43 protein-coding genes and 1 pseudogene are annotated in these 57671 nt (G+C 65.2%); 25 read left to right on the forward strand and 19 right to left on the reverse strand.

Going from position 1 to position 57671, the window contains the following annotated elements; all coding sequences use genetic code 11:
- Together H162_RS34165 and H162_RS31275 are read left to right on the forward strand one after the other, a co-directional pair.
- A partial coding sequence (locus H162_RS34165) for a transposase (protein ID WP_020655074.1) occupies positions 1-158 on the forward strand: 158 nt, incomplete at its 5' end.
- A gap of 353 nt (positions 159-511) precedes the next feature.
- Positions 512-904 (forward strand): annotated as a pseudogene (locus tag H162_RS31275) (SPFH domain-containing protein); the annotation flags it as partial.
- A gap of 103 nt (positions 905-1007) precedes the next feature.
- On the opposite strand, the gene H162_RS0118995 reads toward H162_RS31275, so the two are convergent.
- Positions 1008-1427 carry a hypothetical protein gene (locus H162_RS0118995; RefSeq protein ID WP_020655076.1) on the reverse strand — a complete coding sequence of 140 codons (420 nt, stop codon included), beginning with the start codon at positions 1425-1427 and terminating at the stop codon, positions 1008-1010.
- 221 nt (positions 1428-1648) lie between these two features.
- Positions 1649-3820, reverse strand: a complete 2172-nt coding sequence (locus tag H162_RS0119000) for a TonB-dependent receptor (RefSeq protein WP_020655077.1) — start codon at positions 3818-3820, stop codon at positions 1649-1651.
- 107 nt (positions 3821-3927) lie between these two features.
- Between H162_RS0119000 and H162_RS31280 the strand changes: the two genes are divergently transcribed.
- The 3 genes from H162_RS31280 to H162_RS0119015 all read left to right on the forward strand — a co-directional run bounded on the left by H162_RS31280 (position 3928) and on the right by H162_RS0119015 (position 6859).
- Positions 3928-5094 carry a PepSY-associated TM helix domain-containing protein gene (locus H162_RS31280; protein WP_020655078.1) on the forward strand — a complete coding sequence of 389 codons (1167 nt, stop codon included), beginning with the start codon at positions 3928-3930 and terminating at the stop codon, positions 5092-5094.
- Entirely contained in the window at positions 5091-5270 is a 180-nt protein-coding gene (locus H162_RS0119010) for a hypothetical protein (RefSeq protein WP_020655079.1), read from the forward strand. Before H162_RS31280 ends, H162_RS0119010 begins: the two co-directional genes overlap by 4 nt.
- 140 nt (positions 5271-5410) lie before the next feature.
- Positions 5411-6859, forward strand: coding sequence for a Ppx/GppA phosphatase family protein (locus H162_RS0119015; protein ID WP_020655080.1), 1449 nt, complete (start codon positions 5411-5413; stop codon positions 6857-6859).
- 43 nt (positions 6860-6902) lie between these two features.
- On the opposite strand, the gene H162_RS0119020 is transcribed toward H162_RS0119015, so the two are convergent.
- Together H162_RS0119020 and ppk1 are read right to left on the reverse strand one after the other, a co-directional pair.
- A complete protein-coding gene (locus H162_RS0119020) occupies positions 6903-7361 on the reverse strand; it encodes a SixA phosphatase family protein (RefSeq protein WP_020655081.1) in 459 nt (152 codons plus the stop codon).
- Positions 7333-9480, reverse strand: coding sequence for a polyphosphate kinase 1 (ppk1, locus tag H162_RS0119025; RefSeq protein ID WP_020655082.1), 2148 nt, complete (start codon positions 9478-9480; stop codon positions 7333-7335). Before ppk1 ends, H162_RS0119020 begins: the two co-directional genes overlap by 29 nt.
- A gap of 153 nt (positions 9481-9633) precedes the next feature.
- Between ppk1 and lepB the strand changes: the two genes are divergently transcribed.
- The 3 genes from lepB to H162_RS0119040 all read left to right on the forward strand — a co-directional run bounded on the left by lepB (position 9634) and on the right by H162_RS0119040 (position 11835).
- A complete protein-coding gene (lepB, locus tag H162_RS0119030) occupies positions 9634-10320 on the forward strand; it encodes a signal peptidase I (protein WP_020655083.1) in 687 nt (228 codons plus the stop codon).
- Between the two features lie 85 nt (positions 10321-10405).
- A complete protein-coding gene (locus H162_RS0119035; protein WP_026354833.1) occupies positions 10406-11599 on the forward strand; it encodes a multidrug effflux MFS transporter in 1194 nt (397 codons plus the stop codon).
- Positions 11600-11601: 2 nt separating this feature from the next.
- Positions 11602-11835: an ATP-binding cassette domain-containing protein gene (locus H162_RS0119040; protein ID WP_020655085.1), complete on the forward strand. Its 234-nt coding sequence runs from the start codon at positions 11602-11604 to the stop codon at positions 11833-11835.
- Here the strand turns inward: H162_RS0119040 and smpB are convergent, their stop codons facing one another.
- Positions 11836-12285 carry an SsrA-binding protein SmpB gene (gene smpB / locus H162_RS0119045; protein ID WP_020655086.1) on the reverse strand — a complete coding sequence of 150 codons (450 nt, stop codon included), beginning with the start codon at positions 12283-12285 and terminating at the stop codon, positions 11836-11838.
- Between the two features lie 98 nt (positions 12286-12383).
- Here smpB and H162_RS0119050 point away from each other — a divergent pair, with 98 nt between their 5' ends.
- Positions 12384-12815, forward strand: a complete 432-nt coding sequence (locus H162_RS0119050; protein ID WP_026354834.1) for a type II toxin-antitoxin system RatA family toxin — start codon at positions 12384-12386, stop codon at positions 12813-12815.
- Positions 12808-13122, forward strand: a complete 315-nt coding sequence (locus tag H162_RS31285) for an RnfH family protein (protein WP_020655088.1) — start codon at positions 12808-12810, stop codon at positions 13120-13122. The genes H162_RS0119050 and H162_RS31285 overlap by 8 nt, the downstream gene beginning before the upstream one ends.
- Here H162_RS31285 and H162_RS0119060 read toward each other — a convergent pair.
- Positions 13119-13640: a DUF4124 domain-containing protein gene (locus tag H162_RS0119060; RefSeq protein ID WP_020655089.1), complete on the reverse strand. Its 522-nt coding sequence runs from the start codon at positions 13638-13640 to the stop codon at positions 13119-13121. The genes H162_RS31285 and H162_RS0119060 overlap by 4 nt on opposite strands.
- 150 nt (positions 13641-13790) lie before the next feature.
- Here H162_RS0119060 and guaB point away from each other — a divergent pair, with 150 nt between their 5' ends.
- On the forward strand, positions 13791-15251 hold the full coding sequence (guaB, locus tag H162_RS0119065; protein WP_020655090.1) for an IMP dehydrogenase: 1461 nt from the start codon (positions 13791-13793) through the stop codon (positions 15249-15251).
- 138 nt (positions 15252-15389) lie between these two features.
- The gene (gene guaA, locus H162_RS0119070) at positions 15390-17000 is read left to right on the forward strand and encodes a glutamine-hydrolyzing GMP synthase (protein WP_020655091.1); all 1611 of its coding nucleotides are present in this window, start codon (positions 15390-15392) and stop codon (positions 16998-17000) included.
- 291 nt (positions 17001-17291) lie between these two features.
- Here the strand turns inward: guaA and H162_RS0119075 are convergent, their stop codons facing one another.
- From H162_RS0119075 to H162_RS0119110, 6 genes are all read right to left on the reverse strand, one after another.
- A complete protein-coding gene (locus H162_RS0119075; RefSeq protein ID WP_020655092.1) occupies positions 17292-17570 on the reverse strand; it encodes a hypothetical protein in 279 nt (92 codons plus the stop codon).
- An 81-nt stretch (positions 17571-17651) separates the two neighbouring features.
- The gene (locus tag H162_RS31290) at positions 17652-19073 is read right to left on the reverse strand and encodes a PxKF domain-containing protein (RefSeq protein WP_084677064.1); all 1422 of its coding nucleotides are present in this window, start codon (positions 19071-19073) and stop codon (positions 17652-17654) included.
- Between the two features lie 958 nt (positions 19074-20031).
- Complete coding sequence (locus H162_RS0119095; RefSeq protein ID WP_026354835.1) at positions 20032-21384, reverse strand: sigma-54-dependent transcriptional regulator; 1353 nt, start codon at positions 21382-21384, stop codon at positions 20032-20034.
- A complete protein-coding gene (locus H162_RS0119100) occupies positions 21381-23315 on the reverse strand; it encodes a sensor histidine kinase (protein ID WP_020655096.1) in 1935 nt (644 codons plus the stop codon). Before H162_RS0119100 ends, H162_RS0119095 begins: the two co-directional genes overlap by 4 nt.
- 33 nt (positions 23316-23348) lie before the next feature.
- The gene (locus H162_RS0119105; protein ID WP_020655097.1) at positions 23349-24335 is read right to left on the reverse strand and encodes a porin; all 987 of its coding nucleotides are present in this window, start codon (positions 24333-24335) and stop codon (positions 23349-23351) included.
- A 23-nt stretch (positions 24336-24358) separates the two neighbouring features.
- The gene (locus H162_RS0119110) at positions 24359-25633 is read right to left on the reverse strand and encodes a dicarboxylate/amino acid:cation symporter (RefSeq protein ID WP_020655098.1); all 1275 of its coding nucleotides are present in this window, start codon (positions 25631-25633) and stop codon (positions 24359-24361) included.
- A gap of 371 nt (positions 25634-26004) precedes the next feature.
- On the opposite strand from H162_RS0119110, the gene H162_RS0119115 reads away from it, so the two are divergent.
- The 3 genes from H162_RS0119115 (at position 26005) to sbcB (ending at position 30283) form a co-directional block, all read left to right on the forward strand.
- Positions 26005-27348: an ATP-binding protein gene (locus H162_RS0119115; protein WP_020655099.1), complete on the forward strand. Its 1344-nt coding sequence runs from the start codon at positions 26005-26007 to the stop codon at positions 27346-27348.
- 337 nt (positions 27349-27685) lie between these two features.
- Positions 27686-28552 (forward strand): ADP-polyphosphate phosphotransferase, encoded by an 867-nt coding sequence (locus H162_RS0119120; RefSeq protein ID WP_026354836.1) that lies wholly within the window; start codon positions 27686-27688, stop codon positions 28550-28552.
- A 132-nt stretch (positions 28553-28684) separates the two neighbouring features.
- The gene (sbcB, locus tag H162_RS31295; protein ID WP_084677065.1) at positions 28685-30283 is read left to right on the forward strand and encodes an exodeoxyribonuclease I; all 1599 of its coding nucleotides are present in this window, start codon (positions 28685-28687) and stop codon (positions 30281-30283) included.
- On the opposite strand, the gene H162_RS0119130 is transcribed toward sbcB, so the two are convergent.
- On the reverse strand, positions 30264-31325 hold the full coding sequence (locus H162_RS0119130) for a hypothetical protein (RefSeq protein ID WP_020655102.1): 1062 nt from the start codon (positions 31323-31325) through the stop codon (positions 30264-30266). The genes sbcB and H162_RS0119130 overlap by 20 nt on opposite strands.
- Before the next feature lie 609 nt (positions 31326-31934).
- Between H162_RS0119130 and H162_RS0119135 the strand changes: the two genes are divergently transcribed.
- From H162_RS0119135 to H162_RS0119175, 9 genes are all read left to right on the forward strand, one after another.
- Positions 31935-34139: an OsmC domain/YcaO domain-containing protein gene (locus H162_RS0119135; RefSeq protein WP_020655103.1), complete on the forward strand. Its 2205-nt coding sequence runs from the start codon at positions 31935-31937 to the stop codon at positions 34137-34139.
- Positions 34140-34694: 555 nt separating this feature from the next.
- The gene (locus H162_RS0119140; protein ID WP_084677066.1) at positions 34695-37817 is read left to right on the forward strand and encodes a TonB-dependent receptor; all 3123 of its coding nucleotides are present in this window, start codon (positions 34695-34697) and stop codon (positions 37815-37817) included.
- Positions 37818-37922: 105 nt separating this feature from the next.
- Positions 37923-39443: a tryptophan halogenase family protein gene (locus H162_RS0119145; protein ID WP_020655105.1), complete on the forward strand. Its 1521-nt coding sequence runs from the start codon at positions 37923-37925 to the stop codon at positions 39441-39443.
- Positions 39444-39577: 134 nt separating this feature from the next.
- Positions 39578-42946, forward strand: coding sequence for a GH92 family glycosyl hydrolase (locus H162_RS31300; RefSeq protein WP_020655106.1), 3369 nt, complete (start codon positions 39578-39580; stop codon positions 42944-42946).
- A gap of 141 nt (positions 42947-43087) precedes the next feature.
- The gene (locus H162_RS0119155) at positions 43088-44122 is read left to right on the forward strand and encodes a LacI family DNA-binding transcriptional regulator (protein WP_020655107.1); all 1035 of its coding nucleotides are present in this window, start codon (positions 43088-43090) and stop codon (positions 44120-44122) included.
- A gap of 21 nt (positions 44123-44143) precedes the next feature.
- A complete protein-coding gene (locus tag H162_RS0119160) occupies positions 44144-45358 on the forward strand; it encodes an AGE family epimerase/isomerase (protein ID WP_020655108.1) in 1215 nt (404 codons plus the stop codon).
- Positions 45351-46259 (forward strand): carbohydrate kinase family protein, encoded by a 909-nt coding sequence (locus H162_RS0119165; RefSeq protein WP_020655109.1) that lies wholly within the window; start codon positions 45351-45353, stop codon positions 46257-46259. The genes H162_RS0119160 and H162_RS0119165 overlap by 8 nt, the downstream gene beginning before the upstream one ends.
- Positions 46260-46273: 14 nt before the next feature.
- Positions 46274-48718, forward strand: coding sequence for a GH92 family glycosyl hydrolase (locus H162_RS0119170; protein ID WP_020655110.1), 2445 nt, complete (start codon positions 46274-46276; stop codon positions 48716-48718).
- Between the two features lie 59 nt (positions 48719-48777).
- Positions 48778-50055, forward strand: a complete 1278-nt coding sequence (locus tag H162_RS0119175; RefSeq protein ID WP_020655111.1) for a sugar MFS transporter — start codon at positions 48778-48780, stop codon at positions 50053-50055.
- A 50-nt stretch (positions 50056-50105) separates the two neighbouring features.
- Here the strand turns inward: H162_RS0119175 and paoC are convergent, their stop codons facing one another.
- From paoC to H162_RS0119195, 4 genes are read right to left on the reverse strand one after another with little or no spacing between them, the layout of a single operon-like run.
- Positions 50106-52289, reverse strand: coding sequence for an aldehyde oxidoreductase molybdenum-binding subunit PaoC (paoC, locus tag H162_RS0119180; protein ID WP_020655112.1), 2184 nt, complete (start codon positions 52287-52289; stop codon positions 50106-50108).
- On the reverse strand, positions 52286-53245 hold the full coding sequence (locus tag H162_RS0119185; protein ID WP_020655113.1) for an FAD binding domain-containing protein: 960 nt from the start codon (positions 53243-53245) through the stop codon (positions 52286-52288). Before H162_RS0119185 ends, paoC begins: the two co-directional genes overlap by 4 nt.
- The gene (gene paoA / locus H162_RS0119190; RefSeq protein ID WP_026354841.1) at positions 53242-53874 is read right to left on the reverse strand and encodes an aldehyde dehydrogenase iron-sulfur subunit PaoA; all 633 of its coding nucleotides are present in this window, start codon (positions 53872-53874) and stop codon (positions 53242-53244) included. The genes H162_RS0119185 and paoA overlap by 4 nt, the downstream gene beginning before the upstream one ends.
- Before the next feature lie 14 nt (positions 53875-53888).
- Positions 53889-55055 carry an aldo/keto reductase gene (locus H162_RS0119195; protein WP_051109961.1) on the reverse strand — a complete coding sequence of 389 codons (1167 nt, stop codon included), beginning with the start codon at positions 55053-55055 and terminating at the stop codon, positions 53889-53891.
- Between the two features lie 336 nt (positions 55056-55391).
- On the opposite strand from H162_RS0119195, the gene H162_RS0119200 reads away from it, so the two are divergent.
- Positions 55392-56417 (forward strand): alpha/beta hydrolase, encoded by a 1026-nt coding sequence (locus H162_RS0119200; protein ID WP_020655116.1) that lies wholly within the window; start codon positions 55392-55394, stop codon positions 56415-56417.
- Between the two features lie 67 nt (positions 56418-56484).
- Here H162_RS0119200 and H162_RS0119205 read toward each other — a convergent pair whose 3' ends face one another.
- Together H162_RS0119205 and H162_RS0119210 are read right to left on the reverse strand one after the other, a co-directional pair.
- Positions 56485-56922, reverse strand: a complete 438-nt coding sequence (locus tag H162_RS0119205; RefSeq protein WP_020655117.1) for a carboxymuconolactone decarboxylase family protein — start codon at positions 56920-56922, stop codon at positions 56485-56487.
- An 81-nt stretch (positions 56923-57003) separates the two neighbouring features.
- On the reverse strand, positions 57004-57498 hold the full coding sequence (locus H162_RS0119210) for a (R)-mandelonitrile lyase (RefSeq protein WP_020655118.1): 495 nt from the start codon (positions 57496-57498) through the stop codon (positions 57004-57006).
- Positions 57499-57671 lie beyond the last annotated feature (173 nt).

A 57671-nucleotide genomic window follows, 5' to 3' on the forward strand; every position in this document is an offset into this window, starting at 1 on the left:
ATCCGTTCCACGTGCTGAAGAACCTGTTCCGTCATCGGAAGACACGGTACCGCGGGCTGGCGAAGAACACTGCACAGCTGTTCACCTTGTTTGCCTTTGCCAATCTGGTGCTTGCCGGCCGTACCTTTGGGAGCGCTCGCGCCCGAACTCCGTCCTGAATGGGGAAACGCGTGCCGCGACACGCCGAAACCTGCTCGGCAGCGTCGAATAGACGCAAAAAATAGCTGATTTCGGCGCTCGTCTCTGCCGGCACCGGTTTGTCGCACCGGCGCGAAGGAAACCTTATTTATTCAGCGCTTCCCTAGCTACGGAACACATGCCGTCGCGGTACTCCGGACGACGCGGTCGAGCAAGTAAGCCGTTGTACTCTAGAAACAAGGGTCTCTTGAGTAGATATTATCGCCGGAACGGTTCGGAACACCAAGGTCAGTCATCGAATCCAGGGGCGTGCTGTTGCGTACACTTGAACGGATAGTGGACAGAATTAGTACAGCGGATGCAGGGGGGATTTCAGCGCCAGATCACGGCCGAGCGCGAGAAGCGCGCCCTGATCGCGGCGTCCGAAGGACGGCGCCAGGAACAGATCAACATCGCCAGCGGCGAGCGCGAAGCCGCGATCGCCCGTTCCGAAGGCGAGCGCCAGGCGGCCATCAACCGCGCCCAGGGCGAGGCCAACGCGATCGTGGCGCTGGCCGAAGCGAGCGCCTCGGCGCTGCGCCAGGTGGGCGCGGCGATCCGCGAGCCGGGCGGCATGGACGCGGTCAGCCTGCGCGTGGCCGAGCATTATGTCGACGCCTTCTCGAAGCTGGCCAAGACCAACAACTCGCTGATCGTCCCGGCCAACATGGGCGACATGAGCAGCGTGATCGCCAGCGCCCTGCAGATCGTGAAGGCGCAGCGATGAGGCGCGTGGTCGCCATCACCGGGGCTTCGGACGGCATCGGCGGCGAGACGGCGCGCCAGCTCGCCGCGAACGAGGGCGCAGGCCTGGTGCGGCGGCCCTGTCCTTATGCGTGTCTGGACGTCGAATGGAGCCGGTATCCGGCCGGGCTGGACATGTACAGGTAGAAGAACAGCCCCGCAAAGGCCAGGTTGATGGCGACGTTGAACCAGGCGGTATCCGGCACCGAGTCGCCCATCAGCTGGCGGTAGAGCGCGATCACGAAACCGAGCGTAAAGGTGACCAGGTTGCCGATCAGGACGTAGTGGATCTCAACGATATCGGGGGCGCTGCTGGCGGCCCAGTTCATGACGGCGAAACCGGTGACTGCCGCGCCAAACAGCATGGCCATGTAACGGCCGACGTGGTTCAGGCTTTCGGCGCCGCCGTATGCGGCCAGCAATGCGTCCGGCGTGAACATCAGCATGACACCGAATACCAGTCCGACGAACGCCGCGCATCTGAAGATCAGGCGATGAGTCATCATTCCCTCCGGAATTATCGAGAATTGCCAGCGCACCGCAGATCTTGGGCGCGGCGCGGCGCGGCCGGGATGGCTTCGCAATAATCAGCTTAGGCCGGAAATCCCAAGGTGCAAGGGTCGATTCATCGCCGGGAAGAACAGACATCGGGCGCATGGCCGAAGAGCCCGGGGCTCTCCGGTTCCATGGGCTGCGTGGACGGATCCGTCCACGCGAACGAGGATACCTAGAAGTCGACCGACCCCGACACCACGATGCTGCGCGGAGCGCCCAGCACCAGGTAGCCGGCGCCCGGATAGCCGCCCGCCGAGGCCCAGTAGTTCCGGTCGGTGACGTTGTCGATGCGCGCGCGCAGCGTCACGTCGCGGTCCATGATGCGCGTGGTGTAGTTGGCGCCGATGTCCAGGCGCGTCCACGACGGCAGCTTCTGGGTGTTGGCCGCATCGGCATACTGGCCCGAGGTGTACAGGGTGCGCGCGTTCAGCGACAGGCCCTGCACGCCCGGCACGTCCCATTCGGCGCCCAGGTTCAACTGGGTGTCGGGGACGCCGATCGCATCCTTGCCCTCGTTGAGGCCACCGGCGGTGCGGCGCTGCTCGGCGTCGAGCAGGGTCAGGCCGCCCAGCAGGCGCAGGCCGCGCGCCGGGGTGCCGAACACCGACAGCTCCAGGCCGCGGTTGCGCTGCTCGCCGAACACGCCGAAGCGGCGGTTCTGCACGAAGGCGGTCGGCTGCGAGGTGGTGAACAGGGCGGCCGTCATGCCCAGCTTGCCGCTGTCGAACTTCACGCCGATCTCGCGCTGGCGCGAGACGAAGGGCGCGAACACTTCGCCCACGTTGACGATGTCGACGCCCGACGCGACCGGGCCGCGCTGCAGCGCTTCGCTGTAGTTCGCATAGACCGAGACGTTCTTCAGCGGCTTGTAGACGATGCCCGCCAGCGGGGTGTTCTCGCTTTCCTCGTAGGCCGAGTTCCCGGCGCCGGTGGTGTAGTCGTAGCCGAAGTCCTTGATCTTCTGGTGGCGCACGCCGACCGTGAGCAGCAGCCTGTCGTCGGCGAACGACAGGGTGTCGGCGATCGCATAGCTCGACAGGATGGTCTTGCTGGTCAGGAGGGGGTTGCGCATGTCGCCGCCGGTGAAGAAGCTGGCCGGCGGGGCCGCCACGTCGACCGGGCGGTAGACGTTGGCCGCGAAGCCGGCGAAGTTGCTCATCGCGTAGGCGTTCTTCGACTCCGAGTGGAAGCTCGAGGCGGTCGCGCTGAGGGTGTGCTTGACCGCGCCGGTGCGCAGTTCGCCGCGCACGCCGACTTCGCCGGTGCGCACCTTGTCTTCGCGGGCGTTGTCGAAGCGCGTCATGATGCCGCTGCCGTCGGCGGCAAGCACGGTCGGCGCCGACAGGATGTTGAATTCGTCGCCCTTGCGCGCGCCGAGCGCCGCCCAGGCCACCGCGCCGCCCGCCAGGTCGATCTCGCCGCGCAGGGTGCCGAAGGTGTCGCGCTCCTCGGACACGGTCCAGGGCTGGGCGAAGTTGCTGTCGCTGTCGGGCGCGGCGATCATCGGCACGCCCGCGCCCAGGGTCACGCTGGGACGCGCCGCGCTCAGTTGGTGGTCCTGGTGGCCGAGGTCGGCCGACAGGCGGTAGCCGCGGCCGCGGTAATCCAGCCCGACCGAGTACACGCTCAGTTCGCGGCCTTCGCGGTCCACGGCGGTGTCGCCGTCGCGGCGCACCGCGTTGACGCGGATGCCGCCGCGGCCTTCCTCGCCGAAGCGGCGGCCGACGTCGGCCGCCAGGTAGCCCTGGCCGCCGGTCTCGACGCCCACCGTCACCTGGTTCAGCGGCGCGTTCGGGGCGCGCTTGGGCAGCAGGTTGATGGCGCCGCCGATGCCGCCGCCGCCGGGCGCGGCGCCGTTCACGAAGCTGTTGGCGCCGCGCAGCACTTCGACCCGCTCCAGCAGCTCGGAAGCCACGAACTGGCGCGGCAGCAGCCCATACAGGCCGTTGTACGCGAGGTCGTCCGAGTTCACGGCAAAGCCGCGGATCACGTACAGCTCCTGGTAGTTGCCGAACCCGCGCGCCACGCGCACCGAGGGATCGTTCTGCACCACGTCGGCCACGCTGCGCGCCTGCTGGTCCTGGATCAGGGCATGCGTGTAGTTGGTGGCGTTGAACGGGGTGTCCATGATGTCGACGTTGCCGAGCAGGCCGAGACGGCCGCCGCGCGCGACCTGGCCGCCGGCATAGGCGGACGGCAGGCCTTGCGCCGAGGCGTCGGCGGAGGCGCTGATGACCACGGTCGCGATCGGCTCGACCGCGCCTTCCTGGGCCAGGGCGGTGGTCGAGACGAGGAGGGCGGCGGCGATGGCCAGCGGAGTACGGGGGTAGTGTTGCGTTTTCATGCTTGTTGCTCTTCTTCTGAACGAGAATGATTGTCATTCTAGTCGCTAGGCTTGCTTCTGTAAATGAGAACGATTATTATTCAATAAATTTACTCTACCCACTACCCATGTCGCCCGTTTCCCTGCGCCGCTGGAGCTGGATCCACAAGTGGAGCAGCCTGGTCTGCACCGTCTTCATGCTGCTGCTGTGCCTGACCGGCCTGCCGCTGATCTACCACCATGAAATCGGGCACCTGCTCGGCACCGAGGTCGAGCCGCCGGTCCTCGCGACCGAAATGCCACGCGGTAATATCGACCAGGTCATCGCATCGGCGAAGGCGCTGTATCCGACCAAGAATCCGATGTACATCTCGCAGGAGATGGACGTGCCCGAGATCTGGAACGTCACCCTGGGCGACCACCCGAACGACGAGAACTACAAGCCGATCGCGGTCGACGCGCGCACCGCCAGGGTCATCGCGGAACCGGCCTTCGAGGGCGGCGTCTTCATGTCGACCATGCTGCGGCTGCATGTGGACATGTTCGCCGGCCTGCCCGGCAAGCTGTTCCTCGGCCTCATGGGCCTGCTGCTGATCGTCGCCATCGTCAGCGGCGCGGTGCTGTATTCGCCCTTCATGCGCAAGCTCGATTTCGGCACCGTGCGCCATGAGCGCAGCGCGCGCCTGAAGTGGCTCGACATCCACAACGTGCTGGGCATCGTCACCCTGGTCTGGGCGCTGGTCGTCGGCGCCACCGGCATGATCAACACCTGGGCCGACGTGCTGCTCAAGTACTGGCAGATGACCGAGATCGCCGAGATGCTCAAGCCCTACGAGGGCAGTGCGCCGCCGACCCGGATGGCGTCGATGCACGAGGCGATCCTGCGCGCCGAGGCGGCCGAGCCGGGCATGAAGGTCGGCTTCGTGGCCTTCCCCGGCACGCCCTTCACCAGCGCCCACCACTACGGCATCTTCATGCGCGGCGACGAGGCGTTCAGCTCGCGCCTATACAAGCCGGTGCTGATCGACGCCGAAACCGGCCAGATCACCGACAGCCGCGACCTGCCGTGGTACCTGACCGCGCTGCTGGTGTCGCAGCCGCTGCACTTCGGCGACTATGGCGGCCAGTGGATGAAATTCCTGTGGGCGATGCTCGACCTCGCGACCATCGTCATCCTGGTCACCGGCCTGTACCTGTGGGTCAAGCGCGGCAGGAAGGCCAGGGCAAGAGCCGGCGACCACGCCGCCGAATCCCACGACATCCCCGCGCTGGCGCGCAAGCAGGAGGCTTCATGACCCGTACCACCATGCAGATCTGGGGCGCGCCGCTGCTGCTGGCCGTCCTCACCACCATCGGCCTGATTTCCGCCCTGCTGGGCGACGGCATCTGGGACGCCGTGTCCGCCGTCACCCTCGGCATTCCGGTGCTTGTCGGCGGCTGGTACGGCCTGCGCCGCCAGCCGCCCCGCTGAGCCGTTCCGCGCCGCGCCGTTCGAGGCGGCGGCAGTCTCCCGCAAGCGTGTTTGGCCGACCGCCCCGCGCCCTGTATACTCGGGGCCGCGGGGCATGTTCGTTGCGTCCGCGTATCGACCACCTCCATCGAAAGAACGACATGTACGCAGCAGTGGACCTCGGATCGAACAGTTTTCGCCTGCACATCGGCGAGCCGGCCGGCGGGCGCATGCACATCGTGCGCACCGCGCGCGACCCGATCCGCCTGGCCGCCGGCCTGGACGAGGACAATGTGCTGAGCGAGGCGTCGATGCGCACCGCCATCCGCTGCCTCGAAGACTTCCGCAAGATCCTCGACGAATACCCGCTCGACGCCGTGCGCGTGGTCGCCACCAACACCATGCGCGTGGCGCGCAACGCCGGCGTGCTGCTGCCGCTGGCCGAGAAGGCGATCGGCTATCCGATCGAGATCATCTCGGGCGAGGAAGAGGGGCGCCTGATCTACATGGGCGTCTCGCGCGCCATCGACCGTCCCGGCGAACGCCGCCTGGTGGTCGACATCGGCGGCGGCTCGACCGAGGTGATCGCCGGCGTCGGTCCCGAGATCAACCTGGTCGAATCCTTCGGCATCGGCACCCATCCGCAGAACGCGGCCTATTTCGCCGACGGCCGCATCCTGCCGCACCGCTTCGACGCCGCCGTCACCGCCGCGCGCGCCCGCTTCGAGGACGCCGCCGCGCTGTACAAGGAGCAGGGCTGGGACGCGGCCTATGGCTCGTCCGGCACGATGCGCGCGATCAATGAAGTCATCACGCGCAACATGATCGGCGACGGCGCCGTGTCGCAGGCCAGCCTGTATGCGCTGCGCGACATCTTGCTCGAACTGGGGCACGTGGACGCGTTCAGCCTGCCGGGCGTGAAGCGCGAGCGGGTGCCGGTGATGGTGGGCGGCCTGACGGTCCTGATCGGCGTGATGCAGGAGCTGGGCATTCCGCGCCTTGCCACCATCAATGCCGGGCTGCGCCTGGGGGTGCTGTCCGACCTCGAGCTGCGCGCCAGCCAGCGCGACCGCCGCGACTTCGCGATCCGCGCCTTCATCCAGCGCTTCGGCGCCGACGCCAGGCGCGCGATGCGCACCTGCGCCATCGCTTCCAGCCTGTACGAAAAGCTGCAGCCGCAGGGCGACAATCACCACCATTACCTGGCCTGGAGCAGCATGCTGCACGAGGTCGGGCTGGCGGTGTCGATGAGCGGCGCCCACAAGCATGGGGCCTACCTCGTCGAGCATGCCGACCTGGCGGGCTTCACCACCCGCGAGCAGCGGCTGATGAGCACCCTGGTGCTGGGACAGAAGGGCAACCTGCGCAAGATCCGCGAGGAGCTGGGCGACATGGACCTGGCCAAGGCGGTGCTGGCGCTGCGCCTGGCCGTGGTGTTCATGCATGCGCGCGCCGATGACGACCTGGCGGGGATCAGGCTGCGCATCAAGGGACGGGTCGATATCGAACTGCCGGGCGACCTGCTGGCCCGCCATCCGACCCTGGCGCCGTGGTTCGAGAAGGAAGAGGGGTTCTGGAACGAGATCGGCTTGCCGTTCCAGGTGCGCTAGGGCGCCTAGGGATCAAGCAGGGTGGACGGCAAAGCCGTCCACCCTACCGCAGCTTCCCGATCAAATCCGGCCCCACCACCAGGCGGACGTAAGGCATCCCGTCGCTCTCCTTGTGCTCGATCCAGAACACCCCCGCCTTGCGGATGCGCCAGTCCTGCTTGCGGCCGCAAAGCACCGACGACGCCACCTCTCCCAGCAAGGGCTGGTGCCCGACCACCAGCACCGGGCGGCGCTGGCCCGGCCAGCCGCAGGCCTGGATGATGGCTTCGGCGTTCGAGCCGGTGCCCAGTTCCTCGCGCAGCTCGTAGCGGCGCCCGAGCGCCTGCACCGTCTGGACGCAGCGTTTCGCCGGGCTGGTCAGGATCCGGCAGTCGCGCGGCAAGGTGCGGTCGAGCCACGCGCCCATGCGGGCGGCGTGGCGCTTTCCCTTGGACGTCAGCGCGCGCTCGATGTCGGGCTCGCCCGGTTCCGCCTCAGCGTGGCGCCACAGGATCAGTTCCATGCGTGTTCTCCTTGGACGGGGCGCTCGCGGCGCCCAGCATGTCCATCAGTATTTGTTGGGCGCTGACCACGTTCTGGCCGTTGCGCGGCTTTCTGCGCCGGTACTGGCCGTCGCTGGCGAGTTCCCAGGCGTTGACGTTGTCCTTCAGGTAGGGATGCAGGCCTTCGCGCATCACGCGGCGCTTGAGCGCCGGGGACCTGATCGGGAACGCCACCTCGATCCGGCGGAACAGGTTGCGGTTCATCCAGTCGGCGCTGCTCAGGTAGATGTCGTGCTTCAGGTTGTTGCGGAAGTAGAACACCCGGGTGTGCTCGAGGAAGCGGCCGACGATCGAGCGCACCTTGATGTTCTCCGACATGTTCGGCACGCCCGGACGCAGCGAGCAGGCGCCGCGCACGATCAGGTCGATCTTCACGCCTGCCTGGGACGCCTCGTACAGCGCCTTGATGACCGATTCGTCGGTCAGGGAATTCATCTTCCCGATGATGCGTCCCGGCTTGCCCTGGCGCGCCAGGTCGGCCTCGGCGCGGATCGCGCGCACCAGTTCCTTGTGCAGCGAGAACGGCGCCAGCCACATGCTGGTCAGCTGCTTCGGGCGGGTCATGCTGGTGAGGTGGATGAACACTTCGTTGACGTCGGCCGTCAGGTCGGGGTCGGCGGTGAGCAGGCCGAAGTCGGTGTAGTGCTTGGCCGTGGTCGGGTTGTAGTTGCCGGTGCCGAGGTGGGCGTAGCGGCGCAGGCCGTTCTGCTCGCGGCGCAGCACCAGCGCCATCTTGGCGTGGGTCTTCAGGCCGACCACGCCGTACACGACCTGGGCCCCGGCCTGCTCCAGCTTCTCGGCCCAGTTGATGTTGGCCTCTTCGTCGAAGCGCGCCATCAGCTCGACGATCACCGTCACTTCCTTGCCGCGCCGCGCGGCGCCGATCAGGGCGTCGACCAGCTCCGAGTTCGACCCGGCGCGGTAGATGGTCTGCTTGATCGCGGCCACGGCCGGATCGAGCGAGGCGCACTGGATGAAGTCGATCACCGGCTGGAAGGATTCGAACGGGTGGTGCAGCAGCACGTCCTGGCGGCGCAGGGTGCCGAAGATGTCGGGACCGGCGAGCTTGGGCGGGAAGCCCGGCGCGAAGGGAGGAAACTTGAGTTCGGGCTGGTTGTTGCTGTTGACGACTTCGAGCAGGCGCCCCAGGTTGACCGGGCCGTCGACCGCGAACAGGCGGCTGCGGTCGATGTTGAACTGGTCGAGCAGGAAGTCGGACAGGTGCTGCGGACAGGCGTGGGCGACTTCGAGGCGCACCGCGAAGCCGTAGTTGCGGCTGTGTAGTTCGCTCTGCAGCGCCTGGCGCAGGTTCTTGACCTCTTCCTCGTCCACCCACAGGTCGCTGTTGCGGGTGACGCGGAACTGGGAGTAGGACACCACTTCGCGTCCGGTGAACAGGTCGGACATGTGGGCCTGGATGACGGAGGACAGCAGGCAGTAGGACGCGCCTTTCTTGTCCGAGAGTTCGTCCGGCAGGCGGATCACGCGCGGCAGCACGCGCGGCGCCTTCATGATCGCGATGCCGGTGCCGCGCCCGAAGGCGTCCTTGCCGGCCAGTTCGATGATGAAGTTCAGGCTCTTGTTGATCACGCGCGGGAAGGGGTGGGCCGGGTCGAGGCCGATCGGGGTGAGCAGCGGGCGCACCTCGCGGTCGAAGAACTGCTTGACCCAGGCGCGCTGCGCCGCGTTGCGGTCGCTGCGGCGCAGCAGGTGGATGCCGTGCTCCGACAGCTTGGGCGAGATCTCGTCGTTGAACAGCCGGTACTGGCGCGCGATCAGGTGCCGGCACTCGGCGCTCGCCCGTTCGAGGGTGGCGGCCAGGCCGTCAGGGATGCTGCCATGGGCGCTGTCCATCTGGTGCTGGGCCAGCAGGCTGGCCACGCGCACCTCGAAGAATTCGTCGAGGTTGCTGCACACGATGCTCAGGAAGCGCAGGCGCTCGAGCAGGGGCAGCGACGGGTCTTCGGCCTGCGCCAGCACGCGGCGGTTGAATTCGAGCAGCGACAGTTCCCGATTCAGGTAGGCGCCTCCATCCGTGGGGGCTTTCAGCTCGGCCTCGTTGGCTTTTTTCATATCCATGGGTCTGCATCGTAGTGGTCGCGCAGCCAGTCTAATAGGTGAAAATGACAACATCGTGACATGAGTGTAACGCCGAGTGCCTTAACGTTTAAGCATCGTTAAAGGAAGCCGGCGTATAAGGATCTCATCCATTCACCACACGAGGGCCAGGCCGTGAAAAACTTCATCCGCGCGAACAAGGGTTTCTTGATGTTCATGTTCCTGTTCGGCGTCTTCCGCACCGCGGTGGCCGACTGGAATCCGATCCCCTCGGCCTCGATGCGGCCCAACCTGCTGGAGGGCGACGTGGTGTTCGTCAACCGGCTGGCCTTCGACCTCAAGATACCATTGACCGATGTGGTCGTGGCGCGCCTGGGCGAGCCGGGCCGCGGCGACGTCGTGACCTTCAGCTCGCCGACCGACGGAACACGCCTGATCAAGCGCATCCTGGCGGTGCCGGGCGACGTGATCGAGATGCGCGACGACCGCCTGGTCGTGAACGGCGCCGAGGCCCGCTACGAGGTCGCCGAGATCACCCGGGAAGCGGTGCGCGGCCGCCAGATGGACGCGATCCGGATGGACGAGACCGTCGCCGGCACGCGCCAGCGTATCCAGGTGCTGCCGCAGAAGGCGGCGCTGCGCAGCTTCGGTCCGGTGCGCATTCCGGCCGACCAGTTCCTGATGCTGGGCGATAACCGCGACGACAGTGGCGACTCGCGCTTCATCGGCCTGGTGCCGCGCGAAAAACTGATCGGCCGCGCCGAGCGCATCCTGGTGTCGGCCGACTACCAGGGCAACTGGATGCCGCGCCCGGACCGCTTCGGCAAGTCGCTGCGCGCCCTGGCCGCCAACAATCCGTGAGATTGTGCGCTGTGAAATAAAGTAAAATCGCGTCCCCCGGATGCCTGCGTGTCGCAGTGTCGGTCTTGTTTGGAAAGCACTGCATATGCAAAAACTGTTAACCGTGATGCTCGCCTGCCTCGGCATGATCGGGGCCCTGGCGATCGATACCTACCTCCCGTCGATGCCGGCCATCGGGGTCGAGTTCGGCGTCGGGTCGGTGGCGGTGCAGCAGACCCTGAGCCTGTTCCTGTTCTGCTTTGCCTTCATGATGCTGTTCTACGGGACGCTGTCCGACTCCTTCGGACGCCGTCCCGTGATCCTGGTCGCGCTGGCGGTGTACACGCTGGCCTCGGTGGGCGCGGCCTACGCGCCGACCTTCGGCTGGCTGCTGGCCTGCCGCGCGCTGCAGGGCCTGTCGGCCGGCGCGGGCTCGGTGATCGGGCAGGCGATCGTGCAGGACCGCTTCGCCGGCGCCCAGGCGCAGAAGATGATGTCGCACATCATGATGGTGTTCGGCCTGGCGCCGGCCATCGCGCCGGTGCTGGGCGGCTGGCTGCACGTCACCTTCGGCTGGCGTTCGACCTTCGTGTTCCTGGCGCTGTTCGGCGCGGCGATGATCGTGCTGTGCCTGCGCCTGCTGCCGGAAAGCCTGCCGCGCGAGAAGCGCCAGGTCTTCCACCCGGTGACGATCGGCCGCAACTACCTGATGGTGCTGCGCCATCCGCAGTTCGTGCTGCTGTCGCTGGCGGTGGGCATGGCCTTCGGCGGCCTCTCGCTGTACATCGGTTCGGCCGCCAACTTCGTCATGGAGATCCTCGGCCTGCCGGAAACCGCCTTCGCCTGGATGTTCATCCCCCTGATCGGCGGCATGGTGATCGGCTCGGCCTGGGGCGGCAAGCGCGCCTCGAAGCTTCCGCCTGCGCGCATGATGTGGATCGGCTATGCCGTGATGGCGCTGGCCGCCGTCCTGAACGTGGGCTACAACGCGCTGTTCCCGGCCGCCGTGCCGTGGGCGGTGGCGCCGCTGTTCGTCTACACCTTCGGCCTGGCGGTCGCCATGCCGGCGATCCAGCTCCGCGCCATGGGCCTGTTCCCGGACAACCGCGGCCTGGCCTCGTCGATGGTCGGCTTCATCCAGATGATGTCCTTCGCCCTGGTGTCGGGCCTGGTCGCGCCGCTGCTGTTCGGCAGCGCCCTGAAGCTGGCGATCGGCGTGGCGGCGGGACTGGCGCTGAGCTTCGCCTGCTGGCGCCTCAGTATCCGCAGCGCCGCGGCGGTGCGGTCGCAGGCGGCCTGACCATGCTGGCCAGCGGGCTGATGGAAGAAGCGCGCGTGCTGCCGATGGACGAAGCGATGAACGGCGTCGATGCCGATGCCAGGACCATTCTGCTGGACGTGATCCGGCGCGAGCCGGGACGCAGGCTGTTCCCGTTCTCGACCCACGATGCGGCACTGGTCGCGGCCAGCGGCGCCCGGGTGCTCGACCTGTCGGCGCCGGCGGCGCATCGCGCGCCGGCGCCGCTCGCGGTGTGATCAGCGGCGGTGCTGCTTCATCGCGGCCGCGACTTCGCGCTTGGCGTCGCGGTCCTTCTCGGTGGAGCGCTTGTCGTGCTGCTTCTTGCCCTTGGCCAGGCCGATCTCGCATTTCACACGGCCCTTCTTGAAGTGCAGGTTGAGCGGGACGAGGGTGTAGCCGGAGCGCTCCACCTTGCCGACCAGCTTGTCGATCTCGGCGCGGTGCAGCAGCAGCTTGCGGGTGCGCAGGGCTTCGGGGTGACTGAAGGTCGAGGTCGTGGTCAGTGCGCTCACATGCGCGCCAAACAGGTACAGTTCGCCATTGCGGACAAGCACATAGGCTTCCTTGATCTGCACCCGGCCGTCGCGGATGGCCTTGACTTCCCAACCTTCCAGCACCAGCCCGGCTTCGTAGCGGTCCTCGATGAAGTAGTCGAAAAATGCTTTTTTATTGTCAGCGATACTCATGAAATAGCGAAAATTCGCGTGTCGGTTAAACTACTGCTTATCGCGCCGCTCGAGGCGCCACATGCAACTTGACCAACATCATAACAAACGGTTGACCAATGGCAGTAGTACACAAATCAGTTTTCCTCGGTTACAGCGCCGAGCAGATGTTCGACCTCGTGGCCAAGGTCGAAGATTATCCGAAGTTCCTGCCCTGGTGTGGGGGAGTGAAAGTGCTCGAACGCACGGATGACAAACTGGTGGCCAGCCTGCAAATTAATTTCCACGGCGTGAAGCAGAGCTTCACCACCTCCAACCATAACATGCGGCCGACCCAGATGAAGATGCACCTGGTCGACGGTCCGTTCAAGATGCTGGAGGGCACCTGGACCTTCAAGCCGCTGCGCGCCGACGCCTGCAAGATCGACTTCGATTTGCACTACGAGTTCTCCAGCATCATCCTGGAACAGATCATCGGCCCGGTGTTCGGCATGATCGCCAACAGCATGGTCGACTCCTTCTGCAAGCGCGCCGAGGCGATCTATGACTGAGCTGGTCCAGGTCTATGTCTGCTATGCCTTGCCGGAGCGCGAATGGCTGCGGCCGATGCAGGTCGCGGCGGGCACCACCATCGGCGAGGCCATCGAGCAGAGCGGGGTGCTGGAAGCCTTCCCGGACATCAACCTGACCACCCAGCCGGTGGGCATCTACGCCAAGAAAAAAGACCTCGACACGGTGCTGCGCGAGCGCGACCGCATCGAGATCTACCGTCCGCTGGTGGCCGATCCCAAGGATTCGCGCCGCAAGCGCGCCGCCAAGAAGGAAGCGGCCGGCGCCGCGCCGCGCGCCAGCACCTAGCGGCAGGCCTGCAGCGCGCGCTGCGCCTCGAGGGCGCGCGCGGCCTTTTCCTCTTCCGACACATAGCCGCGCTCGCCCCTGGCATCGACGCGCGCGATGCGCATTCCGGAGCCCAGGCTCGCGTGGGCTTCGCGCGCCGCTGCGCAGCCCTGGGCCAGGTCGCGCTTGCGCTGCGTCTCTTCGGCTTCCTTGCGCTCCTGTTCCGCACGCTGCTTGACCCGCTCGCGGTAGGCGGTCTCCTGTTCGGCCACGCCGGCCGGGCGCCTGGGTTCGGCCGGCGTACCGGCGGCGGGGGCGCCAGCCGCCGGCGCTTCGCCCTGCGCGGCCGGCAGCAGCGGCGGCACCTGGCGTCCGGGCGACTTCAGGATCTTGTGCGCCGGCGTGCCGGGCGGAGGCGGGCGGTCGGAATATTGCCGGCTGCCGCCGGCGTCGATCCAGACGTACTGGGCGTGGGCCAGGGTGGTGGCGCACAGCAGGGCGGTCGCGCCGAGAAGGCGAAGAAGAGGGAGCGGGTGCATGAATTATTTCCTGAGTGAACTACCCGATTTCGCCATGGCCGCAGGCGGATGTCAATTCTAAAACTTACTCAGCCGCAAAAAATTCAGGCTGGCTGGCGACGAAATTTTAGAGTTTCTGTATAATTCACTTTTGCGCCTATAGGAAATACTATGCGTCTCCTCCAAAAAGCACTCACCTTCGATGACGTGCTGCTCGTCCCGGCCTACTCCAACGTTCTCCCGGCCCAAACCTCCCTGCGCACCAAGCTGACCCGGAATATCACGCTGAACATTCCGCTGCTGTCCGCTGCAATGGATACCGTCACCGAATCGCGCCTGGCGATCGCGATGGCGCAGGAGGGCGGCATCGGCATCATCCACAAGAACCTGCGTCCGGCCGACCAGGCCCGCGAGGTGGCGCGTGTGAAGCGTTTCGAAGCCGGCGTGCTGCGCGACCCGATCACGGTCCCGCCGACGATGAAGATCCGCGAAGTGCTGGCTCTGTCGCAACAGCACGGCATCAGCGGTTTCCCGGTGGTGGAGGGCAAGCAGGTGGTGGGCATCATCACCAACCGCGACCTGCGTTTCGAAGAGGACCTGGAAGCGGAGGCGCGCGCCAAGATGACGCCGCGCGAGAAGCTGGTGACCGTGACGGAGGAAGCGGACACGGCTGAAGCCAAGCGCCTGATGAACAAGCACCGCCTGGAGCGCGTGCTGGTCGTCAACGACGATTTCGAGCTGCGCGGCCTGATCACCGTGAAGGACATCCAGAAGTCGCACGAGCACCCGCTGGCATCGAAGGATTCGCAGGGCAAGCTGCTGGTCGGCGCGGCCACCGGCGTCGGCGAGCGCGACGAGGAACGCATCGAACTGCTGGTCGCGGCCGGCGTGGACGTGCTGGTGGTCGACACCGCCCACGGCCACTCGCAGGGCATCCTGGACCGCGTGAAATGGATCAAGGAACGCTACCCGCACGTTGACGTCATCGGCGGCAACATCGCCACCGCCGCGGCAGCGCGCGCGCTGGTCGAAGCCGGCGCCGACGCGGTCAAGGTCGGCATCGGCCCGGGCTCGATCTGCACCACCCGTATCGTCGCCGGCGTGGGCGTGCCGCAGATCACCGCGATCTCGAACGTGTCCGAAGCGCTCGAAGGCACCGGCGTGCCGTGCATCGCCGACGGCGGCATCCGCTTCTCGGGCGACATCTCGAAGGCGCTGGCTGCGGGCGCGCACACCGTCATGATGGGCAGCATGTTCGCCGGCACCGAGGAAGCGCCGGGCGAAGTGATCCTGTACCAGGGCCGCAGCTACAAGTCCTACCGCGGCATGGGCAGCCTGGGCGCGATGGCCGACGGTTCGGCCGACCGCTACTTCCAGGAAGCCTCGGCCAAGGCCGACAAGTTCGTACCGGAAGGCATCGAAGGCCGCGTCGCCTACAAGGGCAGCGTGCTGGCGATCATCTTCCAGATGATCGGCGGCGTGCGCCAGTCGATGGGCTACTGCGGCTGCGCCACCATCGACGAGCTGCGCTCGAAGGCCGAGTTCGTCGAGATCACCTCGGCGGGCATGCGCGAATCGCACGTGCACGATGTGCAGATCACCAAGGAAGCTCCGAACTACCGTTCCGAGTAACCGGACCAAGGCGGCGCGGTTGCGCCGCTTTTTTCGTATTGGCAGGGTGGGCAGCCGCGCTGCCCACGCGTGACATTGGCGCTGTGTTGACCGCGCGTCGCGCCCCCGCCCCGAATTCATTTCACATTACCGCACTCCATGCATTCTAAAATCCTCATTCTCGACTTCGGTTCCCAGGTTACCCAGCTGATCGCGCGCCGCGTGCGCGACGCCGGCGTGTTCTCCGAAGTCTTCCCGTACGACGTCAGCGACGAGTTCGTTCGCAACTATGGCGCGTCGGGCATCATCCTGTCGGGCAGCCACAACTCGACGCTCGAGGGCGATTCGCCGCGCGCGCCGCAGGCTGCGTTCGAAGCCGGCGTGCCGGTGCTGGGCATCTGCTACGGCATGCAGACCATGGCGGCCCAGCTGGGCGGCAAGGTCGAGAACGGCAAGGTGCGCGAGTTCGGCTACGCCGAAGTGCGCGCCCGCGGCCATACGGCCCTGCTGAACGGCATCAACGACTTCGTCACCGACGAAGGCCACGGCATGCTGAAGGTCTGGATGAGCCACGGCGACAAGGTGCTGGACATGCCGGAAGGCTTCAAGCTGATGGGTTCGACGGAAAGCTGCCCGATCGCGGCCATGGCCGACGAAGAGCGCCGCTTCTACGCCCTGCAGTTCCACCCGGAAGTGACCCACACCACGCAGGGCGAAGCCATCATCGGCCGTTTCGTGCACGAGATCTGCGGCTGCAAGTCGGACTGGAACATGCCCGACTACATCGGCGAAGCCGTCGCCAAGATCCGCGAGCAGGTCGGCACCGATGAAGTGATCCTGGGCCTGTCGGGCGGCGTCGATTCGAGCGTGGCCGCCGCGCTGATCCACCGCGCCATCGGCGACCAGCTGACCTGCGTGTTCGTCGACCACGGCCTGCTGCGCAAGGACGAGGGCAAGATGGTCATGGACATGTTCGCGAAGAACCTGGGCGTGAAAGTGCTGCGCATCGATGCCGAGGATCAGTTCATGGGTCATTTGGCCGGCGTGAGCGATCCTGAGCAGAAGCGCAAGATCATCGGCCGCGAGTTCGTCGAAGTGTTCCAGGAACAGGCCAAGCAGCTGACCAGCGCCAGGTGGCTGGCGCAGGGCACCATCTATCCGGACGTGATCGAATCGGCCGGCAAGGGCAAGAAGGGCCAGACCATCAAGAGCCACCACAACGTGGGCGGCCTGCCGGAAACCCTGAACCTGAAGCTGCTCGAGCCGCTGCGCGAGCTGTTCAAGGATGAAGTGCGCAAGCTGGGCATCGCGCTGGGGCTGCCGCATGACATGGTCTACCGTCACCCGTTCCCGGGTCCGGGCCTGGGCGTGCGTATCCTGGGCGAGGTGAAGAAGGAATTCGCCGACCTGCTGCGCGAGGCGGATGCGATCTTCATCGAAGAACTGCGCAAGACGCCGTTCGAGGTACCGCACGTGCCGGGCATCGATGCGGGCAAGGCGCCGGTGAATTGGTATGAAGCGACCAGCCAGGCGTTTGCCGTGTTCCTGCCGGTGAAGTCGGTGGGGGTGATGGGCGATGGGCGGACTTATGAGTACGTGGTGGCGCTGCGTGCGGTGCAGACCCTGGACTTCATGACGGCGCAGTGGGCGCATCTGCCGCATAGCCTGCTGGGCAAGGTGTCGAACCGGATCATTAATGAGGTGCGGGGGATTAACCGGGTGGTGTATGACATTTCGGGTAAGCCGCCGGCGACGATCGAGTGGGAGTAATATTTCCTTAAGGAAATCTTATTTTGATTAAGCCTACTTGAGCTAAACCGTGAACTGAACCGAGAAATTTGAGCGAATTTTTCAGGTTCAGTTCACTCGGCGCATTATATTTTATGTGTGAGTGTAGTCTGGCCCCTCGAGAAATCTCTCATTAAAGTTCCAGCGCTACCTTCGCCGTCGATATTAGGAAAAAATTCTCGAATGGGGGATTTTCTTATGTCACAAACACTTCGTTTTTCAATGTCCAGTCTTGCAAACGTCCTCCGCTGATCCATGCAACATGTGCCAGGACTAAACTGCCTCGGCTCGTGAGAGGCAGGTTAGTGTGAGTCGGGCTGCGGTGCTGATCTTGAATAGCGCAGCAAGCAGTGCGGTCCTGACCGCGACCGCCAGCTCGCTGGCGAGCGCGTCGAGCAGCGCGCCCACCGCCTGCGGCTCGGTGGCGGGTGCCTGGGCCGCGGCGCGGCGCTCGACCGGCGCCTGGGCGGCCAGGCGCGCCTGTTTATCCGCCAGGTCGTCGGCACGCTCAGCCGGCGGATGGAAGGTGCATTGTGTTCTTATAGTTGGCATTTTTTTCTCCTCATCCGAGTTCGTTCCTTCAAGGCAGCGCGCCGGAAACGCCATTACGATGACGGCGCAGATACAGCGCTCCTATCGGATAAACTGAAACAGTGCCGTATGATCCGTGCTATCACTCAGGCGTACCGTCAGTTGCCTGCAGGTGTTTGACCATCCTTTTTCGGTCTTCCAGACATAGTTGTACCGGTCCGACGCCGGGTCATAGCTCAGAGTGCTGGCGCCCGGGTTGACTGTCTGCTCAATGACATCTGTCGGCAATGAGGTGCTGCAAGACACCGTTTGGGACGCCGGATATCCTGAAGCGAAGATATTCAATCCTTGATTGCCGCCAAGGCTGAATTTCACCGGTATCGCGCTGCCCGCCTTGACCACGTTGACCATCGGCGGATTATCGACCGGCTGGAAAAATCCGGCAAAGTTGAAAGCAGCCGGCCCGAGATTGGCACCCAGAACCTCATGGCTATTCGTTGTCATCGCCAGCTGATTGGCGCCGATCACCGTGACGCCGTACGGCGCGGCGATCGTCCCCGGCAGGGGGCCGAGGGTGGTGGAAGAGTTTCCTGCCGCTCCCACTACGGTGCTCACTACGGCGCTTGAGGTGATCTTGCGGATGGTGCTGTTGGTATTGTCGGCAACGTACAAAGTGCCCGACGTGTCAGCAACAATGCCGGTCGGATGGCAGAACTGGGCAGCAGCACCGGTGCCGTCATTGCTTCCACAGGCGCCGCCACCGGCGACAAGGCTCACGCTGGCGGCCGGGGTGATCTTGCGTATGGTGTTGTCATGGTATCCGGTCACATACAAATTGCCTGCCGTATCGTTCGTGATGCCATAGGGATCGCAAAGCACGCCGCAGCTTCCCGTTCCGGCAAAGGTGCTGACCGTTCCTGCTGGTAGCGTGATCTTGCGGACAGTGTGGTTGCCGGTATCGGCGACATACAAACTTCCCGCCGTGAAAATGATGCCGACCGGGTCACAGAACCGTGCGGCTGCGCCGGCACCATCAATATTGGCGCAGGCGGGCGTGGGCGCGCCGGCGATGGTGCTGACGACCCCACCCGGCGTGATCATCCGCACCGTGTTGTTGAGGTACTCGGAGACATACAGGTTGCCTGCCGGGTCGGCGGTAATGCCCACTGGCGTATTGAACTGGGCGGAGGTGCCCGTGGCGTCGAAATAGCCGGCTGTCCCTGCGGTTCCCGCAAAGGTGCTGACCACTCCGGCCGGAGTAATCTTGCGGATGGCATGATTGTAAAAATCCGCCACATACAGGTTTCCGTCGAAACTGTTCCTGGTAACCCCAAAGGGCGAATTGAACTGGGCTGCTGCCCCGGTCCCATCGTTGGTACCCTGCGTACCGCCGGCTATGCGGTACAGGGTATTGGGCGTCGACTGAATTTGCGCCTGTGTTGCATCCATGCCGGCGCATAAAGCCACCATGGCTAGGCCAGCGCCGAGACGTCGATGAAGGCGCTGTAAAAGTGATGGGGACATCAATTTCTCCTTCGGGTCAAATGAAAACAGCGATCGGGATAATAAGTATGCTGAGGAACTTCAGGATTAACGCCCGCCATCGCTTCAACTCGTGAACAAGCCGCGATGTTCTCCCATGTGCTTTTCCCTGCGAGTTGGTTGGCCACAAAACCTACCCTAGTTGTCGTATCGGAAGAAACAGTGCCGCATTGATCATCAGCTTCGCCACCGCATCCCCCAGGAGCATGGTGGCAAGCAATGCTGCATGGAGTCGACTGAAGGTCATGATGGCCTCCTGATTTCTTGCGCTGGAGTAGTGAACACTATTCCCCGGCAACGCAAAGAGCATCACCCAAATGGGAGAAAAAAATTGCGAAATGGCATTGTAGATAAATCAAACCGGGCACATCTAGAAAGCACACTACCGGTAACATGACCCGTTCTGAACGTGCGAAGTGCTCCTCGAAAATCTTGAGTTAAATTCAGATGGAGAGTTGCCGCAGGAGTCGCTGCCATGAAGCTCTTGATGTTGTCCGATGCTGAGCGCTGGACGCTGCGGGATATGGGGATTTTCATCTTCATCCCCGGGCTCGCATGCATGCCCAAGGTATCTTGCGATTGAGCCAGGGACTGAAGGAAGTGGAGGCCGGAGCAACAGCAAGCGCTGGGCGAGTTGGCGCACTCAGAAGGCGGCACCGTTGCCGCACTGCTGCGCCATCTGAAGGAACGTCATGATCGAGCATCGATCAACGAAGGCATTGCTGCATGCTATCTCAAGGAAATGACATTCAGCTATAAACGCTACCGCTACAGTTGTTGTCAGTACTAACCGCTCTCTTCACCTGCTGAATATCACGATATATCCGTTTCCGAGCCACAGCGGGCAGTCCGAAAAGCAGGAATACGATACATAGTCCCATGTTTTCCAGCATTACCGTTCGCTTTTCACCGCCGGAAGTTGAACTGCTACACCCCCGCGCTAGCGGTAATCTTCGGCCGCCAGTCCGTACTTCTGCATCTTGTGGTACATGGTCTGCTTGGGCAAGGCGAGTGCCGCGCAGGCGGCGCTGACGTTGCCGCGCGCGTTGCGCAGTTCCTGTTCGATCAGGCCGCGTTCGAACGCGCTGACCTGGTCCGCCAGCGATCCCGGTGCACTGTCGACGCTGTCGGCGGCGGCGGGAACGCCGGGGAGGGCGCCGCTCAGGCCCAGCACGTAGCGGTCGGCCGCGTTGCGCAGCTCGCGCACATTGCCCGGCCAGTCGTGCCGCATCAGCGCCTGCATGTGCGCGGCGGACACGGGCGGGGCGGTGCGCCGATAGCGGCTGGCAGCATCCAGCATGAAGTGCTCGAACAGCAGCGGAATATCCTCGCGCCGCGCGCGTAGCGGCGGAATCTCCAGCGCGATCAGATTCAGGCGGTAGTACAGGTCGTTGCGAAACAGGCCCTTGTCCGACAGCTCCTTCAAGTCCGCCTTGGACGCGGCGATCACCCGCACGTCCACCGGCAGCGGCTGGCATGAGCCCAGGCGCTCGATATAGCGCTCCTGCAGCACGCGCAGCAGCTTGACCTGCATTGCCAGCGGCAGGCTCTCGATCTCGTCCAGGAACAGCGTGCCTTGCGAGGCGTGCTCGATCTTGCCCACCTGGCGCTTGGCCGCGCCCGTGAACGCGCCCGGTTCATGGCCAAATAATTCGCTCTCGAATATCGTCTCCGGTATCGCGCCGCAGTTGACGGCCACGTAATGGTGGCCGGCCCGTTCGCTGAACTCGTGCAGGCAGCGCGCCACCAGTTCCTTGCCAGTGCCGGTCTCGCCATGGATCAGCACATCGGCGGGCTGGCTCGCCACCTCCAGTATCAGGCGACGCAGCTCACGCATGGCGGGCGCATTGCCGAGCAGGGCGGCGTCGATGCCCTGGGTGTGCGCCAGGCGCTGGCGCAGTTCGTGCACTTCCAGCTGCAAGCGGCGTTTATCGGCCGCTCGCCGCACCACGTCGGCCAGTTGCTCGGACGAGTAAGGCTTTTCGATGAAGTCATAGGCGCCGTCGTGCATCGCCTGCACCGCCATCGAGATGTCGCCGTGGCCAGTGACCAGGATTACCGGCAGCGCGGGGTCGATGGCGCGGGCGGCGACCAGCAGTTCCAGCCCGCTCATGCCAGGCAGCCGCACGTCCGTCACCAGCACGGCGCGGCAATGCGCGTGCAGCAGGTCGCGTGCCGGTTCGGCGCTGTCAAAGCCACGCACGGTGAAACCAGCCAGGTCCAGCGCCTGGACGCTGCCTTCGCGCACGGCCGGGTCGTCTTCGACCAGCAAGACTTCTATCTCATCCATCATGTTTCCACCGATGCCGCCTTGAGTTCGATGACGAAGCAAGCGCCGGCACTGGCTCGCTCCGCCCGCAGGCTGCCGCCGAAGTCGCGGATGATTTGTTCCGAAATGGCGAGGCCCAGCCCGAGGCCTTCGCCTTGCGGTTTGGTGGTGAAGAACGGTTCGAACAAGCGGTCACGCACTTCGTCCGACAAGCCGGGGCCGCTGTCGCAGACGTAGATCAGCACCGACTCCGGCGTCTCCGTCACGCTCACGGAGAGTGCACGGCGCGCGCCCCGCTCCAGCATGCCCAGAGCGTCGAGCGCATTGCTCATCAGGTTCAGCAGGACTTGTTCCAGCCGGTTGCTGTCGCATAGCGCGTAGATGTCGGCCTGGCGGATGTCGAGCGTGAACGCTACCTTGTCCAGTTCCATGCGGCGCTCCACCAGTACCAGCGCATTCGAGATCGCGGTATGGATGGAAACGGGCGCCAGCTCGGCGCTGGACTTGCGTGCGAAGCTTTTCAGCTTGCCCGTGATGCCGCCCATGCGCGCCACGATCTGCGAGATCTTCTTCAGGTTGTCCTTCGCTTCATCCAGGCGGCCGCGCTCGAACAGCAGCAAGGCGTTGTCGGACATGGTACGCAGCGCCGTCAGCGGCTGGTTCAGTTCATGCGTGATGCTGGCCGACATCTGGCCCAGCACGGCCATTTTGCCGGCCTGGTACAGCTCGTTCTGCGTGCGATGCAGTTGCTGCTCTGCCTGGCGCCGCACGTCGACCTCCTCGCTCAGGCTTTGCGTGGTGCGCGCCAGCCGGGAGGTGCGTTCGGCCACCATCAGTTCGAGATTATTGTAGGCTTCCTGCAGTTGCTCCTTGGCTTGCAGGCGCTGACGGATGCTGCGCTGGCGCTGGCGCACAAACAGGAAAAGCAGCACCAGGAAGCCATATGCCGTACAGGCGAACAGCGCCGCCGCGCGCGCGTTGGCGCGCGCCTGGCTCAGGTCCGACAGGTAGACGAAGGTCCAGTTGCGCGGCGCCAGCGAACGCGTTTGCGCCAGCAGGCGCGGCGCGCTGCCACCTTCGACGCCGGCCAGCCTGGGCGCGCCGATGGCGACCACGCGCGTACCGTCGGCGCGCGTCTGCTCGTCGCTGAAGCGCAGTGGCGGCAGCGGCAGGCGGTGGTACTGGCGCGTCCGTTCCAGGTGGGCGCGCACGCTGTCGGGCAGCGGGCGCAGCGTGTGGTATTTCCAGGCCGGTGCGGAGGACAGGAACAGCACGCCGTTGGCGTCGGCCAGCATCACCTTGTCCGCGCCTTGCACCCAGCCGCGTTCCTGCTCTTCGATGTTCACCTTCACCACGGCCACGCCCAGCATGCGGCCGTCGCGGTGAACGCCGCGCGCGTAGAAATACCCCGGCTCGCCGCTGGTGGTGCCGACGCCGTAGAAACCGTTCGGGCGGCCGCGCAGCGCGTCCTGCAAATAGGGACGGAAGCCGATGTTGTCGCCGACGAAGCTGTCCTTTTGCCGCCAGTTGCTCGCCGCCAGCGTGCGGCCTTGCAGATCGACGATATAGATGATGCGCGAACCGGCCTGCTTGCTCAGGCGCTCCAGATAGCTGTTCACTTCCTGCCGGCGCGCGCCGTCGCCCGGGTGTTCCAGCAGGGCCAGCACGTCCTTGTCCAGCTCCAGCATATGCGGCAGGAAGTCGTACTTGTCGAGCAGGTTTTCCAGGCTGGCCGCGTACACTTCGAGACGCTGCGCACCCGCCGCGCGCAGCCGGTCCATGCTGATTTGCTCGGTCCACCAGTAGGCGGCGTAGGCCAGCGCCACGCCCGCCGCCAGCGCCACGCACCAGGCCAGGCGCGCGAGCCGGCGCCGCCGCAGGCGCGGCGCGCGCGGCGGCGCGCCTGCGGCCTCGGTGGCCGGACTGGCAATGTGATCGGACGGGGCTGGCATCATGGCCACTATAGCAAATCCGGGGTGGCGGCTTGCCTAGAACCGGTGGCGAAAGCCGAGATTGAAGGCGGCGTTGCCGCTGCCGTCGTCGGTAGCGTTGCCGACCTTGAAGCTGGCGCCGTTATCGTTGCCGATATGGCCGTAGGCCGTGTACAGCTCGCTGCGGCGCGACAGCGCGTACAGATAGCCGACCGCGAACTGGCGCGCATCGCGCCGGGCGGCGGTGCTGTCGTCATGCGCGATGGCGGAGACGGCCACGCGGTGCGGACCGGCCGTGTAGCACAGGCCGAGCAAGGCGTCATGGCTGTCCGCGCCAGCCAGGCCGCGGGTGCGCACCCAGGCCGCGTGCGCGGTGACGGCGCCCAGCGTGTAGCGCAGCGCCAGCAGCGAGTTGCTGAGGTGGTCCGCCAGCAGCGGGTCCTCGCGGCGATGGTGGGCCAGCACCACGGCCAGCGCGCCGGGTGCGTAGCTCAGCGCGGCGCTGAACACGCGCTTGCGGCCGGCGTCGCCCGCCACTTCGCCCGCGCCGTACGCCATCTCGGCCGACCATCCCGCCAGCGTGGGCGTACCGTAGACCACGGCATTGTCCATGCGGCGGTTGCCCGCGATGATATTCATGGCCTGTCCGGCCAGGCCGTCCGCGAAGGGATCGGCCACGTCGCGCAGGGTCTTGTAGTAGGGCGACAGTTGGCGGCCCGCGCTCAGGCTGCCGAACGCGCCGCTCAGGCCCACGTACGACTGGCGGCCGAATGCGAGGCCGCCCTGGCTGGAAGCGCCGGTGTCGATGTTGATGCCGCTTTCCAGCACGAAGTTGGCGGACAGGCCGCCGCCCAGGTCTTCCGTGCCTTTGAAGCCCAGCCGTGAGCCGGAGGCCACGCCGCTGCTGATCGCCGTGCGGCTGCCGGCCGGGCCGCCGTGTTCCGCCGCCAGGCCGGCGTCCATCACGCCGTAGATCTTCACTTGGGTTTGCGCGTGCGCTGCGGCGCAGGCCAATGCCAGCGCGGCCGTTGCGGCGTATTTCATGGGGTCTCCCGAACGTGATCGGTTCATGCCGCGTGGATGTAGGCGTGTTCGTCGCGCGCGGGGGCGCCGTCTTCGAGCGCGCCTTCCCACTTCGCCACCACGGCGGTGGCCACGGCGTTGCCGACGGCGTTGGTGGCCGAGCGCCCCATGTCGAGGAACTGGTCGACCCCCATCAAGAGCAGCAGCCCGGCCTCGGGGATGTTGAATTGGGTGAGGGTAGCGGCGATCACCACCAGCGATGCGCGCGGCACGCCTGCCATGCCTTTGGAGGTCAGCATCAGCAGCAGCAGCATGCTGATCTGCGTGCCCAGCGTCAGGTCGATGCCGTAAGCCTGGGCGATGAACAGCACGGCGAAGGTGCAATACATCATCGAGCCGTCCAGGTTGAAGGAATATCCCATCGGCAGCACGAAGCTGGAGATGCGGCGCTGCACGCCGAACTTGTCGAGCGCCACCAGCAGCTTCGGATACGCCGCTTCCGAGCTGGCGGTGGAGAAGGCCAGCAGGAACGGTTCGCGGATCAAGCCGACCAGGCGGAACACGCGTGGCCCCAGCACCAGCAAGCCTGCGCCGATCAGCAGCACCCACAGGCAGAACAGGCCCAGATAGAAGCCGCCCATGAACTTGGCGAAAGTCGCCAGGATTCCCAGTCCGTTGGTGGTGACGACCGACGCCATGGCGGCGAACACCGCCAGCGGTGCCATGTGCATGATGGCGCCGGTAATACGCAGCATCACTTGCGCCAGCTCGTCCACCACGCCCACCAGGCGTTTGCCGGACTCGCCCAGCGCGCCGAGCGCGGAGCCGAAGAAGATGGAGAACACCAGTACCTGCAGGATTTCATTGTTGGCCATCGCCTCGATCGGCGACTTGGGCACGACGTGCGAGACAAAGTCCTTGAGCGTGAATGCCGCGGTTTTCAGGCCGGTGCTGGCGTCGGCGGCGGGCAGCGGCAAGCCGAGGTTGCTGCCGAGCTGAAGCAGGTTGGACAGGAACATTCCCAGCGCCAGCGATACCAGCGAAGCCAGCACGAACCAGGCGAACGCTTTGGCGCCGATGCGGCCGGCGGCCTTGCCGTCCGCCAGATTGGCGATGCCGATGGTCAGCGTGGAGAACACCAGCAGCGCGATGATCATCTTGATCAGGCGCAGGAAGATATCGGTCACCAGTGAGATGTGGGCTGAAATGTCGCTGGTGATTTTTTTGTCGGGGAAGACGGTGTGACAGGCATAGCCGACCGCGATACCGAGCAGCATCGCGATCAGGATATAGAGAGTCAGGGGGCGCTTTTTCTGCATTGCAGTCTCCGTTATTGTAGAAACCGCGGTAAGCCACCGCGGAGGTGGCTCATTAAGAGCAAGCGCTGTGCCTATCCGATTCGAATTGCTAAGTTGTTGTTTTAATGAGAAATTTGTGACGGTGAGGCGCAAAGGCGTATGAGGAATTGGACTGGACTGCGATCGCCGGTCCAAGAAGTTGGACGGCCGGGCTGCATGGCGCCACGGCAAGTGACAGGCATAGCCTGCTGGCCGGTCAAACATTCAGGTCAGCAGGATATCCAGACAGGGTATAATTCTTACCAGAAATGACAATTTACGTTTCAATTCTGATGGCTTATAACTCCCTGTCTCTTGTAGAGCTCCTTCCGTGATCCCCCACCCCAGCTCGCATGATTGAGAAAATACTGACACTTGGTGTCGTCACCGAGTTTGATGTTATTGCCGCGCGCCAGCGAGCGCGCCAGATCGCCGCAGCCTGCGGCTTTGCCGTCCTCGATCAGGCGCGCATCAGCACCGTCGTCTCTGAACTGGCCCGCAACATCTTTAACTACGCTGGCTCCGGCGCAGTGTCGTTTGCCGTCGACGGCGCTGCTGCGCCCCAGCAATTATTAATCACCTTGGAAGACCAGGGAGCCGGGATCGCCGACCTTGAAAAGATCCTGTCGGGAAATTACCGCTCGACGTCAGGGATGGGCATGGGCATTTTGTCGGCGCAGCGTCTCATGGAACATTTCGAGATCGCCAGCAGCGCGGCGGGCACCCGAATTACAGTCGGCAAGCGGTTTCCGCCACAAGCGACGTTCACGAGTGCCGGCGCCTTCCGTTCCATCATTGAGCAGTTCGCGCCGCTGCCGCATCAGGCGGCTTTGTCGGAAGCGCGGCAGCAGAACCGCGAATTGACCGATGCGCTTAGCGCCTTGCAGGCGCAGCAGGATGAGTTGCTACTTGTCACCGCCCGTCTGGAAGAAAGAAATCGCAACATTGAAGCGCTGAACGATTTGCTCGACGACAAAGCCGTCGCCCTGCAGCAAGCCGACCGTAGCAAGGACGAGTTCCTGGCTACCCTCAGCCACGAACTCCGCGGCCCGCTGTCGGCCGCCGGCATGGCCGCCAAGCTGCTCCAGCCGGCGGGCGTCACCCCGGAGCGCGCCAATCAGATGGGTGAACTGATCAGCCGTCAAGTCGCCCACATGAGCAGGCTGGTGGAAGACCTGCTGGACGTCTCGCGAGTCAGCCGCGGCCTGGTGCAGCTCGATATGGCGCAGGTGGAACTGGCCGAGGTCGTGGCTGCGGCCGTCGAGCAAGTGCAATCTGCCGCTGGACTGAAGCAACATCGCATCGAACAGCAACTTGGGCGCGACAGCCTGTTGGTGCTGGGCGACCGCACACGCCTGGTTCAAGTGCTGAGCAACCTCCTCGGCAACGCCATACGCTACACCCATGGCGGCGGTCTAATCTGCATCGTCCTGGAAAAACGCGGGCCGTTTGCCCTGCTGCGAGTATCGGACAATGGCAGGGGCATCAGCGCGGAGCTCATGCCACGCCTGTTCGACCTTTACGTGCAGGCGGAACTCTCGTCCGACCGTACCGCCGGTGGCCTGGGCCTGGGCTTGGCCCTGGTGAAGAGCCTGGTCGAAGCGCATGAGGGGACCGTGACGGCATACAGCGCCGGAGAGGGGAAGGGGAGCGCGTTTACCGTGCAATTACCCTTGTATGTCGAGCGCCGCGAATGAGCTCGGTCACCGGAGCTACTTGCGGCATGCCTGCACGTTCGCAATGATCCAGGCTGTGTCAACACGCTTGCCAGACACCGTCATCACCACACACGACCTTTCAGAATGGAGGCGACGCGGCCATCGATCGGCCATATTTCGACCTCGGATCAGCAGCGCGACAGAACCCATGAATAGAAACTCGCTGGCGAGTACACTGGATGTGCGCAGGACCGTGGCCGTTGGCTACTGACGTCGTGAACCCTTGAAGACCTTGAGCCTTGACGGGAAGTCCGTCGAGGCAAGTAGTCCGTTTGCATTCTTGGCATGGCCTATCGGAACCACTGAAAGGACACAGATGAAACGTGATTCACATCATTTCAGCGTATCAAAAGGGCGCGACGTGGACCTCCGCACCTTTCCGACCAATGTGGCCCATGTTTACAGATCGAAGAAGCAATATCGCAAACTTCTCGAAGAACACGTTACCCAACTGAGCGCGCAGCAGCAACTTCTCTATGCATCAAACAGTTTTGCGATCCTGCTGATCTTCCAGGCAATGGATGCGGCAGGAAAAGACGGCGCCATCAAACATGTCATGTCAGGAGTCAATCCGCAAGGCTGCCAGGTCTTCAGCTACAAGCATCCAACGGCAACGGAACTGCAGCACGACTTTCTTTGGCGCACTACCGTTGACCTGCCTGAACGTGGGCGAATCGGCATATTCAACCGTTCCTATTACGAGGAGGTGCTGATCGCACGCGTGCATCCGGAGATCCTGCGCAGCGAAGGGCTGCCCGTCGCCGTCCGCGACAAGACAATCTGGCATGACCGCTATCGTTCGATCAGGAACCTGGAGCGTCACCTCTTCGTTAACGGAACCCGGATCATCAAATTCTTCCTGCATATCTCGCCGGAAGAGCAGACGAAGCGTCTTTTAAAGCGGATAGACGACCCGGAAAAGAACTGGAAATTCAGTCTGGCCGACATCGAGGAGCGGAAATTCTGGAAAGCCTACATGAAGGCCTATGAGGAATGCATCAGCAGGACGAGCACAAGCGATTGCCCGTGGCATGTTGTTCCCGCCGATGACAAAAAGAACGCCCGACTCATCGTATCCCGGATCGTCCTTGACACGCTGAAGGGACTCAAGCTGAGGTATCCACAAACGAGCGCGAAACGGCGACAGGAATTGCAGGCGATCCGCAATCGTCTCCTTGAATGAACTCCCGAACGCTGTTGATTGCCTTGCCGGCTGCCGGACGAAGGATGGGGGCCACGCGCAGAGCGCTGCCGTGCATGGGTGGCATGCCTCGCGCGCCTATAATGTCCAGGTGCTCGATTCCGCGAGGCTCGCATGAACAGTTTGTTGGTCTTCGATTATGAGACGACAGGAACGGATCCAGGCCGCGACCGCCCTGTGCAGTTCGCCTGCGTCCGCACGGACCTCGACCTGAACATCATCGGCCAGCCCAAGACCTTGTATTGCAAGCCTTCGCCCGACCATTTGCCCGATCCGATCGCCTGCCTCCTTACTGGCACCACACCCCAGCTATGCGAAGAGGCAGGCTTGCCCGAACTGCAGTTTGTCGAAGAAGTCCATCGTGAGCTGAGTACGCCGGGGACGATCGGTCTTGGCTACAACTCGATCGCTTTCGACGACGAAGTCACGCGCTTCATGCTCTGGCGGAACCTGATGGATCCGTATGCGCGCGAGTGGAAGGACGGATGCGGCAGATGGGACCTGATCCAGGTCGTGCGCGCCACCTATGCGCTGCGCCCGGAGACACTGGAATGGCCGCACGACGACAAGGGCAAGCTGTCCTTCGAGCTCGAGCGTCTGACTGCAGCCAACGGATTACTTCACGAATCAGCGCACGACGCTCTGTCCGATGTGGCCGCCACGATCGCTCTTGCGCGTCACATCAAGGAACGTCAGCCTCAGCTGTATGCCCATTATTTCTCGATGCGCGACAAGACCCGGGCAATGCAGGAAATGGATGTGACGCTGAAGAGCCCGTTCATCCATGTCGGCCGCGGTGCGACCGAGGCAGCCGGCATCCGCATCATGATGCCGATCGCCCTGCATCCCACCAACAGGAACGAGGTGATTGCCTGGGACTTGTCCAAGGACCCGCGCCAGCTGCTCGATATTGACGCCGAAACCATGCGCAGACGGCAGTTCAGCAAGCCCGAGGACCGTCCGGAAGACTTCGATCCCATGCCGATCCAGAGTATCGCTGCGAACAAGTCGCCGGCGGTATTGAAGAACCTGAGCGCCCTGTCGCGCGAGCGGGCCGCTGAACTGGGCGTCGACCTGGGGGCGGCGCTGGCCAACGTGCCTGTCATGCTGGGAGTACTCGACGCGCTAGACCTGCCCAGTCTGTTGCAGGTCGTCTACGCTCGTGATCCGCTCGAGTGCGACGCCGAAGAAGCGCTCTACGAGGGCTTTGTCGGCAACGACGACCGGCGCGCGCTCGATCACTTGCGAGCGATGGATTCGGCCGGCCTGGCAACGGCAAAGCCGGCCTTCAGCGATCCCAGGCTCGCTGACCTGTTCCTGCGCTACAAGGCACGCCATTATCCGGCGTCGCTGTCGTCGCGCGAACTGGACAAGTGGGAAGAGCATCGCTTCCGCAAGCTCATCACGGGCCATTCCGGCAGCCGCACGGTATCGATGGTCCGTGAATCGGTCGCCCGGTGCCGGCAGGCGCTGTCCGAGTCGACCGAGCCTGTCGACCCCGCCAAATACAGGGTACTTGAGGACGTACTTGCCTACACGAACAGCATGGCGGCCGTGATCGATCCCTATGAAACCGTTGCGCCGGCGCCCGCACTGGAGACGCCTGTAGAGGCCGCGGTGGCGACACCGGCGCCCGTGCCGGTCCAGCCCGACCTCTTCGGCGGCCAGGACCTGACCCCAGCCACGCGTCGCGTCAGGTCGCGCCGCCGTTGACCAGCCGCTCGACGACAACGGCTGGGTCGACTCCCTCTTCGAAGTCGAACTGCTGCTTGCTGGTGCTGTATAAGCCTCCTGCCTTTTCCAGCGCGCGCCTGATGTCGGCGAACCGGCTCAGGTGCTGGATCGGCAGCCTCAGGCTCTGGCCTTCTGGCGCGAGCATGGCAAGTTGCTCCCTGAACTCCTCCTCGCTGTGCGGGGCGGGTGCGGCTGGAGTGCCTGGGGCCGCCGGCTTGCTCGGCGCGGTAGTGTCGCGCAGCGCGGCGAGGTTCGGGTCGGCAGCGTAGATGGATGCGAGCGTCCGTGCCAGCCGATCGGCGTCGAACCTGCCGGCGTACCGGACGCCGGCCAGCACCTGGTATTTGATGTACAAGCGCCCTTGGTCGCTGGCATCCAGCAGGTAGAAGTCGGCGAGCCGCTCATGCGCGGGCGGATGGCGTACGCCGATGCGATCGATGAAGGCTTTCAGTGCGTCGGTCGCCTGGACACGCACGGAGAAGCTGTTCGCGAGCACCCGGGGAGCGTCCGGATCGAGTCCTGCGCGCCGTAGCGCCCGCGCGCGCAGGGTTTCCCCGAGCTGCAGTGTCAGCTCTCCGTGAGCATGCGCGGGAACGCCTGTCGCGTAGCGCACCGCACCAGGTCCTGCCCGGCCCGGCAGCGCGATGGTATCGAACAGGTCGGCGATATCGCTCTCCCTGAGGACAGTGCGATAGCGCGGATCCAGGGCGCTCAGGCTGACGCCGTCGGTGGCGCCGTCGGCCAGGCAGCGTTCCCACAGTTCCCGGTATGCAGGATCGGCTTCCAGTTCTGGACCGGGAAAGCGTAGCTCCCGGTCGATTCGCTGGCCGTCATATTCCTGGAGGCGCGCTGCCCTGAATTCCTCACGGGTCGAATCTGCGGTCGGCCACCGCTTGTGGTAAGCCGCGAATACCTTGCACAGGCCGATGTAATAAGACAGGTCCCGTGCCGCGCCTTGCTGGCCGAACGGAAGTTCAAGTTGGGGCTTCGAGACGTCCGCCGGATTCGCTTTCCGCTTCATGCTCGCTCGTCCCTGGAAGATACCTCTATCTATGTTGAGAACGATACACGATTGTCGGGAAGATGGTCGTTTGGTCCAGGCCGTCACGGCGCCCATGCCGCGCCTGTTTCGATAGCGCCTGTGCGGGTCGAACAGATGGACACAGGAAGGCAGGGACTGACAGGCCTGCGGCCACGCGAGCGTCTACGGAGGCTGAATAAGATGATGGCGCCGTGGTAACATGCATGCCTATCGCCTGCTTGAGGGCCGAGCAGGTCCAGTCGATCTTCCGTACCCGTCCGGTTCCCGACGGCCTGTGTCGAGCGGGCTCCGCCTCATGCAGGTCAGCAGCAGAGCTGCGACGGCGCCCGGATGGGAGCTCGTTCCTGCCTGCACGAGCTATCGCCTTGCGCTAGGCTCACCAGGCAAACGTGGTATGGTGCATGGTATCGCCTTGCCAGCGTCGACAAAAACTCAAGCATTTCAACTATTTAGCTGAAGCCATCGATATTCGAGTGGGAGTGATATTTCCTAAGGCGAATATCTTATCGTTTTAGTTGACGTATAAAGCCCTGTTCTTACAGGGCTTTATATTTTGAATCGTTTTATGTACTAATTTGGAATTCTTTCATGGAAATTAAAGTCAACTTTCTCGATAAGCTGCGTCTTGAAGCCAAGTTCGACGACTTCACGGTGATCGCCGACCAGCCTATCCGCTACAAGGGCGATGGCTCGGCGCCTGGCCCCTTCGATTATTTCCTGGCTTCATCGGCCTTGTGTGCGGCTTACTTCGTGAAGTTGTACTGCGACACCCGCAATATCCCTACCGAAAATATTCGCCTGTCCCAGAATAATATTGTTGACCCGGAAAACCGTTACCAGCAGACTTTCAAGATCCAGGTCGAGTTGCCGCCGGATATCTCCGACAAGGACCGCCAGGGTATCCTGCGCTCGATCGACCGTTGTACCGTGAAAAAAGTGGTGCAAACCGGGCCCGAGTTCGTGATCGAAGAGGTCGAGAACCTGGATGCCGATGCGCAGGCCCTGCTGACCCTGCAGCCTGGCGACGATACCCGTACCTATATCCCGGGCAAGGATCTGCCCCTGGAGCAAACCATCGCCAATATGTCGGGGATGTTGGCGAGCTGGGGCATCAAGATCGAAATCGCTTCGTGGCGCAATATCGTTCCCAATGTGTGGTCGCTGCACATCCGGGATGCGCATTCGCCGATGTGCTTTACCAACGGCAAGGGAGCGACCAAGGAAAGCGCCTTGGCATCGGCCCTGGGCGAGTATATCGAGCGCCTGAACTGCAATCACTTCTACGCGGGCGCGTTCTGGGGCGAGGACATCGCCAACGCGGCGTTTGTCCATTACCCGAATGAGCGCTGGTTCCAGCCTGGCCCCGACGATGCGCTGCCGGCCGGCATCCTCGACGAGTACTGCCTGGGCATTTACGATCCCGACGGCGAGCTGCGTGGTTCGCACCTGATCGACACCAACTCCGGGAATGTCGAGCGCGGTATCTGCTCGCTGCCCTACGTGCGGCATTCGGACGGCGAGGTGGTGTATTTCCCGACCAACCTGGTCGAAAACCTCTATGTCAGCAACGGCATGAGTGCCGGTAATATGCTGGCCGAGGCGCAGGTGCAATGCCTGTCCGAGATTTTCGAACGGGCGGTCAAGCGCGAAATCCTGGAAGGCGAACTCGCCTTGCCCGATGTGCCGCAGGAAGTGCTGGCGAAATACCCTGGCATCCTGGCCGGGATCAAGGGCTTGGAAGAGCAGGGCTTCCCGGTGCTGGTCAAGGACGCGTCGCTGGGCGGGACCTACCCGGTGATGTGCGTCACCTTGATGAACCCGCGCACAGGCGGGGTCTTTGCCTCGTTCGGCGCGCACCCGAGCTTCGAGGTGGCGCTGGAACGGAGCCTGACGGAATTGCTGCAGGGTCGCAGTTTCGAAGGCTTGAACGACTTGCCGCAGCCCACCTTCGAAAGTAACGCCGTCACCGAACCCTACAACTTCGTCGAGCACTTCATCGATTCCAGCGGTGTCGTGTCGTGGCGCTTCTTCAGCGCCAGGGCGGATTTCGATTTTGTCGAGTGGGATTTTTCCGGTCGGGGCGAAAACTCCAATGCGGAGGAAGCCGCGACCTTGCTCGGCCTCCTCGAAGACATGGGCAAAGAGGCCTACATGGCGGTGTACGACCAGCTGGGCGCCGTGGCCTGCCGGATCCTGGTGCCCGGTTATTCGGAAATCTACCCGGTCGAAGACTTGATCTGGGATAACACGAACAAGGCGCTGCTGTTCCGTGCCGATATCCTGAACCTGCATCGCCTGGACGACGCCAGCCTGGCGACGCTGCTGGAGCGCCTGGAAAACAATGAGCTGGATGAGTACTCCGACATCGCCACCTTGATCGGCATCGAATTTGACGAGAATACCGACTGGGGGCAGCTGACGGTTCTCGAGTTGAGGCTGCTGATTAACCTTGCCTTGCAGCAGTTCGAGGAGGCGCACGACCTGGTGGGCGCCTTCCTGCAATACAACGACAACACCGTCGAGCGCCGGCTGTTCTACCAGGCCTTGAATGTGGTGCTGGAAGTGGTGCTCGATGACGAGCTGGAACTGGACGATTACGTCGTCAATTTCCGCCGGATGTATGGCAACGCCCGGATGGATGCGGTGCTCGGCTCGGTGGACGGCAGCGTGCGCTTCTTCGGATTGACGCCGACGAGCATGAAGCTGGAGGGCCTGGACAGGCACCACCGCCTGATCGACAGCTACAAGAAACTGCATAAGGCGCGGGCCGCTGCGGCGGCTAGCTCCAGGTAGGGATACCAGGCATGGCTGGCGTTGCGAATCCGTGTCGACGCCGGCATTGAAGGTCCAGGCACAAGCCCCAGGCTGCCATCACTACTTCCTCGAGCCCATGGATCCGCCGGCCTTGCAAAGGCTTCTGGCGGCGAATCCAGGGGCGCCCGTCTTTCCGGCCGCCGGGTGCACGGATGCACTCGGCTCCCAGCCAGCGACTTGGCCTGGCGATTCACTCCTCTCCATGACGCGCTTACTGCAGCGCATCCGCCCCCACATCGGGGCGCCATCTCCCTTCGTTCGAGTTTACTAAACTTCACTAAACTTTATCCAAAGTTTGAAAGTTTATTGATCCCCTGTTATTTCCTTTGTATAAATTCTCTCCAGTGGAATGCGAGGTCCTGGCGAGCTGCAAGCAGCATCTTTAGGGTTTAGTAAATCCTCGGGGTTCTCTGCGATATGTGCTTGACGCACCCTGGGGAACACGCAACGGCGGCCTGCCGCCTTCTCCACGAATGTGGGACCTCTGTTACCGCCAATAATAAGCCCGCCATTGGGCACGACCAGGAGACATGCATGACGTTAAGAACTCATCTCGCTTCACGGAAATTCCATTGCCGCGCAACGCCGATCGCCATGGCGGTGGGCATCGCACTGTTGTCCCTTGCCAGCGCCCAGGCGCAAACCGCACCCGCCGAGCATCCATCCGAGAATCCGGCCGAGAAGAAAGCCGACACCAAGCAGGCGCAGACGGTGGTCGTGACCGGCTACCGCTACGCGATCGAGAAGAGTCTCGACCAGAAGCGCGACGCCAACGCCATCGTCGAAGTGATCACCGCCGAAGATGTCGGCAAATTCCCCGACAAGAACGTGGCCGACGCGCTGCAGCGCGTGCCGGGTGTCATCGTCACCCGCGACGGCGGCGAGGGCAAGAACGTCAGCGTCCGCGGCCTGTCGTCGGAACTGACGCTGACCCAGCTGAATGGCAATTACGTCGCCACGGCCGAATCCAACGGCGATCCTTCGCGTTCGTTCAACTACACGCTGATGCCGTCGAACATGCTGTCCAGCGCCGAACTGTACAAGACGCCGGAAGCGCGCCTCGACGAAGGCGGCATCGGCGGCACGGTGGTCCTGCGCACGCGCCGTCCCCTGGACGTGGAATCCGGCAGCGGCTTCGTCAACGCCGAAGGCACCTGGGCCGACACGACCAAGAAGACCGACGGCCAGTTCTCCGGCCAGTATGCCTGGCACGACGAGAGCAAGCGCTTCGGCGTCCTGGTTGGCTATACCCAGCAGAAGCGCACCACGCGCACCATGGGCGCCAGCACCGAGAACTGGCAGTGGTACGGCGACAACTACAAGACCAATCCGGCCACCGACGTCAACGGCAAGGAGTCGGACCTGACGTCCTACTGGTGGGGCCAGTCGGGCTTCTACGACCAGAACGGCAAGTACTACACCAATTTCATGATGCCGACCTCGGTCAACCTGGACGTCAAGACCGAGAAGCGCGAGCGCAAAGGCGGACAGCTGACCCTGCAGTTCAAGCCGGTCCGCAACCTGAACCTGACGGCCAATTACTTCCGCTTCGACCTGTCGCAGAACTCCCAGACCAATACGCTCAAGGTGCCGGAGTGGAACATGGCCCGCTTCGACGGCGACGGCAACTGGCCCGGCGGCCGCCTGCTCGACGGCCTGAGCTTCGACCCCAGCGGCACCATCGTCACCGGCGCGCAATACAGCATCCACCCGGGCAAGGTCTACTATTGCAGCGGCGAGCAGGCCGCGGCGGGCGGCCTGGCCAATACCGGCGGCTTCGGTCCGGACGACTGCACCATTCCGACCCCGCAGATCACCGGCAGCTACAACCGCGAAAAAGCACGTTCGCAGGTGGCCGACTTCACCGCCGAATGGCGCGGCGAGAAGCTGGACGCCAGTTTCACGGCCGGCCGTACCTGGGCCAGCGGCGGTCCGGAGTTGCAATTCGGTATGCCAATCAAGCCGCGCCGCCAGAACGCCGACGGCAGCTGGGCCCTCGGCAACACCGCCAGCGCCTGGAGCACGGCCGGCACGCCGACGATGACCTTCGCGCCGCAACTGATGGCGAACCTGCAGAACGGCATCGGCGAAATCGACCTCGGCTCGACCGAGTCGTCGTGGACCCGCAACAGCACCCAGCAGAAATACGCCCAGGCCGATTTCACCTGGCACAACGATGGCAGCTGGCTGGATTCGCTCCAGTTCGGCGCGAAATACCGTGACGGCGGCACCAGCCGCAGCACCGGCAACAACTACTGGGTATGCAAGGGCGCCGATCCGCGCGACTACGAGAAGCGCTACCAGGCCGGCTGCGATCCCACCGCCAACCGCTTCCAGCCGCAGTTCCTGTACCCGGGATCCCTGGGCAACCTCGCTGGCGGCATCAGCGCCAGCGCGTTCCCGGCGATCGACTATCCGGCCTACATCACCCACCTGAACTCGACCTACGGCGAGATGCAGACCCGCAACGAGGACAATTTCGTCTACCACGTCGACGAGAAGATTTCCTCGCTCTACCTGCAGGCCAACATCAGGACCGAGCGTCTGCGCGGCAACGTCGGCGTGCGCTACGTGCGCACCAGGCAGCATGCCGACTCGACCGACCAGGTCGAAAGCTTCAACGACTACTTCTACAACGGTCCCAACGGCGCCCCGGCGCCGTGCCAGGCGGGCGGCTTGCCGGCCGTCGGCGCGCCCGCCGGCTCCGGCTGCACCAGCGGCTTCACCAGGCTGCCGGACAGCACGGCGCGTGACAAGTCGTTCGTGGTCAGCGCGCTTGATCGCACCTATAACGACGTCCTGCCGAGCTTCAACCTTGCGTACGACCTGACCGAGAACCTGCTGCTGCGCGCGGCCGCGTCCAAGGTGGTTGCGCGTCCGAGCTACGGCGACATCGCCTTCCCCGGCGCCCTGAACCACTACAGCCAGGAATACGTCAACGACCGCCGCCTGATCGGCGGCGGGGACCAGCAGGGCTGGTTCGGCTCGGGCAGCAACAAGAACCTGGAGCCGTACAAGGCCACCCAGTACGACCTGGGCCTGGAGTGGTACTTCGACCGCGGCTCGGTGCTCGGCGCCGGCCTGTTCCGCAAGAACGTCAGCAACTTCGCGGTGCCGGTGGTGATGGACGTCACGCTGGACGTCGGCGGCCAGAGCGTGACGGTGCAGAACTACTCGACCAGTGCCGGCGGCCGCGACGCCGTGTCGGAAGGCGTCGAGCTGTACGCGCAGCACACCTTCGATTCCGGCATCGGTTTCCAGGTCAACTACACGTACAACAAGACCAACCAGGCGGCCATCACCCTCGAGGACGGCACCGAAGTCGGCAAGTCGCCGCTGGTCGGCAGCGCGAAGAACCAGGCCAATCTCACCGTGTTCTACTCGACCGAGAAGTTCCTGGCGCGCGCGTCGTACAACCGCCGCGGCGAAGTGGTGGATGGCCTGGTCAACGGCCTGAACGTCTACCAGGAGCCGTACAGCCAGGTCGACCTGAACGTGGCGTACAACTTCAGCAAGCAGCTGAGCCTGACTGCTTCGGTGCTCAACCTGACCAAGGAAGAGAGCCGCTCGCACCTCGGCAACGACACCAAGGACCGCTTCTACTCCAACGGCTACGCCGGCCGTATCGCGTACGTGGGCCTGAACTACAAGTTCTGAGCCTCGGTCCTCCCCGCGCCGCAGGGCAGGGGAGTTCTCTGCGACCGCTTTGCCTGCCCCGCAGGCAAAGCCTTCCTCGTTGAACGACGCAATGGATATGCACCAATGAACACGCATGAGCGTATCAGCAGTATCACCATCGTCGGCGGCGGCAGCGCCGGCTGGATGGCCGCCGCGGCCCTGGCCACCTACCTGGGCAAGGGCGCCTCGATCCGCCTGGTCGAGTCCGAGGAGATCGGCATCGTCGGCGTGGGCGAGGCCAGCGTGCCGCACATCCGGCACTTCAACGGACAATGGCTCGGCATCGACGAAGCCGAGTTCGTCAAGCGCACCCAGGGCACGATCAAGCTCGGCATCCAGTTCAATGACTGGGGCCGCATCGGCGACAGCTATATCCATGGCTTCGGCGCCATCGGCCGTTCGCTGGGGCCGCTGCCGTTCCACCAGTTCTGGCTCAAGCTGCGCCTGGCCGGGCGCGCGGCGCCGATCGGCGAATATTCGCCGCAGACCGTGATGGCGCCACTGGGCAGGTTCGCGCCCGGCGACAGGAATGCGCCGGCGCATTCGCCGCTGGCCGACATCGCCTATGCCTATCATTTCGACGCCACCCTGTACGCGCGCTTCCTGCGCGAACTGGCGCAGCAGCGCGGCGTCCAGCGCATCGAAGGCAGGATCGTCGGCGTGAACCAGCGCGCCGGCGACGGCTTCATCGAATCGGTGACGCTGGAAAGCGGCCAGGTCGTCGACGGCGCACTGTTCATCGACTGCTCCGGTTTCCGCGGGCTGCTGATCGAAGAAACGCTCAAGACCGGCTACCTCGACTGGTCGCACTGGTTGCCGTGCGACCGCGCGATGGCGGTGCCGAGCGAGCGCGTCGATCCCATCACGCCCTATACGCGCGCCAGCGCGCGGCCGGCGGGGTGGCAGTGGCGCATTCCGCTGCAGCACCGCACCGGCAATGGCTATGTGTATGCGAGCCGGCACGTCAGCGACGACGAGGCCGCAGCGACCTTGCTGGCGAACCTGGACGGCAGGGCGCTGGCCGACCCGCGTGCGCTGCGCTTCACCACCGGCATGCGCCGCAAGTCCTGGAACAGGAATGTGGTGGCGCTGGGCCTGGCCAGCGGCTTTCTCGAGCCGCTCGAGTCGACCAGCATCTACCTGGCCCAGTCGGGCATCACCCGCTTGCTGGGCCTGTTCCCGAAGCGCGACGTCAGTCCACTGCTGGCGGAACGCTACAACCGCGAATCCGTGTTCGAGTACGAGCGGATCCGGGATTTCCTGATCCTGCACTACCACGCGACCGAACGCGACGACACGCCGTTCTGGGACCAGTGCCGCACGATGGACATTCCGGACAGCTTGCGCGAGACGATCGACCTGTTCCGCAGCGACGGGCGCTACTTCCGCAACGGCGAGGATTTCTTCGCGCTGCCGAGCTGGGTCCAGGTGATGCTGGGCCAGCGCATCGTCCCGCAAGGCTACCACCCGATCGTGGACGAGATGCCCGAGGACAGGCTGGTCGAGCATGTCGAGGACATGCGCGCGATGCTGGCGCATGCCGTCGCCGCCATGCCGACGCACCGGGAATGGATCGACCGGTACTGGAAGGCGCCCGCGCCATGAGCAGCCATCCGCGCGCCGGCCGACGCCGTGCAAGCCAACACCCCTTCACCCAGGAGCCCCTCCGCACCATGACGCAGACGCAGACCGTGCCCCAGGCACGACAAGCAGCACAGAGAAACCTTTCTGCTCGACCAATGTGGGTATCGACCGTGGCGATGCTGCTCGCCTGCACCACCGCCGGCGCGGCCGACACCCGCTTCTCGACCTCCTTCGAATCCGGCGATCCCGCGCCCGCCACCCTGGCAGGCGAGGGAGTGCGCGTGGAGCTGGGCGACGGTCCGGAACGCCCCTATGCGGCCAAGCCGCGCGCGGGCTACAGCGGCGCCCGCGCCCTGCGCTACAGCGCCGGCGGCAGCGGAGGCCGCCTGCAGCTGTTCCCGGTCGACATCGTGATCGGCGACGACACGACGCTGTCGTGGAAGGTGTTGCCGGAGATCGTGGAAGGCGATGCCGGCGCCTCCACCGGCGTCTCCCTGGATCTGGTGTTCGACGATGGGCAGCGGCTGTCAGGCACGGCCTTGCGCGACAATCACGGCGTGCGCCCCGGCGCGGCCGGCCAGGCGCAGTCGAAGACGCTGTATCCGCAGCAGTGGGCGCACAAGGCGGTCAGGCTGGGCGAACTGAAAGGGCGCCGCATCAGGGCGATCGAGCTGGAACTGCGGCACGGGTCCGGCGCTGGGGCCGTGACTCGCGCCAGCGGCTGGCTCGACGACATCGCCATCGGCGAGCAGGCGCGCAGCGCGGCCACGCGCCCCTCCGATCATGTGCTGACCACCCGCGGCACCCAGGCGAATGGCACTTTCTCGCGCGGCAATAACATTCCCGCCACGGCGATGCCGCATGGCTTCAACTTCTGGACGCCGGTCACCGACGCGGGCACGCTGGGCTGGCTGTACCGCTGGAACGAACAGAATGGCGCGGATAACCGGCCGCGGCTGCAGGCGCTGTCCCTCAGCCACCAGCCCAGTCCGTGGATGGGCGACCGCCAGACTTTCCAGGTGATGCCTTCGGCCGCGCGCGGCCGCCCCGACGCCGACCGGGCGCGCCGCGCGCTGCCGTTCTCGCACGACCGCGAACTCGCCCGGCCGCACACCTACCGGGTGGACTTCGACAACGGCATCCGCGCCGAGATCGCGCCGAGCGAACGGGCGGCGATCTTCCGGTTCCGCTTCCCGCGCGAGGCCGATGCCAATCTATTGTTCGACAACGTCGACCATCGCGGCGGCCTGACGCTGGATGCGGCCACCCAGACCCTGCGCGGTTACACCGACACCCGCAGCGGCCTGTCGAATGGCGCCGCGCGCATGTTCGTGTTCGCGCGCTTCGACCAGCGCTGGCAGGACAGCGGCGCACTCGAGACCGGCCGGCCCACGGGCTACATCAAGTTCGCCGCCGCCGATGGCGAAGTACGCATGCGCATCGCCACCTCGCTGATCTCGGTCGAACAGGCGCAGCGCAACCTCGACCAGGAGATCGGCGGCGCCGGATTCGAGGCCGTGCGCGAGCGCGCGCAGGCGGCCTGGGACGCCCGGCTCGGCCGCGTGCGGGTCCAGGGCGCCAGCGACGACCAGCTGACCACGATCTATTCCAATCTCTACCGCCTGTTCCTGTATCCGAACGTGGCGCACGAAAACGTCGGCAGCCCTGATCGTCCCGACTGGCGCCATGCCGACCAGAGCAACTGGCTTGGCACGCACAGCGGCGGCGACGCGCTGCGCAGCTCGGCGCCGGTCCGCGCCGGCAAGACCTACGTCAACAACGGCTTCTGGGACACCTTCCGCACGACCTGGCCCGCGTACGCGCTGTTCGCGCCGGAGCGCGCCGGCGAGATGATCGACGGCTTCCTGCAGCAATACCGCGACGGCGGCTGGATCGCGCGCTGGTCCTCGCCGGGCTATGCGGACCTGATGGTCGGCACCAGTTCCGACGTGGCCTTCGCCGATGCATGGCTCAAGGGCGTGCGCGGATTCGATGCGCACCAGGCCTACGAGGCCGCCTTGCGGAACGCGACCGCCGTGCCCCCGGTGTCGAATGTCGGCCGCAAGGGACTGGCGCGCTCGATGTACCGCGGCTACGTGGATGCTTCCGTCCACGAGGGCTTGTCGTGGACGCTGGAGGGCGCACTCAACGACTTCGGCCTCGCGCAGTTCGCGACGGCCCTGGCCGGCGAGGAAGGAAACCCGGCGCGTGCGCGCCGCTACCGGGAGGAAGCCGACTACTTCCGGGCCCGGGCCGCGGACTACGTGCACCTGTTCGATCCGGCCACCGGCTTCTTCCGCGGCCGCGACGCCAGGGGACAGTGGCTGCAGCCGGCAGCCGGCTTCGAGCCGCGCCGCTGGGGCGGGGACTACACCGAGGCCAACGCGTGGAACTTCGCCTTCACCGTGCCCCACGACGCCGAAGGACTCGCGACCTTGCTGGGCGGACGCGACACGCTTGCGCGCCGGCTGGACGAATTCTTCGCCACCGCGGAAACCGCCGAGCCCCGGTTTTCCGGCAGCTACGGCCAGGTGATCCACGAAATGACCGAAGCGCGCGACGTGCGCATGGGCATGTACGCCCACAGCAACCAGCCTTCGCACCACATCCCCTGGATGTACGTCGCCGCCGGCCAGCCGTGGCAGACCCAGCGCATCACGCGCGAGGCGCTGGCCCGGCTCTACCTCGGCAGCGAAATCGGCCAGGGCTATGCGGGCGACGAGGACAACGGCGAGATGTCGGCCTGGTACACCTTCGCGATGCTGGGGCTGTATCCCTTGCGGATGGGCGCCCCGGAATACGTGATCGGCTCGCCCGCCTTCGACCGGGTCGAGGTCCGCCTGGACAACGGACGCACGCTTACCGTCATTGCACACGGCAATGGCCCCGCCCAGGTCTACGTGCAATCGCTCAAGGTCAACGGCAAGCCCTGGCCGCGGCCCTGGATCCACCACAAGGACATCGCCGCCGGCGCCACCCTGGAATTCGTGATGGGCAGCACGCCGTCGTCCTGGGGCAGCGATGCCGGCGCCTTGCCTGGCTCGATGAGCGCGCCCGGTGTGCGGCCCGCAAGCGTCAAGGACCGCTCCGGCAGGGCGGAGGCGGTCACCCTGGACGGCGAGCGCACTGCGGGCGCGCTGGTCGACGACGATGCCTCGACCTCGCTATCGCTGCAGGCCCGCTCGAACGTCGGCTTCGCCTTCGCCGATCCCGCCGCGATCAGCCACTACACCATCACCGGTGGCAAGGCGCCGCCGCACAACCTGGCCTGGGCGCTCGAAGGCCGCAACGGCAAGGGCCGCTGGACCGTGCTGGACCGGCGGCGCCAGGAGCGCTTCACCTGGGAGCGGCAACTGCGTCCGTTCCGCGTCGCCAGGCCGGGCGCGTATCGCGAGTACCGGCTGCGGTTCGAGAACGGGGCGACGTTCGAGCTGGCCGAGCTGGAGCTGCTGGAGTCCGGCGCAAGCGCGCCGGCGCCAGGCGCGGCGCCGGACATCCGGCCTGCGTTTACTAAAATCCGCTAAAAAGCGCGCCGAATGGCTGCATTGGTTGACGCTCTCGAGAAGCGGCTGATATAAAACCAGCTATAAGCAGACGCGAGCGAACGACCCGCCTGACGCCTGACAACGCAGCCATGAGCGTTTAATAAACCAGATATTGGAGACATGTATGCACTCGATTTCGATGCATGGCTCGCTTCGCCCGGAGGCGCAGCCGTGAGCCAGGTCACACTGCGCGACATCGCGGGCGCCACCGGAATGTCGATCGGCACGGTGTCGCGCGCGCTGAAGAACCAGGCCGGCATGACCGAGGCGACGCGCGACAAGGTGCGCGAGGCCGCCCTGCGGCTGGGCTACGACCTCGGGCAGCTGAAGAAGGGGCGCATCCGGCGCATTGCCTTCCTGCTGCACAGCCAGCACAACACGCTGGCCTCCAGCCCGTTCTTTTCGCCGGTGCTGCACGGCGCGGAAGAGGCATGCCGGCGCGAGGGCGTGGCCCTGTCCTTCATCGCGGTCGGCCCGGCGGAGCCGGTGCTGGGGCAGATCCGGCTGCACCAGGCCGATGCCATCCTGTGCGCCGGCTTCTTCGAACCGGAAGTGCTGGTTGCCCTGCAGGAAGTCGGCAAGCCGATCGTGCTGGTGGACATGCACCGGCGCGGTTTTACCTCGGTCAACCCGGACAATATGCGCGGCGGCTACCTGGCCACCCAGCACCTGCTGCGCTGTGGCCGCAAGCGCATCGCCATGCTGTCCGGCTCGCTGGCCCACTACAGCATCCAGCAACGCAACCGCGGCTTCCGCCAGGCCCTGTTCGATGCCAGGGTCCACGCCGATCCGGACCTGGAAGTCATCGTGCCGGCCATGGAAGGCGACGAGGGCGTGGTGGAAGCCATGCGCAGCCTGCTCAGCCTGCCAAAGCCGGCCGATGCGGTCTTTTGCTACAACGACAGCACGGCGCTGGCGGCCATGAAGTACTGCCTGAACGAGGGCATGAAGATTCCGCACGACCTCGCCATAGTCGGCTTCGACGACATCGCCGCCGCCTCGGCCGCCATTCCCCCGCTCAGCACGGTGCGCGTGGACAAGGAAGCGCTGGGGCGGGCCGGGGTCGAACTGCTGCTCCAGAAACCAGACGACAACCCATCCCAGATAACCCTGCCAGTCGACATCATCGTGCGCGAAAGCAGTTTCGACGACTAGCGCACGCCTTACCAGCCCACCATGACAACTCTCCCGAACTTCCGCAGCCCGGCGGTCCTGCTCGACCATGCCCGCCACACCATGCGTTTCTACCACCCGCGCGCGATCGATCCCGCCGGTGGCCTCTATCACTATTTCAAGGATGACGGCGAGGTCTACGACGCGCAGCACCGGCACCTGGTCAGCAGCACGCGCTTCGTGTTCACCTATGCCATGGCCTGGCGCCACTTCCAGGACCCCGCCTACCTGGACGGGCTCAGGCATGCGGTGCGCTTCGTGCGCGAGGCGCACCGCGACCCGGTGGGCGGCGGCTACGCCTGGATGCTGAACGGGCGCGAGGTGGAAGACGGCACCCAGCATGCCTATGGCCTGGCCTTCGTGCTGCTGGCCTACGCGCATGCCGCCATGGCGGGACTGGAGGAGGCGCGCGCCTGGATCGGCGAAACCTTCGACCTGATGGAAGCGCGCTTCTGGGATGGGCAGGCCGGCCTGTATGCCGACGAAGCCAGCCGGGACTGGAGCGTGCTCTCCAGCTACCGCGGACAGAACGCCAACATGCATGCCTGCGAAGCGCTGCAGGCGGCCTACCAGGCCACCGGCGAGCGCCGCTACCTGGAACGCGCCTATACCGTGGCGTACAACATCACCCAGCGCCAGGCGCAACGTTGCGGCGGCCTGGTCTGGGAGCACTACGACGCCCAGTGGCGGCCCGACTGGCGCTACAACATCGACGATCCGGAGAACCTGTTCCGCCCCTGGGGCTACCAGCCCGGTCACTTCACCGAGTGGGCCAAGCTGCTGGTGCAACTCGAAGCGCGCGGCGCTGTGCTGGAGCAGGACCTGGGCTGGCTGCTGCCGACCGCCGAACGCCTGTTCCAGGCGGCGGTGGAGAAGGGCTGGGACGCCGAATACGGCGGCCTGTGCTATTCGCTGGCGCCGGACCTCTCCGTGTGCGATACGCACAAGTATTTCTGGGTGCAGGCCGAGAGCGCGGCGGCGGCGGCCATGCTGGCCCGGCGCACCGGCAACGCGGAATACTGGGACTGGTACCAGCGCCTGTGGGAATACAGCTGGACCTGTTTCGTCGATCACGAATACGGCGCCTGGTTCCGCATCCTGGACCGCGCGAACCGCAAGCTCAGCGACGAGAAGAGCCCGGCAGGCAAGGTGGACTACCACACCATGGGGGCCTGCTACGACATCCTGGGCGTGCTGGGGGAGAATGGCCATGCATGAGGCTCCGCTGATGCTGTGCGCCGGTGAGGCCTTGACCGACCTGATCCACCAGGGGAACGAACAGTGGATGAGCCGCACCGGCGGCTCGGTGTGGAACGTGGCGCGCGCGCTGGCGGTGCTGGGGGAACGCACCGCCTTCGCCGGCGCCATCAGTTGCGACCGCTTCGGCGATGCCCTGTGGGCGGCCAGCGAAGCCGTGGGCCTGGACCTGCGCCTGCTGCAGCGCGTACGGCGCTCGCCCTTGCTGGCCGTGGTGGAACAGGGCGAGCCGCCCAGCTATTTCTTTGTCGGCGACGACGCCGCCGACCTGCACTTCGATCCGGCGGCACTGCCGGCCGGCTGGTCGGGCGCATTGCGCTGGGCCCACTTCGGCGGCATCAGCCTGGCGCGCGAGCCGCTGGCGGCGCGGCTGGTGGCCATGGCCGGGCAGCTGAAGGCCCAGGGCGTGGCGATCAGCTACGACCCCAACTACCGCAACCTGATGGACGAGCGCTACGCGCCGACCCTGGAGCGCATGGCGGCGCTGGCCGACGTCATCAAGGTGTCCGACGACGACTTGCGCGGCCTGTTCCCGGGCCTCGGGCTGGACGAGGCGCTGCAGCGGCTGCGCGCCTTCAATCCGGCCGGAATGTGCCTGCTGACGCGCGGCGGCCAGGGCGCCAGCCTGTTCCATGGCGCCCGGCGCTGCGATGCGCGGGCACCGAAGGTGGACGTGGTGGACACGGTCGGCGCCGGCGACGCCAGCGTGGCCGGCCTGCTGCACAGCCTGGCGCGCCATCCCGATCGGCCGCTGCAGGCGCACCTGCATGCCGCGCTGGCGGCCGGATCCGCGGCCTGCCTGCAGGCCGGCGCCACCCCGCCGCAGCCCGACGCCATGCAGCGCCTGTTCGAACTGCTCTGAAAGGAATCTCCCTCATGACCGTGTTCTCTACCCCGGGCCGGCTGGCCGGCCTGTGCACCCTGCTGGCCGCCGCCATGCTGCCGCTGGCCGCGCAGTGCGCCGCAGCCGCCGCCGCGGTTTCCGATGAAATGCCCGTCAACACCTTCATCGGCACCCAGGACGAAGGCAATACCTTCCCGGGCGCCTCGGCCCCGTTCGGCATGATCCAGGTCAGCCCGATCACCGACCATTACGCCGGCTACCGCTACAGCGACAAGCGCATCCGCGGCTTCGGCCACTCCTTCGTGTCCGGCGCCGGCTGCTGGGAGCAGGGCGGGCAGCTGTCGGTGCTGCCGGTCACCGGCCGCATCGGCCCCGGCGGCGATTTCGACACCGGCAAGGCGGGCAGCTTCGACCACAAGGCCTACGCCGCGGAGTATGCGCATGAGGGCGAGGCCGGCCAGGCCGGCTACTACAAGGTCAGGCTCACCAGCTATGGCGGCATCACCGCCGAGTCGACCGCGCTGACCCGCGCCGCGGCCGAGCGCTATACCTTCGCCGCCGGCGCCGCCACCGGCCATGTGCTGCTCAACCTGGGCCAGGCCAACGAGCGCCATTCGGTCATCGGCAGCGAGCTGAAGGTGGTGGACGCGCGCAGCGTCGAGGGCAAGATCGTCACCAGGAGCTTCTGCGGCGGCGCCAAGTACACCACCTGGTTCCGCATCGTGTTCGACCGGCCTGTCGTGGCCCACGGCATCTGGGACGAGCGCGGCGGCTGGCCGGGCGTGGGCGGTCCCAGCCAGCAGGGCGAGGGCAAGCCGCATGGCGCCTGGCTGAGCTTCGACCTCGGAACCGGACGGGCGGTCACCGCGGTCAGCGCGATCTCCCACGTCGACGCCGAGGGCGCGCGCATCAACCTGCGGGCCGAAGGCATGGCGGACGGACGCCCGATGAGCTTCGATGCGATGAAGGCGAAGGCGCAGGCCGACTGGCAGCGCGAACTGGCCAGCGTCCGCATCGAAGGCGGCAGCCAGGACGACCGCACGGTGTTCTACACCGCGCTCTACCACGCATTGCTGCAGCCGATGACCGGCAACGATGCCGACGGCCGCTACCGCGGCTACGACGACCTGGTCCACACCGCGAAGGACTGGACCTATTACGAGTACTTCTCGCTGTGGGACACCTACCGCGCCCAGAACCAGCTGCTGGCCCTGCTGCGTCCGCAGCGTGCGCGCGACATCGCCAATTCGGTGCTGAAGATCCGCGAACAGGGCGGCTGGCTGCCGCGCTGGGGCTACGCCAATTTCGAGACCAACATCATGACCGGCGACCCGGTCACGCCCTTCCTGGTCGACCTGTGGCGCCTGGGGGCGCTCAAGGGACGCGAGCGCGAAGCCTATGCCGCGCTGCGCGAGAACGCCTTCGGCGTGCCGGCGTTCCGCATCCGCCCGCAGGGACGCTCGGGCAACCCCAGCTACCTGCGCCAGGGCTTCGTGCAATATGACCGCAGCTTCATCTCCAAGGGCATGGACACCGACCCGCACCACGGCGCCTCGGCGACCCTGGAGTATGCGCTGGCCGACAGCGCGCTGGCGCACATGGCCAGGGCGCTCGGCCAGGCCGGGGACGCCCGGGTGCTGGCGCAGCGCGCCCTCAACTGGCGCAAGGTCTGGGACCCGGCGGTGGTGGACGCCCCGACCGGCCAGCGCGGCTTCCCGCGCCCGCGCCTGGGCGACGGCAGCTGGTTCGCCGACCTCGAGCGCGGCTTCGATCCGCGCGGCGACCATGGCTTCCACGAAGGCACGGCCTGGCAATACCAGTGGCTGGTGCCGCAGGACGTCCCGGGCCTGGCCGCGGCGATGGGCGGCACGGCCCAGGCGCTGCGCCGCCTGGACCAGTTCTTCGACTACGAGGCGGTGCTGGCCGACCCGGCCGCCGTGCGCACCTCCTGGGTGGTGGGACCGTACAGCTATTACAGCCAGTTCCGCTACAACCCGAACAACGAGCCCGACCTGCACGCGCCGTGGATGTACACCCTGATGGGCCAGCCCTGGAAGACCACCGCGGTGCTGCGCGCGGCGGAGACCCTGTTCGGCAATGGCCCCGGCGGCGTGACCGGCAACGACGACCTCGGCACCATGTCGGCCTGGTATCTGTTCAGCGCGCTGGGCCTGTATCCGGACGCGCCGGGCAGCGGCCGCTTCCTGCTGCATGCGCCGCGTTTCGCGCGCGCCGAGATCGACCTGCCGCAGGGCCGCGTGCTGCGCATCGAGGCGCCTGAAGCCAGGCCCGGCGAGCGCCGCTTCGTCCAGTCCGTGAACTGGGCAGGGCGCCCGCTGTCGCGGGTGTGGCTGGACTGGGAGCAGCTGCAGGCTGCCGGCACCCTCAGCTACCGCCTCGCACCGCAGCCGGACATCGCGGGCTGGGGCACGCAGGCCCGCGACCTGCCGCATCCGCCCGCCGCGGCCGCTCCCTGAGGGAGCGCCCGGCAGGCCAACGGAGCAAATAAATAAATCATTCGACAACAGGAGACAGCATGACCAACATGGCAAACAATATCGCGCCCGCCGCGCAGCACGAGGGGGCTGGCGCGGCGCAACAGAGGGGCAACACGAGTGCGCTCGTCATCGTCACCATCCTGTTTTTCATGTGGGGCCTGATCACCTCGCTGAACGATGTCCTGATCCCGCACCTGAAGGCCATCTATACGCTGACCTATGTGCAGGCGATGCTGGTGCAGTTCTGCTTCTTCGGCGCCTATTTCATCGTGTCGCTGCCGGCGGGCGCCCTGATCCGCCGCATTGGCTACCAGAAGGGCGCCGTGGCCGGCCTCCTGATCGCCGCCGTCGGCTGCGCGCTGTTCTATCCCGCCTCGTTCAGCGGCTATGGCGTATTCCTGCTGGCCTTCTTCGTGCTGGCATCGGGCATCACCGTCCTGCAGGTGGCCGCCAATCCTTATGTGGCGGTGCTCGGTCCGGCGCGCACGGCATCCAGCCGGCTGACGCTGACCCAGGCGTTCAACTCCCTGGGCACCACCATCGGCCCGGCCGTCGGCGGCCTGCTGATCCTCTCGAGCGTGGGCGCGGCTGTGGGCGCAGGCACCGATGCGGGCAGCGAGGCGGCGAGCGTGCGTGGACCCTATCTCGCCCTGGCCGGCGCGCTGGCCTTGCTGGCCGTGCTGTTCCTGGCCGCCAGGCTGCCGCAGATCGCCGCCAGCGAAGACCTGCCGCTGGCGGGCGAGGGCCGCGGCTCCGCCCTGGCGCATCGCCACCTCGTGCTGGGCGCCATCGGCATCTTCCTGTACGTGGGGGCGGAAGTCAGCATCGGCAGCTTCCTGATCAACTTCCTTGGCGAGCCGCATATCGCCGGCCTGTCGCATGCCGACGCAGCGCATTACGTCAGCATCTACTGGGGCGGCGCCATGGTGGGGCGCTTCATCGGCTTCGCCGTGATGCGGGTGGTCAGCCCCGGCAAGACGCTGGCCTTCAACTCGCTGGCGGCGATCGCGCTGGTGCTGGCGGGCACGTTCGGGGAGGGCGGTGTCGCCATGTGGGCGATCCTGGCGGTGGGCCTGTGCAACTCGATCATGTTCCCGACCATCTTCAGCATGGCGCTGCACGGCCTGGGCAAGTACACGGGGCAGGGCTCGGGCATCCTGTGCATGGCCATCGTCGGCGGGGCGCTGGTGCCGTTCGCACAAGGCGCGCTGGCCGACGCCCTGGGGGTGCAGGCGTCCTTCCTGCTGCCGGCCGCCTGCTATGCCTTCATCCTGTACTTCGGCGCCAAGTACGCTGCCATGTACGCGGGGCAGTAAGCGGCGCCGCTTCATCGACGATGCGGCCGGGGAGGAGTCCCCGGCCACGGTCAAGCCAGATCCGGCAGCAGCTTGTCGAGCGTGATCGGATACTCCCTGACACGGATGCCGGTGGCGTTGTAGATCGCGTTCGCGACCGCGGCCGGCGCCCCGCTGATGCCGAGCTCTCCCACACCCTTGGCCTTCAGCGGCCCGACGGTCGGATCGACCTCGTCCAGGAAGATCACCTCCTGTTCCGGGATGTCCGCATGTACCGGCACCTCATAGCTGGCCAGGTCGTGGTTGACGAAGAAACCGACCCGCTTGTCGACCACCAGGTCTTCCATCAGCGCGGCCCCCACGCCCATCGTCATGCCGCCGATGATCTGGCTGCGCGCCGCGGTCGGATTGATGATCCGTCCGGCGGCGCACACGGCCAGCATGCGCCGCACACGGACTTCGCCCGTGCCTGCATGGACCCCAAGCTCCACGAAATGCGCGGCAAAGGTCTGCTGTGCAAACCGCTTCCCGAGCTCGCCGATCTCCATCGCATCTTCCGCAACCAGTTCGCCCGCGGCCACCGCATCGAGCAGGGGCCTGCTGTTGCCGCCGGCGCGCACGCGGCCGCCAACGAACTCGAGGTCGGCGCCAGTCATGCGGAGCCGGCTCGCGACCATCTCGCGCAGTTTCGCGCAAGCGGCATACACGCCAGCCGTGGACGAGGCGGCGCCGTACTGGCCGCCGGAGCCTGAACTTTCGGGAGAGGCGGAATCCCCAAGCAGCACCGTCACCTGGTCCAGGCCGATGCCCATCATCTCGGCCGCGGTCTGGGCGATGATCGTATAGCTGCCGGTGCCGATGTCGGTCATGTCCGTCTCGACCGTCAGGTGCGCGGTGCGGTCGAGGCGGACGCGGGCAGCCGATGTCACGGCCCTCCCGCCCCGTATCCCTGCCGCCATGCCGATCCCTACCAGCCAGTGGCCTTCGCGCCGGGTGCCGGGCTTGCTGTTACGCCGATCCCAGCCGAAGCGCGCGGCGCCCGTTTGCAGGCATTGCACCAGCTGGCGTGTCGAGAACGGCCTCCGGGGCGACTCGGGGTCGACCTGGGTGTCGTTCAGGATGCGGAACTGCACCGGGTCGAGCCCCAGTTTTTCCGCCATCTCGTCCATCGCGACTTCGAGCGCCATCAAGCCCGGCGTTTCGCCGGGAGCGCGCATCGCGTTCCCCTCCGGCAGGTCGAGATGGGCCACGCGCAGCCTCGTCATCCGGTTCGCGCCCGCATACAGCAGGCGCGTCGGAATCGTCGCACTTTCAGGCCGCGTGCCCAGGTTGCCGGACCAGCTCTCGTGGCCGATCGCCGTGATCCGGCCGTCCCGCGTCGCTCCGATACGGATACGCTGGATGGTTGCCGGGCGATGCGTGGTGTTGTTGAACATGAGGTGGCGGTGGAGGGCAACCTTGACCGGGCGCCCTATTGAACGGGCAGCGATGGCGGCCAATATGGCATCGGACTGAATCGAGGCTTTCCCGCCAAAACCGCCACCAACGTAAGGCGCGATAATGCGGATGTTTTCCTTTGGGATGCCAAGGGTCAGGGCGAGGTCGCGTGTGCCCCAGCTCACCAGCTGGATCGCATTCCATAGCGTGAGCCGGTCGCCTTTCCAGGCGGCGATGCATGCGTGCGGCTCCATCATTGCGTGCGAATGGTCCGGCGTCGTGTATTTTTCATCCAGCGTGACCGGCGCGGAGGCAAAGGCCGCGTCGAAATCGCCTGCGGCAGTGTCCATCGTTGGCTGCGGCGCCGGGGCATTGCCCCTTTCTTCCCCAAGGTCGAAACGGCCCTTGGCCCGTACGTATTGGACGCGCACCAGCTGCGCGGCCGCGCGCGCCTGCTCGAAGGTCTCGGCCACCACGATCGCCACCGCTTGATGGTAGTGCTGGACCTCCGGACCGGCAAGCGCTCGCGCCGCATGGAATGCGCCGAGGCCGAGCTTGCCGGCGTTGTCGGCCGTGACGATTGCGAGCACGCCCGGCGCAGTTCTGGCCTGCTGGAGGTCGATCGATGCAATGCGCCCTTTGGCGATGCCGGCGCCGACGATATAGCCGTAGGCGGCATCGGGCACCGGCGCATGGTGCTCGTAAGCGTAGGTCGCGGTGCCGGTGGTCTTGAGGCGTCCTTCGATACGCGAGGCGGGCTTGCCAACCACCTTCAGCTGGTCGATCGGATTGCGGACTGCGGGAGTAAGGAATTTCATGAGGTGATCGTCCTGGCGTCGGTCAGCAGCGTGGCGAGGGTGCGCTCGACCAGCTGCAGTTTGAAGGCGTTCTGCCCCGTGGGTCGTGCACCGGCAAGCAGGCGCGCGACGATGGCCGCGGCGCCGCGCGGCATATCGGCCTCGGCCGCCTCGACGCGCCACGGCATGTGGGCGACGCCCCCCACTGCCACGCGGCCACCGCCGTTGGGCTGGATGATCGTCGCCACCGACACCAGCGCAAACGCGTAGGACGCGCGGTCGCGCACCTTGTGGTAGGCCTGCACGCCACCGACGGGACGAGGCAGCGTCACCGCCGTAATCAGTTCGCCCTGTTCCAGGTTGGTGTCCAGCTGCGGCGTGCTGCCCGGCAGCCGATAGAAGTCCGCAATCGGGATGGTGCGCGTCGTCCCATTCGGCCGCACCGTTTCCACCGTCGCGTCGAGCACGCGCATGGCGACCGCCATGTCGCTCGGATGGGTCGCAATGCAGGTCTCGCTGGCGCCGACGATGGCGTGGGGCCGGTTGAAGCCGTGCAGGGCGCCGCAGCCGCTGCCCGGCTGGCGCTTGTTGCACTGCTGGGCCGTATCGTAGAAGTAGGGGCAGCGGGTGCGCTGCAGCAGATTGCCCGCCGTCGTCGCCTTGTTGCGCAGCTGCCCCGAGGCGCCGGCCAGCAGCGCGCGCGACAACACCGCGTAGTCGCGCCGCACGCGCGCGTCGCTTGCCAGGTCGGTGTTGCGCACCAGGGCGCCGACACGCAGGCCGCCATCGGCAGTCGGCGCGATCCTGTCCAGGCCGATGCCGTTGACGTCGATGAGATGCGCGGGCGTCTCGATCTGCAGCTTCATCAGGTCGAGCAGGTTGGTGCCGCCGGCGATGAAGCGGGCGCCCGGCGTGCGCCGCATCGCCTGCGCCGCCTCGGCGGGCGAGCGGACGCGTTCATAGGTAAAAGACTTCACGCCGTGCCTCCCGCGACTTCGGTCATCGCATCGATGATGTTGGGGTAGGCGCCGCAACGGCAGATGTTCCCGCTCATGCGCTCGCGCAGCTCGGCCTTCGACAGCAGGGGCTGCGCCGTCAGGTCGGCACTGGCGTGGCTCGGGACCCCGTCCCTGATCTCGGAGAGCACTGCAACGGCCGAGCAGATCTGTCCGGGCGTGCAGTAGCCGCACTGGTAGCCGTCGTGCTTGACGAAGGCGGCCTGCATCGGATGCAGCTTCGACGGCGTTCCGAGCCCTTCGATCGTCGTGATGCGGTCGCCTTCGTGCATGACGGCCAGGCTCAGGCACGAATTGATGCGGCGGCCGTTGACCAGCACCGTGCAGGCGCCGCACTGCCCCTGGTCGCAGCCCTTCTTGCTGCCTGTGAGGCGCAGGTGTTCACGCAGGGCGTCGAGCAGGGTGGTGCGGGTGTCGAGCCGGAGCTGATGGCGCTTGCCGTTGACCTCGAAGCGCACTGTGGAAGCTGGCGCCGCCTCGGATGCCGCCTGCGCTGCGCCGGGCAGTGGTGCCGCCAGTGCGGCTACGCCTCCAGCGCCGACCGCCATGAAGCCGCGCCGCGATATGTTGACGCTGTCGTTACTGTCCATCGTGTACTCCGGCATCAGGATTTGGCGGGCGCCTCGACGCCTGAAAAGACGAGCACTGCATCTGGCAGCCGGGCTCCGCGGACCTGGATCGCCGACACAGCCTGATTCAGCTCGGAAAGCTCGGCGGCTGTGAAGCGCAAGGCGCTGGCGCCGATGTTCTCGATCATGTGCGCCATCTGTGTGGTGCCGGGGATCGGAACGATCCAGGGTTGTTGCGCCATGAGCCATGCAAGTGCGATCTGGGCAGGTGTTGCCTGCTTCCGTGCGGCCCAGCGCTTCAGCAGCTCGACCAGGGCGAGGTTGTGGGGCAGGTTGTCGGGAGCGAACCTGGACTCGACCTTGCGAATATCCCCGTCGGCAAAGCGCGTGTTCGCATCGATCGCGCCGGTGAGGAACTGGACGCCCAGCGGACTCCACGGAACAAAACCGATGCCGAGCTCCTGGCAGGTGGGGATGACGCTCTCTTCCGGCCCGCGCCAGAGCATGGAATACTCGTTCTGCACCGCGCTGACCGGCAGCGCAGCGTGAGCGCGGCGCAAGGTCTTCAATCCCATCTCCGACAGACCCCAATGCAGGACTTTCCCTTGCTTCATCAAGTCCTGTACGGCGCCCGCGACATCTTCGATCGGCACCTGCGGATCGACACGGTGCTGGTACAGGAGGTCGATGCGATCGGTCCGCAAGCGCTTCAGCATGCCTTCGACGGCCTGCTTGATATGGGCCGGGCGACTGTTCAGTCCAGGCAGGCGCTTTCCAGTCTCGAGATCGATGTTCCATCCGAACTTGGAAGCGATCACTACCTTGTTCCGAAATGGCGCCACACCTTCGCCCAGAATGCGTTCCACTTCATGGGGACCATAGGCCTCGGCGGCGTCGAAGAAGCTCACTCCGCGGTCGTAGGCGCTCCGGATGATATTGAGCATCTCCGGCCGGCTGGGGACCGTCGTCTGGTAGGTACGGCTCATGTTCTGGACACCCAGGCCCACACTGGATACTTCCAGGGTGCCCAGTTTGCGGCGGCCCGGGATGGTGGCAGCCGAAGTACTTTTCGCGGCCCTGCCTGTGGCGCCTCCCTGGGCCAGTGCATTTCCTGCCAACGGCGTTGCAGCCAGGCTTCCTGCTGCCACCAGAAAGCTCCGGCGACCTGCTTCCGATCCATTCTTCGTAGTCGACTTCGACATTTCCAACCTCTTCTCAACATGGCCTCACGTTGGCACCGCGCTACCGCCGGTGCCATCTCATTTTCCGAACTCTACTGAGCACGATTGAACTTGAATAGATAGAAAAAGCTGCAAGAGGTCATTAGCACAGCTTATGAATCGGATGCCCCGCAGCGACCGGACGAACCCGGAGCCCGCTTCCTCACCAGACCCGGACACCAGGAATCATTAGCTGAGCTAATGAGTTCATGCGGATTTCCCCGGCTTATCAGCGACGGCCAGCGCGGCTAGACTCGACTTCACTTTTTGACTTTGCGGAGTATTCCTGTGAAACACCTGGTGTTGAAGACTGCCCTCATGGCAGCAGTGGTCGGTATCCCGGCCGGCGGGGCGCAAGCCGCCGACTACAAGAAGAACCCTTTTACCCTGGCCTACGATGGCGCGATCACGAAGAATGAGCCGGGGAAGGTCAACATCCATCCGGTGAGGTACACATTGCACGGCCTGGAGATCGCCGCCAACGTCTACACGCCGGCCAACTACGATCCGGCGAAGAGCTATCCCGCTGTCGTGGTGGCCCACCCGAACGGGGGCGTGAAGGAGCAGGTGGCCGGCCTGTACGCGCAGCGCCTGGCGGAACTGGGCTACGTCACGATTGCGGCAGACGCGGCCTACCAGGGCGCGAGCGCAGGACAGCCACGCAATGTCGACAAGCCCGCGTACCGCATCGAGGATATCCACGGCATGGCGGACTTCATCACCCGCTTCTCCGGCGTCGACGGAAAGCGCCTGGGCTTGCTCGGCCTGTGCGGCGGCGGCGGCTATTCGCTGGCCGCAGCCGACACCGACAAGCGATTCAAGGCGGTCGCCACGGTCAGCATGTTCAACTCCGGACGGGTGCGTCGCAACGGCTATGTGGACTCGCAACTCGGTAGCATCCGGGACCGCCTGCAGCAGGCTTCGGCAGCCCGCGCGCAGGAGGTGGCCGGTGGGGGAGTGCTCTATTCGGGTGACGCCAAGCTGACGGATGAGCAGATCGCCAGGCTGCCGTTCGAGCTGTACCGGCAGGGCTACGCGTACTACTGGAAAACGCACGCACACCCGAACTCGACCTTCAGGTACACCACGAGCAGTCTGCTGGACTTGATGCGCTTCGACGCCACTGGCCAGATCGAACTCATCAACCAGCCTTTGCTGATGATCGCGGGCAGCAGGGCCGACAGCCTGTACATGAGCGAGGACGCGTTCGCCAAGGCGAGCGGTACGAAGGACAAGGAACTGTTCAAGATCGAGGGCGCGACACATATCGAGACCTACTGGGTCCCCAGGTATGTGGATGCCGCGATCGACAAGCTGGCAGCGTTCTACACAAGGACCCTGTGATGCACGAGGCGTGGTTCACCTCACTTGCCCAGGTACTCCGCTGCCCATAGCCGCGAGTGAACAGCGCTCAAGGCTTCGCAAATACCTCTTTGGCCACTGCGATGGCGCTTACCGCATTCGGCCAGCCGGAGTAGAACGCCAGGTGCGTGATGGTCTCGACCAGTTCAGCCTCCGTCACGCCGTTCTCGCGCGCGATCCGCAAGTGCGAGCGCAACTGGTCCGGACGATTCATGGCAATCAGCGCGCTGACGGTGGCCAGGCTGCGGTCGCGCTTGGACAGTCCGGGCCGCTCCCACACGTCGGCGTAGAGTACCTTGTCGGTCAGGTCCGCAAGTTTCGGCGCAATGTCGCCGTACATGCGCTGCGCCGGCGTCGGCGCAGCGGTGCCGGCTGGCTTGGCAGCCTGCGGACGCGGTGGCTGTACCTGGGCACTGGCGGAAGCGGTGGACAGCGCACATGCCATGACAAGGGCGCCGATATGGTTTTTTTGCGAGAATACTTTCATGTAGCCTTCCTGTAGGGGCAAGTGTGAGTTCCCGGCGTCGCCATGGATAGTCGCCGTCCGGGAAGCGATGGAGGTCGCAGCTCAGTACTGGTACTGCTCGTCGCTGACCTTCTCCATCCAATGCGTCGATTGTCCGTCCAGTGATTCCGCGATCGCCACATGGCTCATTCCGATAGTCCGGCTTGCGCCATGCCAGTGCTTGACGCCAGGTGGAATCCAGACGATATCGCCAGGACGTATTTCCTCGGCCGGGGCGCCCCATTGCTGAACCCGTCCAAGGCCGGCAGTGACGATCAGCGTTTGCCCCAATGGATGCGCATGCCAGGCTGTTCGCGCGCCGGGTTCGAAGGTGACGATGCCGCCACCCACGCGGCCGGGTGCTTCCGCCTTGAACGGTGAGTCGACGCGAACGGATCCTGTAAAGTTCTGCTGCGGCCCGGCGGCGGATGGCTGGGAGCCAACCCGGGTCACCCTGAGCTTGGCTGCAGGCGGTTCGGCGGCAATGGCTGCTCCGATGGCGAAGCAGATGGCGCTGGCCATCAATGTGGTTTTGGTCATGGCGGTCAGATCTCGCATGCCTTGGAATCCGGAATCTGGACAAGATCGAATCCAGGGACGGGCATCGTGCGCCCATTGTTCAATTCGACATGCTGCATGGGTAAGTCCTTTCGCTGACGACCCGATCGACGTGCTCTCGTACGCCTCGATCAAGCTCAATAGTTGATGCATTCTTTCAGGCTGCATCCTTG

It is taken from the genome of Massilia niastensis DSM 21313 (assembly GCF_000382345.1).
Taxonomy (GTDB): Bacteria; Pseudomonadota; Gammaproteobacteria; order Burkholderiales; family Burkholderiaceae_D; genus Telluria; species Telluria niastensis.

Coding starts and splice junctions, on each gene's coding strand:
- H162_RS31280 (WP_020655078.1), top strand. CDS start 3,928: ATGTCGCCCGTTTCCCTGCGCCGCTGGAGCTGGATCCACAAGTGGAGC.
- H162_RS0118995 (WP_020655076.1), bottom strand. CDS start 1,427: ATGATGACTCATCGCCTGATCTTCAGATGCGCGGCGTTCGTCGGACTG.
- H162_RS0119115 (WP_020655099.1), top strand. CDS start 26,005: ATGATTGAGAAAATACTGACACTTGGTGTCGTCACCGAGTTTGATGTT.
- H162_RS0119050 (WP_026354834.1), top strand. CDS start 12,384: ATGGCAGTAGTACACAAATCAGTTTTCCTCGGTTACAGCGCCGAGCAG.
- H162_RS0119205 (WP_020655117.1), bottom strand. CDS start 56,922: ATGAAAGTATTCTCGCAAAAAAACCATATCGGCGCCCTTGTCATGGCA.
- H162_RS0119020 (WP_020655081.1), bottom strand. CDS start 7,361: ATGGAACTGATCCTGTGGCGCCACGCTGAGGCGGAACCGGGCGAGCCC.
- H162_RS0119210 (WP_020655118.1), bottom strand. CDS start 57,498: ATGCGAGATCTGACCGCCATGACCAAAACCACATTGATGGCCAGCGCC.
- guaA (WP_020655091.1), top strand. CDS start 15,390: ATGCATTCTAAAATCCTCATTCTCGACTTCGGTTCCCAGGTTACCCAG.
- H162_RS0119105 (WP_020655097.1), bottom strand. CDS start 24,335: ATGAAATACGCCGCAACGGCCGCGCTGGCATTGGCCTGCGCCGCAGCG.
- H162_RS0119165 (WP_020655109.1), top strand. CDS start 45,351: ATGCATGAGGCTCCGCTGATGCTGTGCGCCGGTGAGGCCTTGACCGAC.
- H162_RS31300 (WP_020655106.1), top strand. CDS start 39,578: ATGTGGGTATCGACCGTGGCGATGCTGCTCGCCTGCACCACCGCCGGC.
- H162_RS0119145 (WP_020655105.1), top strand. CDS start 37,923: ATGAACACGCATGAGCGTATCAGCAGTATCACCATCGTCGGCGGCGGC.
- sbcB (WP_084677065.1), top strand. CDS start 28,685: ATGAACAGTTTGTTGGTCTTCGATTATGAGACGACAGGAACGGATCCA.
- H162_RS31290 (WP_084677064.1), bottom strand. CDS start 19,073: ATGTCCCCATCACTTTTACAGCGCCTTCATCGACGTCTCGGCGCTGGC.
- H162_RS0119155 (WP_020655107.1), top strand. CDS start 43,088: ATGTATGCACTCGATTTCGATGCATGGCTCGCTTCGCCCGGAGGCGCA.
- H162_RS0119110 (WP_020655098.1), bottom strand. CDS start 25,633: ATGCAGAAAAAGCGCCCCCTGACTCTCTATATCCTGATCGCGATGCTG.
- H162_RS0119130 (WP_020655102.1), bottom strand. CDS start 31,325: ATGAAGCGGAAAGCGAATCCGGCGGACGTCTCGAAGCCCCAACTTGAA.
- guaB (WP_020655090.1), top strand. CDS start 13,791: ATGCGTCTCCTCCAAAAAGCACTCACCTTCGATGACGTGCTGCTCGTC.
- H162_RS0119040 (WP_020655085.1), top strand. CDS start 11,602: ATGCTGGCCAGCGGGCTGATGGAAGAAGCGCGCGTGCTGCCGATGGAC.
- H162_RS0119000 (WP_020655077.1), bottom strand. CDS start 3,820: ATGAAAACGCAACACTACCCCCGTACTCCGCTGGCCATCGCCGCCGCC.
- H162_RS0119160 (WP_020655108.1), top strand. CDS start 44,144: ATGACAACTCTCCCGAACTTCCGCAGCCCGGCGGTCCTGCTCGACCAT.
- smpB (WP_020655086.1), bottom strand. CDS start 12,285: ATGAGTATCGCTGACAATAAAAAAGCATTTTTCGACTACTTCATCGAG.
- ppk1 (WP_020655082.1), bottom strand. CDS start 9,480: ATGGATATGAAAAAAGCCAACGAGGCCGAGCTGAAAGCCCCCACGGAT.
- H162_RS0119170 (WP_020655110.1), top strand. CDS start 46,274: ATGACCGTGTTCTCTACCCCGGGCCGGCTGGCCGGCCTGTGCACCCTG.
- paoA (WP_026354841.1), bottom strand. CDS start 53,874: ATGGACAGTAACGACAGCGTCAACATATCGCGGCGCGGCTTCATGGCG.
- H162_RS0119095 (WP_026354835.1), bottom strand. CDS start 21,384: ATGATGGATGAGATAGAAGTCTTGCTGGTCGAAGACGACCCGGCCGTG.
- paoC (WP_020655112.1), bottom strand. CDS start 52,289: ATGAAATTCCTTACTCCCGCAGTCCGCAATCCGATCGACCAGCTGAAG.
- H162_RS0119140 (WP_084677066.1), top strand. CDS start 34,695: ATGACGTTAAGAACTCATCTCGCTTCACGGAAATTCCATTGCCGCGCA.
- H162_RS0119075 (WP_020655092.1), bottom strand. CDS start 17,570: ATGCCAACTATAAGAACACAATGCACCTTCCATCCGCCGGCTGAGCGT.
- H162_RS0119035 (WP_026354833.1), top strand. CDS start 10,406: ATGCAAAAACTGTTAACCGTGATGCTCGCCTGCCTCGGCATGATCGGG.
- H162_RS0119060 (WP_020655089.1), bottom strand. CDS start 13,640: ATGCACCCGCTCCCTCTTCTTCGCCTTCTCGGCGCGACCGCCCTGCTG.
- H162_RS0119015 (WP_020655080.1), top strand. CDS start 5,411: ATGTACGCAGCAGTGGACCTCGGATCGAACAGTTTTCGCCTGCACATC.
- H162_RS0119200 (WP_020655116.1), top strand. CDS start 55,392: ATGGCAGCAGTGGTCGGTATCCCGGCCGGCGGGGCGCAAGCCGCCGAC.
- H162_RS0119100 (WP_020655096.1), bottom strand. CDS start 23,315: ATGATGCCAGCCCCGTCCGATCACATTGCCAGTCCGGCCACCGAGGCC.
- H162_RS0119010 (WP_020655079.1), top strand. CDS start 5,091: ATGACCCGTACCACCATGCAGATCTGGGGCGCGCCGCTGCTGCTGGCC.
- H162_RS0119120 (WP_026354836.1), top strand. CDS start 27,686: ATGAAACGTGATTCACATCATTTCAGCGTATCAAAAGGGCGCGACGTG.
- H162_RS0119175 (WP_020655111.1), top strand. CDS start 48,778: ATGACCAACATGGCAAACAATATCGCGCCCGCCGCGCAGCACGAGGGG.
- H162_RS0119135 (WP_020655103.1), top strand. CDS start 31,935: ATGGAAATTAAAGTCAACTTTCTCGATAAGCTGCGTCTTGAAGCCAAG.
- H162_RS0119195 (WP_051109961.1), bottom strand. CDS start 55,055: ATGTCGAAGTCGACTACGAAGAATGGATCGGAAGCAGGTCGCCGGAGC.
- H162_RS31285 (WP_020655088.1), top strand. CDS start 12,808: ATGACTGAGCTGGTCCAGGTCTATGTCTGCTATGCCTTGCCGGAGCGC.